This window comes from Brevibacillus sp. NPDC003359, assembly GCF_042878995.1.
In the GTDB taxonomy this organism is placed as follows: Bacteria; Bacillota; Bacilli; order Brevibacillales; family Brevibacillaceae; genus Brevibacillus.
The window spans coordinates 1-57,671 of sequence record NZ_JBIAOR010000011.1 but is presented as its reverse complement, the minus strand read 5'-3'; the positions used below and the strand labels follow the sequence as shown (position 1 = coordinate 57,671).

The window sequence follows — 57,671 nt, the reverse complement described above, 5'->3', positions numbered from 1 at the left end:
TGTACGGATTGTTTTCATGTTGTTTACGCCTCCAATGTTCTTGCTTGTTTTGGTGTGTCTATTCATTGGACGACGCCATTTCAAAAACGTTTCAAAAGAATTTTCATAGATGTGTAAAACGTTCTTGTATAAGCGAAAAACATCACGGCTGGCTTGGGTTTTCGTTGTTTCGTAGCATCGGCACATCGGGCTTTCCAGACGGGTTGTTGTACAAATAAGCAGGCACCTTGCCGACAATCAGCGCCTCGGAGACCGGGATTTGTGTGGTGACTGTCTGTTGCTTGGTCGCAAACGGGATAATGACCCGCAAATCAACCTCGACGTGAATGTAGACAGTCACCAGCACCATGTTGATCCCAGCTTGCTTCAGGCCTGTTTCCAGCTTCGTTTTGACGGCACCAATCGGAACGAAGGTCACCGGAATATCAGGCCCAATGTGCTCCAGAAAGACGTTTTTGGTAGCCAAGCCTAGTGGGATGGTCGTCTGGACATGCTCCTGCTCGAATTCCTTCAAGCGATTTTGGATACGGGCGGTCGTTTCCCCCACAATCCGGGAATACTCTTTGAAGTTAAAATTCACCGCTTTGATGCTGCCATTCTCGTCCTTTTCCATGATGACAACTTCGTTGACGTCGACACCCTGCTGGGACATGCGTTTGGTGACTGCATCGGTAATGGCGAGCTTGGCGACCTGCTCTGCCTTGGCCTGGGCGATCACCATCAACGTCGGCTCTACCCTGCGTTCCACAACGATAAACAAAACGATGAATATCACAATGATCATCAGTATTCCGGCAAAAATTCGCCTTCTACGTCTTTTCCATCCTCCCCTTCTCAAGCGCACGATGGCTCCCTCTCCCCTTTTGCGGCTCGGTTAGTCAGGACGAACCGTACGCATAGCTGGGCGTTTCTCTTTGCTTGTGCGCTGTCTGCCGCTGGTAAGCACCCCACCGATTCCCGCGACAAATGTAGGAACTCCCGCCGCGACCAAAATTAATGCCCAATCGCGCAGATTTAAATCCGTTGTTTTGAAGATCGGCTGGAGTGCATCCATGTATACGACACCGATCACGAGCACAATCGACGACAGCACGGCCCAGACGAGATATTTATTTTCAAATACATTACGGTGAAATACGCTGTATTGACTCCGGCAATCGAAAACGTGAATCAGCTGCGCCATAACCAACGTGACGAAAGCGACGGTCTGGGCATGCACCAGATCATTCGGATTCTCTTTGAGAGTCAGCCAGAATGCCAAGAGCGTCATCACCCCGATGAGAAAGCCACGGCTAATAATTTTCCAGCCCAATCCTCGGCTGAATATGTTTTCTGCCTTGTTACGCGGCTTCTGATACATCGTGTCTTTCTCCGCCTGATCGACGCCCAGTGCCATTGCCGGTAAGCCATCCGTCACGAGATTGACCCACAAGATCTGGATCGGCACCAAAGGCAAAGGAAGCCCGAGGAGCATGGCAAAAAACATGACGAGAATCTCACCTACGTTAGACGCCAGCAAATAGCGGATGAATTTTCGAATGTTGTCATAGATGTTGCGGCCTTCCTCAACGGCAGCGACAATCGTGGCGAAGTTATCGTCGCGCAGCACGAGATCGGCTGCTTCCTTCGTCACATCTGTACCAGTAATCCCCATCGCGATCCCAATGTCTGAGGTCTTGATCGCAGGAGCATCGTTGACACCGTCTCCGGTCATGGCGACAACATGTCCTTGGTTTTGCAGGGCACGGACGATCCGCAGCTTGTGTTCAGGAGACACACGGGCGTAGACAGTCACTCGCTCCACATACCCTGCGAGCTGCTCATCTGACATGTTGTCCAGCTCACGTCCCTCCAGCACTTCTCCGTATCCACGGGTCAAGCCAATCTGCCGAGCGATTGCTTCTGCTGTCACCTTGTGGTCACCTGTAATCATGACCGTCTTGATTCCTGCTTGATGGCACAGATTGATTGCTGGACGCACCTCTTCACGCGGCGGGTCGATCATCCCGGCCAATCCGACGAAGACGAGGTTGTTTTCCAAGGAGCCGATCGGCTGTCCCGAACGATAGCCTTGCAGCGTCTTATAGGCGAAGCCCAGTACGCGCAGCGCTTTGCCAGCCATCCGTTCCGTTTGCTCTAGTACTTGGTGACGAAGTGTCGCGGAGAGTGGAATGAGCTCTCCCTTCCACAAAATGTGTGTCGATCTCGCCATCAATGCCTCCGCCGCGCCTTTCGTCAGCAGGGAATACACACCGTCCGTTCCCTTTTCGACGATCGACATCATTTTGCGGTCAGAGTCAAAAGGGAGCTCCTCCACACGCTGGCCCTGACTTTTCTGGTTGCTACGCTCTGTATTGCCGCCCAACGCCTTCGCCGCAAGCACCTTGAGAGCACCTTCTGTCGGGTCGCCTACGACTTGCCAAAAGCGTGACGTCTTGCCCATCCCGAGCAGATTGCGCGCGCTTTGCTCCTCGCATGTTAAACGGGCGTTGTTGCATCGGTCTGCGATTCGGATCATTTGCGAGAGTGCTCCGTCACGGGCGGGCGATACCATTTTCCCTAGATAGTGAAAGGCTCCCTCTGGTGCGTAGCCACTGCCGCTCACCTCATACGTGGAATCGCTGTGCCACACTTGGGTAACCGTCATTTTATTTTGAGTAAGGGTCCCTGTTTTATCGGAGCAAATGACAGAAGCGCAACCCAATGTCTCGACCGAGGGGAGCTTACGTACGATCGCATTGCGGCGGATCATTCGCTGGACGCCAAGCGCAAGCGCAACAGTCACAATCGCCGGCAAGCCTTCCGGAATCGCCGCCACTGCAAGACTCACCCCGGCGAGGAACATCGTAAACAGCTCATGACCATGCCACACACCAGCCGCGATGACTACAATCGTCAACAACAGTGCAACGACCACGAGAATTTTGCCCATTTGCTCCAATCGCAGCTGCAAAGGGGTTTCTGCTTCTTCCGCTGTATTCATCAAGTGCGCGATTTTCCCGATTTCCGTGCCCATCCCTGTCGCTACCACGATGCCGCTCCCTGTTCCTCCAGTCACCATCGTGCCCATGAACGCGAGATTCTTTTGGTCGCCAAGCGGTACAGTGGACGCCTGGGCTGTCTCCAGTCTTTTCACGTTTTTTCCGACGGGGACAGACTCCCCTGTCAACGCAGACTCCTCCACCTCCAACCGATTGGCCGAAAGTAAACGTAAATCTGCGGGAACACGGTCCCCGGCCTCCAATTGCACCAGATCACCAGGTACCAGCCGCGACGCCGGTATCATGGATATGTGCCCGCCCCTGATGACGCGCGCCATCGGGGATGCCAGCTCCTTTAGCGCTTGCAAGGATCGCTCAGCCTTGGCCTCCTGAATAAAACCGAGGATACCGTTAATGAGGATGATCGCGATAATCGCAATCGCATCCAGGTACTCTCCGAGGAAGTACGAAATCAGTGTCGCGATGAACAGGATGAGTACCATAAAATCCTTGAACTGATCAACAAAGACCGAGTAGAGAGGCTTTCGCTTTTGTTCAGCCAACTGGTTGGCACCTTGTTTAGCCAGTCGCCGCTCCGCCTCCTGCTGAGTCAACCCTTGCGCAGCATCACTATGAAGGGCTTCGGTCACGTCGGCCGCCGCCAGCGTGTACCATTTTCGAATTGGCTGTGTATCCACCTACATCTCCTCCATCCACTTCTCACTCCTTTTCATGTGTATGCAGACGAGCTAGAAAATAAAACAACCCGTCCATTTATCTGGACGGGTCTGTGATTTGGTTTGTCGGTTATTTCAAGCTTTTGGCTACACCAATGCAAATCAACAAAATCGGAGGCAACCAGGTGAGTCGCGTCAACCAGCTAGCTTTTCCTGCGCGCCTGCCTAGGGCAATTCCTACCACAAGAAGCAAGGCACCCATCACCGCGATACAGAGAGCGACGATCAGTGGCGAGTATCCCAAAAACGTAAGGCTGATGCCTGCGCCGAAAGCATCCAAAGACAGGGCAAGCCCTAACATGACGGCCTCCCAGCCCATAATATGCCCAGAACGGTCAGCATCGGCTTTGGACGGATCTTTTAAAATCTGAATCATGACACCAAAAATGCGGAACTGCGACAATAAAACGATGGGTTCCTGCTCTTCCTGTTTTTCTGCGGCTACAACGGCTTCGCTGCTCGCAGCGCTAGACTCCTGAACCTCTGTTCCCGACCGTGTCGCAATGAGCCGCCATAGTGTAAACAAACCCATGAGGATCAAGACTGCGGCACCAATATACTTACCAATCTCGGGTGTTAACCATTCGGTGAGGGATGAGCCTACGAGCATGACACCATATACAACAGCAAACGAACATCCAGAAACGACGACGAGTGACAAAAAGGGCATTCTCATGTTCCGTAAACCATACGTCAATCCTACACTGACACTGTCCATGCTGATGGCCAGGGAAACGAGCAGGAGTGCGAGCCATCCGCTCATATGTGGTCACCTCTTTCCCCATTGCCTATTAGGTATACGCGAAAAGCTCTGCTAATGTGCCAACAAATCATTGCCATCTCGTTTGGAAACTGCTACCATTAAATTAAACAAAGTTTAAAACATTGTTTGACAAAATAATTTACTTCCAATAAAAAGGAGGTCAGTCATGTCACCAGTAGATAAAATCAGCGAAACGAAAACGAAAATTTTGCAATCGACACTGGATTTGATCAAGATGGAGGGCTTCGAGAGTGTGACGGTGCGGAAAATCGCAGCGGATTCCGGTACCAACGTAGCTTTGGTTAACTACTATTTCGGTTCCAAGGATAAGCTCATCAATGAAGCCCTCAGTGCTTTTCTAGGCAGCTTTACTGCTACATTTGATATCTTGGACAACACATCCCTGCTTCCCCAAGAACGACTCAAGCAGTTTTTAATGAGCTACGTCCAGATCATCCAGCAATATCCCGAGTTGGTTACGCGAATCTTCTCGCTTGGTGGTGCTGTCTTTACCTCTCAATATGAGTACGGCCAATTTCTAAAAAGCATCGGGTTTGTGAAGATTGAGGGAGTTTTGAAGGAAATAACCCATGAAGAAAACCATGAGATTCTCATGATGATGATCATGCAGCTGTTCGGAGCGATATTTCTGCCAGCCTTGCTCAAGTCGATATTGTCTACAGGCGCTGGCATCGAGGTCGCTTCCGTAGAGCAACAGATTGATTTGTTATTCGCACGCTATTTTCATGAAAAATAGGAAATAGGGGGAGAAACAGATGGGCTTTTTGCGAAAATATTGGTCTGACCTCGGTGTGTTGGTGGCAGTAGGCGTTGGTCTGTATGTCATGCTGCAATGGAGCACCATTCCTGCTATCGAGAGACTGTTGTGGCTGAGCTTCATCGCCATCCTTGTTCATCAATATGAAGAGTACCGGTGGCCAGGGTATTTTGCCGGACTGTTTAATGGTTTGATTTTCAAAAGCAGCCATCCAGAGAGATACCCGCTGAATCCACAGTCTGCGATGATCATCAACCTCGTCATTGCCTATATCTTTTATCTGGTTCCCGTCTTCTTCCCGACGGTCGTCTGGCTCGGTTTGGCACCGATTCTCATGGGCTTTTTCCAGTTTATCTGGCATGGAATTTTTGCGAATCTAAAAGCGACAACGCTCTACAATCCGGGCTTGTTCGCCGTGATTTTCCTCCACATTCCGATCGGGGTATGGTATATCCGGCACATCATCTCCACTGGCATGGTAACCACATCAGACTGGATCATCGGGACGATCTACTTCATCGTTGCGGTGTACATTCTTATTGTGAAAGGTAATATGTGGCTGAAGGACGAAAATTCGCGTTATACCTTTACTCGCCAACAGTTGGGACCGTACGTTCACAAATCATAAAAAATCAGCTCCTGTGATGAAAAAGAAGAGGCCCCTGTCGGCCTCTTCCCTGTTTTTGCACTATTTGATTTCAAAAGGTACTTCCCACTTCACGTCATGTTCCACCATAAAGGTAGCGTAGGATACCGTGAGCTTTTTCGGTTGCTTTTCCAGACCAATAATATCCAGCTTTCCTTTGATATGCACTCTACCATCTTTGTCTCTGGTACTGGTTGTTTCCAGACGAGTGGGGTAACTCTCACCATTTTCATCTATTACCTTCCAATAGTCGGTTTCAACTACGTCATTTCCCAGCTTACCCTCTATTGTCATTGCAGCCCTCGCTTCCATGTCACCGCTAGCGGGCTCCAATGCAAAGGAGGAGAACGTAAAGGTACTGCCTGCTTCATCCTGTAAAGTCGCTGCTTCCTTGTTTAGTTCTGCTGGAACCAGATCGACTTTGACTTTGGAAGAAGAGCTTTTCATTTCATATATTTTTCTGAGCTGAAGCGTTAGCTTTTGTTCACCCTGTATCGGGCCAAAAGTATGCCACCACTTCTGGCTATGGTCACCTTGTCGTTCTCCTATAATTCCAGGTATACTGAGCACGTTTTTCTCCTTCGCTATCCCCTCATCCAACAATGACTTATCCCGAGCAGCTACAACATCCCCTTTTTCGTTTGTAATTTCGAACGCAATATCGTTTCCCGATAAAATGGGAACCTGCCTTTTTTCCATTGTTTTGACTCGCGCGCCTTCGCGGGTTATCTCTTCTCGCTCCTCTTCAATTTCTACATAAGCTGATTTTGCAAGAGTCGTCTCTAGCATGACGCGGGTCGCACTCGGAGAAAATTCGATTTTTTCAAGTTCAATCTCCATGCCCAGTGGTGATTGAAAATCTGTATCTTGGAAAACAACCGTTTTGGTCGCTTCCTTGGCTTTCTTCATGTCGATCGGAATTTCCAATGACCATTTTCCACTTTTCCCAGCGATTTCTGTCAGTTCTAATTTCAAAGTTAACTCATTCGGAGTAGCTTCGACAGATTCAAAGATAGTGTTTAAGGACTGCTCTGCGATAAAATACTTTCCGTAAGCTCCCCAACCTGGCTCCTCTTCCTCCAACCAATTTTTTTCGGTTGAATCGATCAGATACGCATCCAAACCACTTTTACTGATTTGTTTGCCGTTTTGGTCGTACACATCATAGATAACCGCGATCCTCATCGAGTCTGCCATCACCTCTTTTGCTTCAAACGTAATCCCTTGATCGGTTACCTTTTGATCTAACTTTTGGACAAAGCCTTTATTAACAGCATTTTTCATACCCGCATCCTTCTCAATCTGGAACAAGCTGTTCACATAATTCGCAAACGTCGGTGATACAACGGTTCCTGTTACCACCAATGCCGTAAGTCCTGCTACTACTAGTCCTGTCTTCTTCACAATATCCCAGCCCCTTTGTCTTCTGGTTCGGGAGGAGCGCTTCCGTGCCGTACGTGCGGGAACCGCTTCGAACAGTTTACTCATGACCTCGTCCGTAAACGTATCGGGTACAGGAACTTCCGGATAGGCGGAAAATTCCTCTTCCAGCATGTGATCTACCCACTCTTGCAGCTTTCTTTGGCATTGTGGGCATTGTTCTGCATGCTGCTCCAATCCTTTGCTTTCGGAAGGAGAGAGCTCGCCATTGACATATAGCTTCCATTGATTAAACATGAAGCATATCATAAACATCTCCCCCTCCCATCGTTTTCGTCAGGCTCTTCTTCATCTCTTTACGAGCACGGAACAAACGCATTTGAACGGCGCTCTCCGTTAGAGACAATCGTTCGCTGATTTCCCGATACGACAGACGCTGCAAGTAGTGCAGGACGAACACCTCGCGATACTCTTCATCCAGCAGCATGATACTGCGTTCCAGCTGGGTGTCCCGTTCCTTGTATAACAGGGCGGTTTCTGGTGTCTCTGGATCAACGATCTGTTCTTCTACGATAGCGGTCTGCTCCGTCCTTTTGCGTCTTCGCATTTCATCGAGACAGTGATTGCTCGCGATTCGATACAGCCATGAAGAAAACTTGCGCTCAGGCCGATAGTCTTTCAATAGGTAAAAGGTTTTGGTAAACACGTCTTGAGCCAAATCCTGTGCGTCAGGCATGTTACCGATCATTTTGTACAAGTAGGTAACGATTTTGCCCTTGTACCTGTCGATAATCTGGCTGTACAACTGATGATTGCCAGCCTGGATTTGCTCGATCAATTCCCGATCGTCCAGCATTTTTTACTACTCCTCCATCTATCAGCGATCAGCCTTTGGGGAATGCTGCGCAGCTTCCGTTTTGGTTGATTCAACACTAATACGAATTTGCTGGGAAATCCTTTCTCGTTATTTTTGAAAAATTTTATGTTCCTGTCAAAAGAGGGACTTCAAAGCTCACGTCGCGATGCTCTTTCAACATATTGTCAAAGGTGATCGTCATTTGCTTGGGCAAAGATTTCATCTCCTCGATTTTCAAGTTCCCGCTTACTTTTATCCGTCCATTTTGATAAGCGAATCCCTCGACATGGTATACCGCACTGTACTTTCTGCCCTTTTCGTCCGTCACGTACCACGTATCAAACGGGAAAATCCCCACAATCCCTTCCGCAAGCGTCCCCTCAAACGCGATGTTGTAGCGATCCTCTCTGCTTCCCTTTGTTACCTGGTTAAACGTGAAGCGAGTTCCATTCTTTTCGGCTGTAACTGGTTTTGCTCCCACACTGGCAGGGTCCAGCTTCGTGCTGAAACCTGATGCTTCCTCTGTATAAACAGCTTGCAGCTGAAAGGTTAAGCCTTTCACTTCTTTCAGGTCGTGAAAGTAATGAAATTGTCTTTGCCCCATCTCCACAGGAATAGACTCGCGCCATTTCATCGTATTGATCACGTTTTTCTGAATGCTCTCATCATGGATGGCGGCAGCAGAATCCCATGCGCTAAGGACGGCTCCCTTTTCATCGACAAGCTGATAGCGGAAGGCCTTGTTATTCGAATCAATCACCACTTCTGTTCCACTCGGGGCGAAGGTAATCTCTCGCAAATCGAACTGAAATCCTTGGGGAGAGGTATAGGACTTGTTGATAGTCACGTTTTTTGTCGCTGCCTTTGCTTTTTTCAAGTTCACGGGGATTGATAGCTTCCAGTTGCCGTTTGTGCTGCCCATTTTTTTCATGTGAAATTCTACGAATAGCTCGTCCGGCAGGTTGTTCCCCTTCTCGAAATAGCTTCTAAGCTCATGCTCAAACAGAATGTAATCGCCTTTTTGGCTCGTTTTCCACGACCCTTGATTGTCGGAGGAGCTCTGTAACACCTGGCCTGCCTTGTCCTTGATGGTGATTGCTTGATATTCATCGGTCGGTACATGGAAATTGTCCCAATACACATCCGTTGGCTTGCCGTCTTTGTCTTTTACCCCGGCGATGATGCTGATACGCAGCGGGTCTGCCACAACCTCTTTTCCTTCAAAGGTATAGCCTTGATCCGTTACTTTCAGATCAAGCGATTGGGCAAATCCATTTTGAACGGCTTGTAAAATCCCGGGATCTCCAGCCTTTTGCGAGACAAACAAGCTGGTATTCGCTGAGGGGGCTGCATTCACCAATGCTGCCGGACTGCTTGTGAAAAACACCGGGGCCACGAGGATTCCCGCTGATACAACGACTGTCAATGCTGCCACAGATAATGTCATCTTTTTCATAACTGTTCCACTCCTTGTTTTCCTGGATTCACCCTTTATTCACGAGAAATGATCGTACGGTTCACAGTAGCACACAAAAAAAGAGCCCGTCAGCCTGAACGGATCAGGACTGCCGAGCTCACTTGCTATCAAATCTATTCTTTTTCGCATGGGAGGGTTTTAAGTACGTGCAGAGAGTGCCCGGGCGAGCAACTCTACAAGCCTCTGCGCATATTCGCCAGTCGCATCCCTTACTCCTGAGAATTCAGTTACTTCCATACTTGTCACGCGCGAATCTCGTAAGACAGTCGCAAGCAATCCCTCCGCTTCTGACAAGGACAATCCAATCTCACTTGGCGAATAGGCAGCTGCCATCGCGTCTTTGTGCATGACATCCACGTCGAAATGAACGAGGATTTTGGCGTCAGGCGGGATCGATTGGAGCATGTGAGAAACTCGTTCCACTATGCTTCCTTCTGTGAGCTGGGCCAAGGTCATGACGTCAATGCCGTAAGTCTCTCCAGGCATCTGCTGGCAGCCGACCAGGCGAATTCGCTCTGCATCCCAGCCGCTTGGCTCGATCCATTGTCCGCGATCCTGAAGCAAAAACCACAATCCCATCCCTGCCGCTCCAATACAGCGGGAAGCCGATGGCGCTACCGCATCCAAATGACCATCAATCACCAGCAGATACGCTTTTTCCTGATACAGAGCCTGATGAGCCTGTGCCGTAGCAACGACCAAGCTGCAATCTCCACCGAGCATTAAGACTAACTCATCCGTATCGAGCCACTCTTGCGCGTCCTTTTGCAGCAAATCCCAAAACATACGCGGAGCCGGCCAATTACGAACTGGGGGAATATTATGGCGAGGCAACTCATCGGGAAGATGCAGATTTCCTACGTCCTGCACATCCAAGCCATGCTGCTGCAACTGCTCGATCAATCCTGCTGTACGAAGCGCGTCCGGAGCCAATTCTGTACCAGAGACATACGCCCCTGTGAAATGCGGAATTCCAGCCAATCTTACTTTGATAAACAGTCCCTCCCAAGGAAATTCATCGTATAAACATCCTTAAAAGTATATCACACCCTGGTTTGCAATAAGTGGATGAGATCACTGACGGACGGTCGCAGCCAACGATCTGGCAAGGAAGCTTTTTCCCCGCGCAGCAATTGGCAGGCAAGCGCATTGGGATGAGCATCTGCACTTAAAAAATACACTTGTTGTACAGGCTGTGGGAGTGCGTCCATGACCTCCACGCATCTGCTGATGTAGGTCTGCAGCGCATCCCGATAAGCTGGAGTGGTTAGCGCTGCGCCACACCACACATCAATTCCGGTCAAAGCCTTGGCATGGGCTGCATCCAAGCTTTTGGCGAGCGAGCAGACTACGAACAACAACTTATCTGGCGCCAGCTTGAACCGCTTCTGATACTGCTTGGCAAAACGGGCAAGAGTCGCATTCCAGGACGGCGTATCGTAGCTGCCGAGATCAGGGATGCATTTGAGCGCTCCTACCAGTTGATCCTCTTTTTTCATAAACAAGAGACCGTCGATCACTTGAAACGAAAGTCCGGATAGCTGCCCGGACATAAACTCACCCACCCGCTCATGCATGACGCGAGAGATTCGCTGCGAGGATTTGCGCTTCAGCTTTTGCCGTATGCGCACCTCTTCTTCCTCCAGGTAGACACGTATCAGCCTGGAAAACAAATCTGCCTCCGTAGTTGGCTCTAGTATCAGGCACTCCAAACGGCTATAGGCGTCTGCCACGCTATGGTCCCATTGCCCTTCTTTTTCTGTGCCCATCATTATCCTCCCTCACATGATATCGGGTGCGTGATCGGCCACAACCAGCACATCCATGTGTCGGACTTCCCGCAATAATCGCTGGATGACCGAACCTTCGAGAATTTCCTTCCAGCGGGTCCGCGCCGACTGCCCGATGACGACCTGTGTCGTCCCTTTTTCGTTCATATGCCAGACCAGCTTGGTGAAGACCTTGCGTCGGGAAGCGGCTTCGTATCGTTCGAAACGACCTCCGAGCCGCTCTGTTAATGCCTTCAGCTTCGCCAGCTGCGTCTCTTCCTCTTCTGTCAGCGACGGGTGATCCTGCACATACGCCACATGCCAGGACGCCTTCAAGCGATACGCAATTCGAAATCCTCGACGAATCAATCGTTCACTGTCTGCGCGCAAATTCACACAGACAAAAATGACTTCCTGCTGCCGCCAAGGCCCGCGCAGCGTTCGGCGCTCCCACGCCTCCAAACGTTCGTCGACGTCGTCTGCCACTTCACGCAAGGCCAGCTCTCGTAAGGCGATCAAATTCCCAGTTTTGAAAAAGTTGGTCAGCGACTGCTCCACCTTTTCCATCGCGTAAATATTGCCCTCCCGCATCCGCTGACGCAGTGCTTTGGGTGAAATATCAATCAGCTCTACCTCATCTGCCTGATGCAGAATATGGTCCGGCACCGTCTCTCGCACACGGATTCCCGTGATTTGCTCGACGCTGTCGTTTAAGCTCTCGAGGTGCTGAATGTTCATCGTAGATATGACGGATATACCCGCAGCCAAAATCTTCTCGACATCATGGTATCGCTTCTCATAGGCACTTCCTGGCACATTCGTATGTGCCAGCTCATCCACCAGTACGACCTCCGGATTTCGCCGGATGATTTCGTCCGTGTCCATTTCTTCCAGCGTCACATTTTTGTACGGAATGCGCTTGCGCGGGATAAGTGGAAGTCCCCCTACCTGCTCAATGGTTTCTTTTCGTCCATGCGTTTCCAAAAGCCCAATCACCACGTCGATGCCATTTTCGGCGAGCTCATTTCCTTCTCTCAGCATCGTGTACGTCTTGCCGACACCGGGAGCAGCTCCAACATATACTTTTAGCGTCCCGCGCTTGATTTTACCGATTTCCTGCTGCATCTCCTCATCAGAGAGACGTCGGTACGGATTGGCCGTTTTCGCTTGTTCCCGCTTGGTCGGCATGACGCGCTCACCGTCCCGCTCGGAACGATCCGCCACGATCAAGATATCGATATTTTTCGTTTGCCGAAGAATCTTATGGACGATAGAGCCATACCATATCTCTTCCCAGCGCGTACGCTTGGACTGCCCCATGACGATTCGGGTCACATTATTCTCCATCGCGTAGGCGACGAGCTCGTTTGCTACGTCCTTGTCTCGTACAAGCGTCTGTTCTTCGAAGGTACCTCCGACTTTGTCCACGAGCTTTCCGATTGATCTCTTAAAAGTCGCTTCTTCCTTCGTCAGCTTCTTGGATAAAGGGAGAAAACAGACGACCAAGAGCTCTCCGCCGAGCCGCTTGGCAACCTGTTGTCCGCGCCGAACCAATATCGAGCCGTTCCAATGATACTGGGCAGAAACCAGCACCTTCTCTGTAGCTCCTGAAGCCCCCACCATGCCGTGTTTCTCCCGATAATCTTCCAAATCCTCGTTTACGCCCGTAGCTACGAACCGAAGAGCGAGTTCCCGCAGCATATGGAGATTGTCTCTGCGAAACAACGGATGCTTGGTCCGAGTCGAGTTGCGATCATCTTCTTGCAACCTTTTCAGAATGGCTTCTGGCGTGACGTCGAGCAGTTTCACCTCGTCTGCCATGGCAAGCGTATCCTCGGGGACACACTGGTCGATCCGCACCTCAGCCTTCGTCAGTCGCTCCGCCATCTCTTTCATCCCGGCCAATTCGTATATGTTGACCGTCGCAATCACACTAATATTGTGATTCAGCAAATACTGAACATCGTCCAGGCAGGTTGGTCGCGGGGCATCTGGACGATTGCGGTGAGCCAAGCCGTCTACGAGCACGACTTCCGGATCACGCTCGATAATAGCTGCAACGTCTAGATCATGTCTCGCTTCCCCGAGGGAATACCAGACAATCGGCTTGATTTGCTCCAAGCCCTCCCGCTTTTGCGCCAGCTTGGGATGAGTAGACTCACCTAATCCAGCTACGACCACATCAATCCCTTTTTTCTTAAGCGTCTGCCCTTCCATCAAGAGATGATAGGTTTTGCCTGAACCACTGACTGCCCCCAGAATGATTTTCAGCCTGCCCCGGTGCATTCTGGAGATGGACTGCAAGATTTCCTCCGGGGACTTTCGCCGAAACTGCTCTACCATCTCGCAGCCCTCCTTCAATCTTTACTTCTTCAATTCGTCCAAAGCCAAATTCAGCTTCACTACATTAACACGCGGCTCTCCGAATACCCCCAAGCTTCTTCCCTCTGTATTCGCTTCGATCAGAGCCTGTAATTGTACCGGTTCGAGATTGCGCGCCTTGGCTACACGCTCCACTTGTATCTGGGCGGCTTTTGGCGAGATATGCGGGTCCAAACCGGAAGCTGAGTTGGTCAGCAAATCAGCAGGGATGTCTTCCTGTTTCACACCAGGATTCGCCGCCAGAAATGCTGCGATATCCTTTTGCGTACGTTCGATTAACGCAGGGTTAGATGGCGCGTAGTTGTTTGATCCAGATCCCGCCGCATTGTTATCAATAGAAGAAATGCGTCCCCAGAAGTACTTCGGATCAGTGAAGGTCTGCCCAATCATTTCGGAGCCAACCACCTTGCCGCTTGCATCCGTGATGAGACTACCGCTCGCCTGTGCAGGCATGATAACCTGTGAAATACCTGTCATCGTCAGCGGGTAGGCGATACCGCAAATCACCAGCAAAACGAGGCTGAGACGCAAATTTTTCAATATCATATCCGTTCACCTTAGCTTTCTTTTTTCAATATGAATTACACCAGATTCAATCCGGTCAAAATCAAGTCAATCAGCTTGATTCCCACGAACGGAACGATAATTCCACCCAAACCATAGATCACCAGGTTACGGCTGAGCAGCTTTGTCGCGCTCATCGGCGTGTATTTCACACCTTTCATCGCCAGCGGAATCAGGATCGGGATAATGATCGCATTGAAGATCAACGCGGACAAAATCGCACTTTGCGGTGTAGCCAGGCCCATGATGTTGAGCGCACTCATTTGCGGGATCGCCAGCATGAACATCGCTGGAATGATCGCGAAGTATTTCGCTACGTCATTGGCAATACTGAAGGTCGTCAATGCACCACGTGTCATCAAAAGCTGTTTGCCAATCGCTACGACCTCGATGATTTTGGTCGGGTCAGAATCCAGATCGACCATGTTCGCTGCTTCCTTCGCCGCTACCGTACCCGTATTCATCGCCAAACCAACATCAGCCTGTGCGAGGGCTGGCGCGTCATTCGTACCGTCACCTGTCATCGCGACCAGCTTGCCTGCCGCTTGTTCTTTACGGATCAACGCAATCTTGTCTTCCGGCTTGGCTTCCGCTACGAAATCGTCCACACCTGCTTCGCGGGCAATCGTTGCAGCTGTCAGCGGGTTATCTCCCGTGCACATCACTGTGCGGATACCCATGCGGCGCAGCTCTTCAAAACGTTCCCGCATGCCCGGCTTCACAGTATCTTTCAAATAGATCAGACCAAGGATCGTATTTCCTTCTGCTACAGCCAACGGTGTGCCGCCAGCCGTTGCAATCCGATTTGCTTTTTCATCCAAATCAGCAGGGATTTTCCCCCCTTGCTCGACCACGTATTTCTTGATGGCGTCGACGGCCCCTTTTCGGATGAGTACGCCGCTTACCAGATTCGTCCCGCTCATTCTTGTTTCAGCGCGGAACTCCACGCCTTCGGAACCCGGTAATTCAAGTTCAGCAGGTGCCAGACCTTGTTTTTTCGCCAGCTCTACAACAGAGCGTCCTTCCGGTGTTTCGTCATGAACGGAGCTTTGTGCAGCTACTCGGTTCAATTCTGTGCTTTTGCTGTTACCTACGGTGACAAACTCGGCAGCCATCCGGTTTCCGTGAGTGATCGTTCCCGTTTTATCCAAAATAATTGTGTTGATGTCTCCGGATGCCTCGACTGCCTTCCCGGACATGGCAATGACGTTAAACTGTGTGACCCGGTCCATACCTGCAATCCCGATCGCTGACAAGAGTCCGCCAATCGTGGTCGGAATCAAGCAGACGAGGAGAGCAATCAATGTCGCAACCGGAATCGCTGCATTCACATAGTTGGCGATCGGCTGCAAGGTCGTGCAGACGATCAGGAATATCAATGTCAAGCTGACCAAGAGCGTATTCAATGCAATTTCATTCGGGGTCTTCTGTCTTTTCGCACCCTCTACCAACGAAATCATGCGATCCAAAAACGATTCACCAGGATCAGTCGTCACGCGGACACGGATGCGGTCACTGACGACACGCGTACCTCCTGTGACAGAGCTGAAATCGCCGCCTGCTTCTTTAATCACCGGAGCAGATTCCCCGGTAATGGCTGACTCGTCGACAGACGCGACACCCTCAACGATTTCCCCGTCAGATGGAATCAGCTCGCCTGCTTCCACTATGACTAGATCGCCTTTTCGCAGTTCTGTAGAGCTGACGACTTGAATGCGACCATCTTTCCCCACTTTTTTTGCTTGCGTGTCCTGCTTCGTTTTTTTCAAGCTCTCTGCCTGCGCTTTGCCGCGCCCTTCTGCCAAGGCTTCTGCGAAGTTTGCAAACAAAATCGTCACAAACAGGATAAAGCTGACGACGCCGTTGTACAGCGGGTCCGAAGCTCCCCCGAACAAATTTGGTGCAAACGTCAGGAGAAGCGTAATGAAGAACCCGATCTCTACCACGAACATGACTGGATTTTTCATCATCACACGCGGGTCCAATTTTTTGAAAGACTCGACAAAGGCCCGCTGGTACAAATCTTTAGGAAGCGCAACCGTGCGCGTTCTACTCATGGAAAATTACTCCTTTGCCTCTAGTATTCATTTTCAATTTGAAGTTGAACTACCTCTTATTAACGGATTGTGAGCCACTCGGCGATTGGGCCTAGTGCAAGCACAGGCAGGAATGTCAGTGCACCTACGATTACCACAGTCGCAATCAGAATCACCGTGAATACACTATTGTCTGTGCGAAGTGTACCCATTGTTTCCGGTACCGGGGTTTTTGCGAGCAAGGAGCCTGCTACCGCCAGCATCGTAATGATCGAGACGTAACGACCAAACAGCATGACGAGTCCGGTAGAAATGTTCCAGAATGGTGTGTTGTCACCTAATCCTTCAAAACCGGAGCCGTTATTGGCTGCCGAAGAAGTGTACTCGTACAGCACTTGTGAAATGCCGTGGAAGCCTGGGTTCGACACTGCGGATGAACCCATTTCTGTCGCCAGTGCAATTGCAGTCGGCGCCAAAATAATCAGGGGATGGACGAGAATCGCGATGGCGATCAGCTTCATCTCTTTTCCTTCGATTTTGCGACCGAGGAATTCAGGTGTACGCCCTACCATCAAGCCCGCCAAGAATACTGCCAAAATCGCATACATCAAAATGTTGATCGTTCCGACACCATCACCGCCGAATACGCAGTTCAACATCATTTCGCCGAGCGGAACCAAACCGCCAAGTGGTGTCAATGTATCGTGCATGTTGTTCACGGTTCCTGTCGTTGCCGCTGTTGTCACGGCAGTGAACAAGGCGCTTTGTGCGATACCAAATCGGACTTCTTTTCCTTCCATGCTGCCCATCTCTTGTGACAGGCCAGCCCGTTCCAGCGCAGGGTTGCCACTTACTTCATTGGCGTATGCCGTAATCAGGAACGCCAGGAACATCACGAACATGGCTCCAAAAATAACCCAGCCTTGCTTGCGGCTTTTCGCCATGAAGCCGAATGCGAATGGCAGTGCCGCCGGGATCAAGAACATCGATAAAATTTCCATCACGTTCGAAAGAGGTGTCGGGTTTTCAAATGGATGCGCAGAGTTTACACCAAAGAATCCGCCTCCGTTTGTTCCCAAGTGCTTAATCGATACGAGTGAAGCGACCGGACCGCGAGCGATTTGTTGCTCCGCTCCGCTAAGAGTTGTCGCTGTTGCAGTCGGCTCCATCGTCTGCGGCACGCCTTGGGACACCAAGAGCAATGTCACAACAATCGCCAGTGGAATCAGCACCCGTGTATGAGCACGTACCAGGTCAACGTAGTAGTTACCAATGCTGCGCTGTCCAGTCAGCCCGCGCATGAAGGCCATCACGACCGCGATCCCTGTCGCTGGCGTCGTAAACATCAGGTAAATAATGACCAGCATCTGCGATAGATACGACAATCCGCTCTCCCCGCTGTAATGCTGAAGATTCGTATTCGTCAAAAAGCTGACAGCTGTGTTAAACGAGAGCAACGGCTCCATCGCCGCAATTCCACTTGGGTTACCAGGCAGCATCCCTTGCAAACGAAGCAAGAGATAGGCAATGGCTACCATCGAAATGTTGCTGACCAGAACAGCCATTGCATACTGCTTCCAGGTCATATCTGATACGCGAATGCCAGACAGCTTGTATATCGCTCTTTCTACCCCGCCAAAAACGCTGTCCAGTCTAGTCGTCTCCAGCGAAAAGGAGCGCGCCAAATATTTTCCCATCGGTATGGCGAGCACGAAAAGCACCACCAAAACCAACGCTATTTGTATAAAGTCCACGACAGTTCCTCCTACTCCCTCTAAAAAATGGTTCCAATTGAATGAATCGTTCGATCAGCCTCTAGTATTTTTCCGGGTAAATCAGGGCGTGGCACAAGTACATCGCAAGCCCTGCCACAATCAACAACAACCAGATCATTTCTCTTTCCCTCCCTGTTCTCTTACCACGGCGTCACAAAACTTGATGAGTGCAAAAAATACACCGAATGAAAGCGCCAAGAGCAGTATGGAAACCACGTCCATGCAATGTCCCTCCTTTTTTTGCAGTACTAACTATCCCGTAAAGTCTGGCCGACTCGTCTCTCTCGCTTCCCCTGTACAGGCCTTCTTTTTTAAAAAACCTGCCATTTGGGAAAAAAATAGACCAATGCTTACGATTTCCCCGAAAGATCGCCATATTTGACCGAACGGAGGATGAACAGACGAACGAAGTCGCCCGCATCCCGTGGCAAATAAAACGATCCTTTGTATCGGAGAAAAAGTACTCATTGGTCTACCTAACGCCCAGCCGACTTGAAGTTGCCTTCTTTGCGTTTTGTCTCCCGTTTCCTTTTTCCGAAAACAGCTATTTACTTGTAAGTAAAACGGTCATTAACCGTTTTTGAGCAAAACGAAAAGACCTGCATTACATTTCGAGTCAACCCTTGTCGTCCTAAAAGGATAACAAAAAGGCCTCCTCAAATAGGCGGTCTTTAGACCTCCCTCGCTTTAGCCGACGAAGTTAGCTGACGGGTAGGATGGCGAAAGAGTTTCTCATCCCTCCCACGATTCATGCGTGGGATTAACCCCTACTGATTGGGTCCTCCGTTCCCGAGTGCCTCGGGATTTGGCCATATTTGCAATTGTTGGTTACGAGTCTCATTATACGTCCGGCATAATCGGATGTTAATGTCCTATTTCTGTCTTTTTCACACGATTTTTGCGTTCTTTATCCGTGTAAGCGATTTAAACCTATCAGGCCTCATCCGATCATGATATTTCATCGTTTATCTTCCATTTTCGTATTATTTTCCCCATACGGCAAGAGCAAACGCACCCGATTGTTGCATCCACTCTTCCAAATTCTCCGCAGGTAGTGGCTTACTGCAATAGTAGCCCTGCATTTCATCACACTGCTGCTCACGTAAAAAGGCCAGCTGAACTTCGTTCTCCACCCCCTCCGCCAGCACGTTCATCTGCAAGCTGTGCGCCATGGCAATGATCGACTTGGCGATGACGGCATCTTCGTTTTCTGTAATATCATTCACAAACGACCGATCGATCTTCAATCGGTTAATGGGAAAATCGCGTAAGTAGCTAAGCGAGGAGTAGCCTGTCCCAAAATCGTCGATGGACAGCCATATCCCGAGATTTTTCAGCTCATGCAGGATTCCAATGACCCGCGTGGCGTTTTGCATGACGGCACTTTCCGTAATCTCCAGCTCCAGGAATTGCGGCTGCATCTGCGTTTCTTGCAACACCTGCTTGATCACGCCGACCAAATTCTCCTGCTGAAATTGGCGGGCCGAGAGATTCACCGCTATGCGCAGGGGAGGAAAGCCTGCTTCTGCCCATGCTTTGTTTTGCTGGCAAGCTGTCCGAAGCACCCATTCCCCAATAGGAACGATTAATCCCGTCTCTTCAGCCAAGGGGATGAATTCGGCGGGAGAGACCATGCCCCATTCAGGATGCTGCCATCTGAGCAGAGCCTCCACCCCGACCACCTGATTTGTTTTACAATCGAGCTGCGGCTGATAATGCAGGCAAAACTCATTGCGCTCCAACGCTTTGCGCAACTCCTGCTCGACCGCCAGCCTCTCCACCGCATGAAGGCTCATCGTGGACGAGTACAGGTTGTACCGATTCCTGCCCTTTTCTTTGGCACTGTACATGGCGGCGTCCGCATGCTTCATGAGGGTTTGCGTATCCTCCCCGTCTCTTGGGAAAATACTGATCCCGATACTGGTCGTGACAATGCATTCCCGATCCTCCACCTGAAGCGGCGACTGCAAGGACGCAATGATCCGATCCGCCAAAGAAATTACCTCTGTCTCATCAGAAATCGCAGGAAAAATCATCGTAAACTCATCCCCGCCCATGCGAGCCAGTATGCCTGCCGATCCGACCTTTTCCTTTAATCGATAAGAGAGCGACTGGAGCAAGCAGTCCTCGAAATAATGCCCCAAGGAATCGTTGATGTATTTAAAACGATCCAAATCAAAAAATAGGATCGCCATCATCTGCCCTTGCTGCTTCGCCTGGGATAGCGCAATCGTCAGCTCCGCCTCGAAAAGTCGACGGTTCGGCAAATCTGTCAACGCATCGTGGTAAGCCATGTGATTGATCGTCTGTTCTGCCTGCCTGCGATCCGTCACGTCGCGGATAATCCCACGCAGCCCCGTGACACCGCCCGACTTTTCGCTGATTTTCACAATGGAGCCTTCCACTAAACGCCTCTGACCGTTTCGCTGGACAAACGCCCAGTCCATTTGCTGGACAGGCGTCCCGGTATGCGATACCCACCGAAACGCATGCTTTAGCTTTAGGGCATCTTGTTTGCCCATATACTCCTGATAGCTTGCTCCCAACAGCTCATGTGCAGGTGCTCCAAGTATTTCAGAAAGTGCTGGATTCACAGCGAGAAACCGACCTCGTTCGTCCAATTCGTAATAACCGTCTTTGATGCTCTCCAATATCGAGCGAATCTTCCTTTCCTCGTTCTCCCAATACGTTTGCACCAGCTGATGCGTATCACGGGCGTACCTCAGGGCCATGCGATAACAGATTGCCATGATGATCACGACAGGCAATAACCCAGCCAGCCATACACTCCCACGCGTTTCCTCCGTCAAGAAGAGCAGCGACAAGACAATTACAAGCACGAACGAGGCAACCGCAGCAGCCAGCTGTAACGCCATTTGTTTTTGTCTCTCGATCCGTTGCTGCTCTAGCCATAGTCCCATTCCCATCACCTAAGTCTTGAATCTGCGAATCAAACTTTTTTGTTGGTGGGCTAGCTTGCTGAGTGAATCAATGCACTCACGAAACGCCTCCACCGCACTGTTTTGCTGATAGGCCGCTTGTGCCACTTGATCAGCCCGCTCAGATGCAGTCTTCGCGATTTGTGCCAGCTGACCCATTTGGGCTGTCACCGTCACTGTTTTGCCCGAGGTATGATCCAGTCCAGTCGCGACTTGGTTAATGTGCAAGGATACTTGCTGAACCGCCAGACTGATTTTTGCAAAAGCATCTCCTGCTTCCTTTACGACCGTCACGCCGGAAGCGACTTCTGTATTTCCGCTTTCGATGGACCCTACTGCCCGGGCAACATCCTGTCGCATCTGCTCGAGCATGTCGGCAATCTGCTCCGCGGCCTGCTTGGATTGATCTGCGAGCTTTCTCACTTCCCCGGCTACCACGGCGAAGCCTTTGCCTGACGCTCCTGCACGTGCAGCTTCAATCGCGGCATTGATTGCCAAAAGATTCGTCTGATTCGCCATCGCCTTAATGATAGCCACACACTCTTCAATTTCCCTCGATCGAGTGCCCAGCTGCGTCACGGCTTTCTCTGTCGTGGTAAAAGCAGCCGCAATGTCTGCCATCTGCTGCACCGTTTTCGCAATGACCTCCGTTCCCGTCTCGGCCGCCGCAGAGGCGCTATTGGCTGATCCGAAGACATGCTGCGAGTACTCCTCCATTTGCTTCACAGCTTCTTCTACACGTTCCATCGAATCGACGGTTTGATCGGAGCCTTTCATTTGCTCCCCAGCGCCATCTACCAGCTCTTGCATCGCTCCGACAACCGATCGGCTGTTTTCCGTTGCCTGCAAGGCATTCGTCGCCAGCTCCTCAGAGGCATGTGCTACATGATCAGCTCCCGTACTGATTTGCCCGATCAAATTGCGCAAATTACGTGCCATCTGGTTAATCGCTTGCGCTACCTGCCCCACCTCATCCCGCGTAGCGATCTGGATCTCTGCTCCCGCCAAATCTCCTGCTGCCATTGTTTCTGTCGCATCGGCAATGACACGAATGGATCGGCTAATTCGACCAGAGATGACCCAGCCCAATCCGATGATCAACATAAACATCACAACACTTGTCACATGAATGTAGGACAGCTCTTGGAGCACGGTCTCTTCTACTTGCCTAACCGCTCCATCTCCCTGGACCAAGGTGGCAGTATAGCGGGCATTGATTTCCACCAGCTTTGTGTAATAGAACTGCCCCAGCACTCCGATTAGCAGAGCCGCAGCGACAAAGCCGCACATGATTTTGGAACGCAACGATACGTTCACGTGAGTACACCTCCGTATGTCATTCATAGCTGTTTGGTTACCAGAACAGTTGCAGTCCCATATCAATCAGCTTGATTCCGATAAAAGGAAAAAGGATTCCTCCTACGCCGTAAATCAACAAGTTCCGGACGAGAAGCTGGTTCGCATTCATCGGAACATAGCGCACTCCCCGCAAAGCCAGCGGGATTAACAATGGGATAATGATCGCATTGAATAAGAGTGCGGATAGAACAGCACTGGACGGGGACTGCAGGTTCATGATGTTCAAAAGCTGCATCTCGGGTACTTGCTCGACCAGCATCGCAGGTATGATCGCAAAATACTTGGAAAAGTCGTTCGCGATACTAAAGGTCGTCAATGCGCCGCGAGTCATGAGCAGTTGCTTCCCGATGGAAATGACCTGCAAAATCTTCGTAGGGTCTGAATCGAGATCGACCATGTTGGCCGCTTCCTTCGCTGCGGTTGTCCCGCTGTTCATTGCAATACCTACATCGGCTTGAGCCAGCGCTGGCGCATCATTCGTGCCATCACCGGTCATCGCAACCATTTTCCCTTGTGCCTGCTCTTCCCGGACAATCCTGATTTTGTCCTCCGGCTTGCTCTCGGCGATGAAGTCATCTACGCCTGCCTCTTTGGCGATGGTGGCCGCTGTCAGTGGATTGTCACCTGTGCACATCACCGTCCTGATGCCCATTTTCCGCAATTCTTCAAAACGCTCACGAATCCCCGGCTTCACCGTATCCTTCAAGTAAATCAGGCCAAGAACCTGACTGTCTTTGCATACAGCGAGCGGAGTGCCGCCTTGCATTGAGATTCGCGCGCTTTTTTCTTCAAGATCTGGCGGAACCAAGCCACCGCGCTCCCTGATATAGGCACTGATGGCGCTAACTGCTCCTTTTCGATAGTGGACGCCTTTATAATTCAAGCCGCTCATGCGCTCCTCGGCAGTAAACGGGATAATCTCTCCTTCGTACGCTTTGACATCGCAGACAACATGGTTTGCTTGGGCGAGCATCATGACTGAGCTTCCCTCTGGCGTATCATCGAACAGCGAAGTAAGCACAGCGACTTCCATCAGTTCTTTCTGGTCGACTCCCGCTACGGGAACGAATTCTGCCGCCAGTCGGTTTCCGTACGTGATCGTGCCTGTCTTGTCCAAAATGATCGTGTTGACATCCCCAGCCGCTTCTACTGCCTTACCCGACATGGCAATGACACCAAAGCGCGTGACACGATCCATCCCCGCGATGCCAATGGCCGATAACAAGCCGCCAATCGTGGTCGGAATGAGACACACGAGCAAAACGACCAAAACGGAGATATCCAGCTCGATCCCCACATATGCTGCAATCGGAACCAGCGTGACGACGACAATCAAAAAAATAAGCGTGAAGACGATAAGAACTGTATTCAAGGCAATTTCATTCGGTGCTTTTTGACGTTTGGCCCCTTCAATGAGCATAATCATCCGATCCAAAAAAGAGTCCCCGGGGTTCGTCGTAATTTTCACGACGATAGAGTCACTAATGACACGTGTCCCACCCGTTACAGATGTCTGGTCACTGCCCGCCCTTTTGATGACCGGAGCCGATTCGCCCGTGATTGCAGATTCATCGATCGAGGCCAAGCCATCGATAATGTCACCATCCCCTGGGATGATATCTCCTGTTTCGACCAAGACCCTATCACCTTTGCGCAGTTCGCCAGATGAAATCACCTGCACACTGCCATCGGCTTTGAGTCGCTTGGCCTCCGTATCCCGCTTGGCTCGTCGCAATGTATCTGCTTGTGCTTTCCCGCGGCCTTCCGCCAATGCCTCAGCGAAATTCGCGAACAACACCGTGAATAATAAAACGGAAAAGACAACTGTATTCCACCCTACTTGATCCTCCGTACCAAAATACTTCGGAAACAACAGCATCAGCAAAATCAGAATCGTCCCGAGCTCTACGACAAACAGCACAGGATTCGACTTCATGACCAGCGGATTCAGCTTGCGAAAACTATCAAGCAGGGCCTTTCCTATCAATTGTTTCATAGCTCCTCCACATGCAATAACGCATAGATCAAATAGAGAAAAATACCAACAGCAAAAATGGAGACGATCACCACAGGAATGTTTTCCCCCTCTTTTTTCGTAGGTTGACAGCCCCAAGACGGCTGAGTAATATTAGGCACAATGATAAATTATGGGAGGTATGGCGTTTGGCCATCTCTAACAAAAAAAAGCTGGAAGCCGAAATCAGCGAAGCATTCATAAAATTTCAGCGCGAACTGATAGGTCGAGGTCCGCAGGAAGCCAAGACCTACATCGTTGGTGATATGGTCATCGCAAGGTTCAAAGGCGTTCTTACCGTCGAAGAAAAGCATCTGTCCAGTCACGATAAAGGTCGCCGCATCGTCAAAGAAATGCGCGAGATTCTCCGTGAAATGTACAGCGAAGAGTCGGAAGAAATCGTAGAAAAGCTGACAAGCTGCAAGGTTCTATCGAGTCATAGCGACATCAGCACGAAAATGGGTGAACGGATCGAGGTTTATGTATTGGACAAGGACCTCGAAAAGATATTGGGCTAATTTTACGAAATGCGGCTCCGCCTTATTTGCAGGCGGAGCCTTTTCTATTCCCCTCTTACCCACTCATCTGTTCAGCCAACCAGCCGTAGCCTTTATACCCGGGCTGACTCACGATGACGTGATTCGCCCCAAGCGCCTTGTATAACAGTGCGTTCCGATGCTCCTGGGTCATCACAAAAATGCGGCAGGTTCCCAGCTGTTTGAACAGGGTAAGGAAGTCGCGACCCTCCACCCACTCATCGGGAAAGATGTAGACGGAATGATAAAGCAGCAATGATTCCTGATCGCGGTAGTACTCATCAAATGAAATGGGCAAAAAACGCTGAATCGTCTTGTCTCCAGGCCCTGCTGTCAATGAAAAGGCACCAGGATTTCTTCCCCAAAAAGCAGGTAAACTGTCGCAGCATAGTGTCTGGACAAAAGAAGTGAATGCTTCCCCCTTGCCAATTACGAGATAATGCTTCATAGCAACGCCTCCCTTTCCCTTATTGGAGATCCTCGATGGACGAGATGTTCATGTACGAAGGAACCACGAGTCCAATTTTGGTTCCTTCGAGATTCGGACCCAAATCCTCGATTTTCCCACCGAATTTTTTCAAATAACTCGCATCTGTAGACGGCAGCCAAGACGCAACCATTCCATCTACATCCCCAATGGCCACTCCTGCCCACATCGGTCCAGTCTGCACCTGGCTCAATTCGACTTCATACCCCAGCTTCTGCTCCAGCACATGCTCTACAACGTGCGTACTGGCAATCTCAGAATCCCATGCTACATAGGCCAGAGTCAGCTTCGCTTTTTGGACAGGCTGGATGCCATCCACCCATTTCGCTACTTTGGCTTCGTTGTTTTTTACCCATTCCGCAGCGGCCACTTCTGGTTCTTTTCCATCAATCATTTGGACCATGACCGACTCCATATCGGCTGGCTCCCACCAGAACTTATCCAGAAATTGATAGGCAGCAGGCTGATCCTCTTTCAGCCCTTTGCGCACGATGGTATGGATTTGTTCCGCTCCACCAAAGCCGTTCATCGGGTCCGCCAAATATTTCAAATCCATCTTTTTAAACATCCAATGCGGCGTCCAGCCCGTAATGATAATCGGTTCCTTCGCTTCGTACGCCTTGATCAAAGTCGCTGTCATTGCTGCATCGGAGCCTTCGACGAGCTGCCATTTATCCAATCCGTACAGGTTCATGACTTCCTCTGTCTTCACCATCGAGCCTGATCCTGCGTCGATTCCGATGATTTTATAGTCGAGTTTTTCTCCTATTGCGTTATCCGACGTCTCAGAAGAAATAGGACCGATCACCGTAGCTGTCGGTATTTGTGTGCTTGTGCTTTGACTGGAGCAGCCTGCCAGCCAAGTGGTAGCTCCCATCATCACTGCCAATAAAGCTGGAACCATTTTGTTCATCATGTGTTTCTCTCCTTTTTTCCTGCATGTTGAGTAAGCCGATCCAGGACGATAGCGATGATCACGATGGATAGCCCCGCCTCGAATCCTCTTCCTATGTCCACTTGTGATACGGCACGATACACGTCTGCTCCCAAGCCTTTCGCCCCGATCATGGCCGCTATGACCACCATCGACAGAGCGAGCATGATGCACTGATTGACTCCCGCCAAGATCGTCGATTTCGCATACGGCAGTTGTACTTTCACGAGCTTTTGCCAGCCAGTTGAGCCAAAGGCGTCCGCCGCTTCCTCCATTTCTGCTGGTACCTGACGTATGCCTAAGTTCGTGAGACGCACGATTGGCGGCAGAGCAAAAATAACGGAGGCAATGACTCCCGGCACCTCGCCCAAGCCAAAGAAAAAGATCGCGGGAATCAAGTAAACGAACGCTGGCATCGTCTGCATCAAATCCAGTACTGGCGTAACCAGATTGCGAAACGTATCGTGTCTCGCGCAAAGAATGCCCACCGGAATCCCGACGGCGATCGAAATCATGGTGGAAGTAAGGACGAGTCCCAATGTCTCCATCGTTTCATCCCAGTATCCCAAGTTGTGGATGAGGGAAAGCCCGATAACCGTAAAGACCATGGACGCTCTCCCTGAAAAAACCCACGCGGCGGCTCCTAGCAACAAGATGAGAATCAGCGAAGGTATCTCTGCCAAAACCGTGGAACAGTAAGTCACCATCGTAGAAATGACGATAGACACCGGATCAAACAATACCCCTTTGTACTGGCCCAGCACCTCCACGAACCCTTCCACCCATTGGCCAATCGGCAGCTTAGGCACGGTGTCCATCACTCATCACCTCTGCTCTCTGGTGCTCTTGGACATTGACTTTGCCTACCAGTCCGCCTAGCACGGCTCCTTTTACAATGACACCCAACAAACGCTGTTGTTCGCCCACTACCGCAATCGGGACGTGCAGGTCTGCCATCATCGGGAACAAACTGTGCAGGCGTGCGTCAGGTGAAACGGTAGGGAGATCGGTTTTCATGATCGTCAAAAGCGAATCCCCTGTACCGATTGCGAGTGATACGTCATACGCCGTAATCAGGCCGAGAAGTGTGCGCTTTTTGTCCACGACGTACAAGCTGGACACGCCGTTATCCATCATGAGTTGCAGCGCCACTCGCGCCCCTTTGTCAGGCGTGATTGCTTCTGCCCGTTTCATCACATTTTCAGCAACGAGCACCCTGGACAGGTCGGCATCCTCGACGAACTTCCGCACGAACTCATCCGCTGGGTCTGCCATGATTTCTTCCGGGCGGCCGATCTGGATGATCTGCCCGTCTTTCATAAAGGCAATCCGATCGCCCAGTCGCAACGCCTCGTGCAAGTCATGTGTAATGAACAAGATCGTCTTTTTCATCGTCATCTGAAGCTCCAGCAGCTCATCCTGCATATCTTTTCGAATGAGCGGGTCCAGTGCACTGAACGCTTCGTCCATCAAGAGAATGTCTGGATTATTAGCCAACGCCCGCGCCAATCCGACCCGCTGGCGCATACCTCCGCTCAATTGATCCGGGTACGCATTTTCCCACTCGGTTAATCCAACGAGAGCGAGCGCTTCCCGTGCTTTTTCTTGCCGGAGCCCTGGCGGTACTTGTTGAATCTCCAAGCCAAACTCGACGTTTTCCCGTACCGTCCGCTGTGGAAACAAGGCGAAATTTTGGAAAACCATCCCGAGCTTCTTCCTCCGCACCTCACGCAAAGCCGTTGCCTTCATATCCACGATCTCTTCCCCATCGATCTCGATGCTTCCGCTCGTTGGGTCAATCAGTCGATTGCAAAGTCGGATTAAGGTTGATTTGCCACTGCCGGACAGACCCATGATGACGAAGATTTCACCTTCCTCGACTTCAAAGCTAACCTGATTTACACCGATAGACTGGCCGGTTTGCTTGTAAATTTGTTCTTTCGCGCGTCCTTCCGCCAGCAGCTTCAAGGCTAACTCGGGCTGCTTGCCGAATACTTTTGTCAGTTGATGGACTTTCATTTTGGGCATGGTATCCCTCATCTTTCGTTTTTTCGTGAATGAAAAAAGCCCGCGAAGTTTCCACACTCCAGCAAAACCAAGCATGCACGCTTGATTTTTACTCGTGTTGAAAATCCGCAGGCTTACGTAATACCTGGCGTCCGTTTTCAGGACTCCCTGTACTCTGTCTTCCTGATTTCGATTGTCAGCGGTTTATGTCTTACCGACTGCCTCCCCGTGATCCACATCATTTCGTTCACGTCTGTATCGCGTAAGCTGCTTGTCGGTATTTCCATAAAAAATAGGCCGATGCAGGCTTTTTCTCCAGAACAAAGGTCCCAAAGAAAAAGCCTGCATCGGCCTATCACACGCCCGCAAGGAATGTCCTTGTTGCGCATTATATGCCTAGACTTTATCTATCCATGACCTTCCCTGCTTTGGCCGACGAGGTTAGCTGACGGGTAGGATGGCAGAGAAGACTTTTCCTCATCCCTCCTGATCACTCAGGATTAACCCCAAAAAGATTGGTTCCCCCGCTTCCGAGAATCTCGGAACTAGGCCGTATGTGTTTTGTTGCTTATTTGATCGTGATTGTGATTTGATTATACGCTCGCTTCCAGTTATTGTGAACGTTCGTTTAACTTCATTTTAAACCGATTATGGCTTTCTTTATGAGGCGGATTGGATTAGCTGGTGGTTGCTCATTCAATCAAGATATTAGTGCCGTATACTCGCTGTTTTGGTGGGGAGGAAACAGGAGAAAACGCTCAGCTTCTTGGAACACCTGCTGGGAAGCATGTGGTGCCCGGCTCCGTGAAAAAAAGCGAAACCGCGTCCAAAGTGGTCCACTCAAGATGTGTCTCAGAGGTGGACGCTAAAGGCAGTTTCTCTTTTTTTCACTGCGCCTCGGTAGGTGTGTCCAAAGATCTTCGCTTATTTCTCCTGTTTCCTCTACGAGCTATTGAGTTTCTACATGCTTTTTTGAAGACTTCTTGAATGCCTCTTTCAAGTTGTAGAACAACGCCGCTTGGGAAGAAGAACATTACACCGGCTTACAATAAATTTAAAATCATAATGCTAAATATGACCTTTACAATCGTCTATCTTCTTCGAGAATATTCCCTAAAATTATATACACAATATTTAAAACAGGGATCAAAACAATAAAAATAAGTCTCACAATCAATGAAGAGATACCAAAAAAATCTGCAATACCACCACAAACACCTAAAATAGATTTGTCAGTAGAAGATCTTTTCAACTGTCTCCTCATTAATTAATCTCCTAACATTTAATTTGAATATTCATTCATTATTTGGTGTCAGATAAACTAAGTGTAGTATCATAATCATCATTTCCTACATTAAAATAAAGTTTCGCCGTAGCTGATACAGGTGGTAGAGGTAGACTAAATGTATAAGTAAAATCCATTTGACTATAAGCATATTTCGAACTAGTTTCTTTTGCTCTGTGTATAGTCACAGTAGGAGTAGTAAAAGTTCCTCCAATTACGGCAACAGTCGGATTATAAGCTTTTGATATGAAATCATTATCTTTACCTTTTACAATAGTATAGTCATTGTAGTAAGAATAATTGACAGTTCCTGTAGCCCAGTAAGACTCAACTGTGTAACTCCCAGGACAATATCCGAAAAAATATTAGAGTGTACCAGATTGGATACATTTCAGACATTAGACGGCCTTTACCAATATGCGGGTCTAGTGAAAGATGTAAAAATTCAAGTGTTGCTTTACGATACGATTTTGAAATACGCTCGTGAGCATGGAACTCCTGTTTATCTTGCCCGCGCACTTTTCCAAAAATATTTGATTAAGCGTAAAGACTTAGCTCGACGGGAACAGTCCTACAACGAAGGAAAAGAGCTAGTGCACTACTTGCATTACCTCCATGAAAATGATCAGGTAATTGCTCTCTACCGACTGGGATTACAAGCGTTTAGCTTGAAATTTTATGGAGATCCTTATGGGTATCCAACAGTTGGATGGGGACATTTGATTACAAAGACTAAAACATATACTAAAAATACAACAGGTAATCCAAATGATTCTCTTCTATCCCAAGCACAAGCTGATGCTCTATCAAACTCTTTAAATCTAGGTTATACTTCACCAATTTCTCAGTCTAAGGCAAATACTTTTTTTGCTGATGATACTGCAAGTGCTGTAGCGGCAGTAAATAAATTAGTACTTCCTACAGGTTGTCAATTTACACAATCTCAGTTTGATGCACTTGTTTCGCTCACTTTTAATGGAGGTCCTGGGGTGCTAAAAACCCCAGATGTAAAAGCTATGCTTGCCTATACGTTTATATATCCTTTTATTGGCCCACTTACACCAGCTGAAAGTGATACTTGTTCAAAATTAGTCAGCAAAGCATTTTCATATGATAAAAATTTAAAAGCAAGAAGAAATGAAGAAGCAACTTTATTTTGTAAAGGCATGCCATATACTCACAAATATCCAGTATATACACTATAGTTTAATCGTTTTACGACATAAACAAGAAAGGTCAGCCTTTAGGCTGACCTTTCTTGTTTTAAAAATTATATTCACAGGCATTTTCAGAATCGCTTATAGGATATCCTTACCTTCCTCGATATTTTCTATTCTATTAGCACAGAACTTATTACATAACCTTAATTCATTTAATCAGTAATTTTTTTAAGCTCAAAAATAGTTGCCTCTGATAACAAGATAAGCCTATCGTTATTAACAACAAAAAAACTTACACTTACAGGTATGCTCATTTTTGTAGAAGGGTCACTTATATCTATTACTTTTACTACATCATTTTCATTTAAGTCTGGGATATGTATTTTATATAATCTATAAAAAGAGAGAGAGTTATAGCATGTCGCTGTAATCTCATATAATGGATTTTTTAGTTCATATTGATATTTCTTATAGTTTTTAAGTCCATTTGATGAAAAAAAGTCTTTTTTGATTATAATTTCATCTCCAATAAATTTTTGCCCTGTTGGATATTCAGAAGCATCATTATATGAATTTGCAAATCCTAAAAGCTTCTCAACTTTCCAAGTTCCATAGAAATATTTTTCAGTTTCACTATCCAAATTTATATTTTCTGCATTAAGACAATATTCGGATGTGTTTTTTGGAATAATAGACTCATCCGTTTCAGGTTTAGGCTCACTAGAAGTATTTGGATTTGATGTCATTTCAACATTTCCACAAGCCGATGCTAGCATCAACATTATCATAATACAAACCAATAATATTTTTTTCATATTTCACACTCTTTTTTATTTTTTTGATTGTGTCACAATCTCTTCAGACATCATATGGCTATTTACTGCGTATAATTTTTTTGCGGTGATAGTAGGATTCAATATGCCAAAACACTGCCGTACGCACTTCATTTGCGTATTTTGAAAAGCTTACCATTAAGCCATTATTGCTTGGCTTTGCCCAAAAGCTCTCCATTGGAGCGTTATCCCAACAGTTCCCTTTCTGGCCTATGGAACACCGATAGCTAAACATCCTTTGATAATCGTTTGAGCACTATCGGCTCACTACGTTTATTATATTCACCTGTTATGACGTTTTGGCATACAAAAAGTTCCAGGGATTTTTCCCTAAATATTTTCGGGTTCTCAAGCTCCGTCTCTGCTATTCCTTCGCATTAATTCGCTTCTGCTTAGACGCATCCATACCCTATTTTGTTTCGAAAGAAGATTGAAAAACACTCTCAGCATCTTCTTAGCATTAGTAAATCCCACATTTTACGGGGTCCCGATAATAGGCATTATGCTAACTAACGTCCGAATCCTCAAATTCGGGCGTTTTTGGCCGTTTTCCGCGATTATCATTTTGGGGGCTGGAGAAAAATCCTTCGAAATGTCCTCCCAACGTGGACAAACGGAATTTTCGGGGTGAAAAGTACGATCTCTCGTTATCTCGCGTTTACTTCGTTTTTCGTGTGTTGATTGAGTATGGGAAGATCGGTAATTACGCGCAACCCCAGGTTGTTAATCGCTACTTCCCCATTGAATCTCCTCAAGGATTTGCTTTCGATACAAACTCAGCAGCCCCCCAGTCCTAGCGCCTCTGGAGCCCACCCCAGCTCCGAAATGAATGGCGGGGGTTTTCAGCTTTTACCACATACAAAAACGTTGTAACGTTTTCAGTTTTGAAGCGCTCCCGACATTCATTTCGGAGCTGACAGTCTAACTCCTTGCGGGGCGTAGGCCGAAGCGTAGACTGGAAATGGGCTTCTTCCCCTCCCCTACAGCCACTTTTACCACAACACCAAAAAGCTCCCGCCTCAATGAATCAGGCAGGAGCTTTGCTTTTCAAAGGTACGATGATTAAACGACGTCGTAGCCTTGGTCTTCGATTGCTTCTTTTACTGCATCGAGAGTCAGGTTGCTCTCGTTGTAGGAAACATCAACCTTTTTATCAGCCAAGTGCACTTTGCCTTCTGCACCCAATTCTTTCAATGTATTCTCGATGCGCGCTACGCATTTGTTGCAAGACATACCTTCTACGTTCAATGTGATATTTGTCATGATCAATCTCTCCTTAGATTTTTATAGTGTATGAGTAAGGCGGACAAAGCCGCTTGTTACTGTTGGTTACAGCTTTACTCGTTGCAGTCTCAGTGCGTTGAGTACGACGGACACAGAGCTGAAGGCCATTGCGGCTCCGGCCAGCCATGGAGCGAGGAAGCCGATTGCGGCAATTGGGATGCCCAATGTGTTGTAGGCCAATGCCCAGAACAGGTTTTGCTTGATGTTGCGGATGGTGCGTTTGCTCATCTCGATAGCGTCTGCCACACTGGTCAGTTCGCCGCGCATCAGGGTAATATCGGCTGCTTCCATCGCCACATCTGTACCTGTACCGATTGCCATACCGACGTCAGCGGTAGCGAGTGCGGGAGCATCGTTGATACCATCGCCGACCATCGCGACTTTTTTGCCTTGTTCTTGCAGTTTTTTTACTTCTGCGGCTTTACCTTCGGGCAGGACTTCTGCGATGACGTGATCGATTCCTGCTTCACGGGCAATGGCCTCGGCAGTTTGACGGTTGTCACCCGTCATCATGATCACAGTCAATCCCATCGCTTTCATGCGCTGAACAGCTTGCTTGGAGGTTGGTTTGATCGTATCCGCTACGGCAATCAAGCCAGCGAGCTTACCTTCGACGACTGCGAGCATCGCCGTTTTACCGGAGCGCTCCAGTGCCAGCATGGTATCAGACACTGATTGGTAAGAGATTTGATGTTTTTCCAGCAAGCGGCGGGTACCGACGAGTACTTCTTTGCCAGCAACCGTTGCCCGGATACCGAAACCAGGAATGGCTTCAAACGAATCGGTATCAGTCAAGGTGATTCCTTTATCCGCAATACCGCGAACGATGGCTTGAGCCAATGGGTGCTCGGAATTTTTCTCAGCGGCACCGACCAAAGAGAGCAGCTCTTGTTCTTCGATATCGATAGCAATGACGTCTGTCAGTTCTGGCTCGCCTTTGGTTACGGTCCCTGTTTTATCGAGGACAATCGTATCCAGATGGTGAGCAGTCTCCAGATGCTCCCCGCCTTTGAACAGGATGCCCAGCTCAGCTGCGCGTCCAGAACCAGCCATGATCGAGGTCGGTGTAGCCAAACCGAGGGCGCATGGGCAAGCGATTACGAGTACAGCAATTGCTTTCTCCAAAGCCTCACCGAAGTTACCAGGTATAACGAAGAAGTACCAGATTAAGAAGGTAAGAATAGCAATTCCTACTACGATTGGGACGAAAATCCCGGAGATGCTGTCAGCTACACGTTGAATCGGTGCTTTTGTTCCTTGTGCTTCTTCCACTACTTTAATAATTTGCGCCAGAGCCGTTTCTTTTCCTACCTTGGTTGCCTGGACTTTCAAGAAGCCGTTTTTGTTCAAGGTGGCGCCGATGACGGTATCGCCTGCGGCTTTATCCACCGGAATACTTTCACCAGTCAGCATGGATTCATCAACTGCGGACTGTCCTTCCATGACGATACCATCGACAGGGACTTTGTCGCCCGGCTTCACATGAACGATGTCACCCAATCTCACTTCTTCTACAGGAATGGTCATTTCTTCGCCATTGCGTACAACTACTGCTGTCTTTGCTTGCAAGCCCATCAGCTTGCGGATCGCTTCCGAAGAGCGTCCCTTCGCTTTCATCTCAAACAATTTGCCCAACACGATCAAGGTGATCAATACCGCACTCGTTTCAAAGTACAGCTCGAGCATATGACCGCCGTGACCGCCAATGGAGTCAATCGCTACCCACAGGCTGTAGAAATAGGCAGCCGAGGTACCGAGGGCGACCAGCACATCCATGTTGGCACTCTTGTTGCGAAGGGCTTTGAAAGCTCCTACGTAAAACTGTGCGCCGATGATGAATTGTACCGGTGTTGCCAACGCAAGCTGTACCCACGGATTCATCAAGATTTCAGGCAGCCAGATAAACGAGGTGAAGGAAAAGTGACTCACCATCGACCAGAGCAGCGGGAGCGACAGAATCGCGGAAATCCAAAACTTGCGGGTATGACGTTTGATTTCTTCCTGGCGACGATCTATTTTTTCTTCTTCTTTTCCCTCTTCCTTACGAGTCGCTTGATACCCCAGCTTCTCTACCTTTTGAATAATGTCAGTCACACTTACCTGTGACGAATCGTACTCGACAGTGGCTGTTTCCATCGCCAGGTTCACGTTTGCCTTCAGAACCCCAGCTGTCTTGTTCAAACCTTTTTCGATCCGTGTGGAGCAAGCCGCACATGTCATTCCCGAGATGTTTAGCTCCACTTTGTCAGTGACGACGCCGTAGCCGAGCGATTCAATTTTGGAGCGGATGTCGTCGATGTTCGTTTTCGTTGGATCGAACACGACTGTGGATTTTTCCAAAGCCAGATTGACGTTGGCGGTCTCCACTCCTTCCATTTTTCCTAAACCCTTTTCGATGCGCAGTGCACAAGCTGCGCAAGTCATCCCTGATATTGCGACTGTTGCCTCTGCTGATTTGGCACTCATTCTAATCCCTCCAAATACCCTTGAGGGGTATATTTTATCGTATCGTTTCCCTTACGTTGTTTCCTGTTCACACCTTTACTATACAATACCCCCTCAGGGTATATCAAGTACTTTTTTCAATTTTTTTCTAAATGGGTTTTACGTGCTGAAAACACAGGGAGAAATGCTGGGTGGTCCTCTATCCTTGGTGCCGGACGAAGCCCTGCCACATGTTTTCCAGTCGCCTTTTTCCTCACTGCGTTCGGGCGGTCTCCTTCCAAACATATGGCAGTACTTCTTAACAGCAAAGTGTTCGCCCTGTTTTTATATCGTTTTGCAGGTTAACGTGAAGGAGAAATACATCCAAGATAATCTTTTACATAGTCGTTCGAGGAGTCTTCTACTTGCTCCAACTTTCATGATGTTTACCACAGCTTCTTCCCCTCCACTACAGCCGCTAAAAAACAACAAAAAAAGCCCCCGGATTAACCGAGGGCAATTGGTCGATCTTCGCTCTCTCTTATTTACCTTGATTCGCTTCTTTCTGATAAGCTACCGCGATTTTCGCAGCTACTTCAGCATTGTGTTTCACCAGCGCGATGTTCGTTGCCAAGCTCTTGCCTTCTGTCAGCTTTTTCACTTTATCGAGCATGAAAGGCGTTACCTGTTTACCTGCAATGTTGTTTTCTTTTGCTTCTGCGAGTGCTTTTTGGATTACAGCCTCGATTTCCTGGTGGTTGAGTGCATCGGATTCTGGTACTGGGTTCGCGATAATCATACCGCCTTTGAGGCCCAGATCCCATTTGGTGTTCATCATCTTACCGACTTCTTCCGGTGTATCGATGCGCATGTCTACGCCAAATCCGCTTTCGCGAGCGAAGAAGGATGGGAATTCATCTGTGCGGTAGCCAACAACTGGTACACCTTGCGTTTCCAAATATTCGAGTGTGCGGCCGATATCGAGGATCGATTTCGCACCTGCGCATACTACCGCTACATCTGTTTGTGCCAGCTCAGTCAGGTCAGCAGATACGTCCCAAGTGATTTCGCCTTCACGGTGTACCCCACCAATACCGCCAGTTGCAAACATGTGGATGCCAGCCATTTCTGCTGCGATCATAGTAGCGGCTACTGTAGTTGCACCGATTTTACCGCTAGCCAAAATGTAAGCGAAGTCGCGACGGCTTACTTTTGCTACATTTTTGTTCGTCGCAAACTCTTCCAGCTCGCTGTCAGTCAAACCGATTTTGATTTTGCCGTCCATGATCCCGATCGTAGCTGGTACGGCACCGTTGTCGCGAATGATTTGTTCTACTTCTTTTGCCATCTCAATGTTTTGCGGGTATGGCATACCGTGCGAAATAATCGTCGTCTCCAGAGCAACTACCGGCAGGTTATTCTCCAGTGCGTGGCGTACTTCCTCAGTAAAGGTCAAATATTGTTTCATCTCTTATCGCTCCTTTTCGAATTGTTCTACGGCCAGTTCCAATTGTTCTGCTTTTAATAGAGGAGATACGGACTGCTCTGTTTGCAATGTCAGAGCTGATGCTGCCAATCCAAGGCGGCACGCTCTCTGGAAAGACTCTCCGTTTACAATGCCATACAAGAGTCCCGACGCGAACGCATCTCCTGCCCCCGTTACATCTACTACTTCCGTTGGATACGGAGACATATGCTCCGCAACGTCCTCGGACTGATAGTAAATTCCTTCTTCACCCAAGGTCACGATGACATGCTTGACGCCTCGTTCCCTGATTTTGCGGCAAGCCTCGGCGCATTCTTCGATCGTCGTGATCTTCATGCCAGCCATCAGCTCGGCTTCTTCGCGATTCGGCAAAATCGCTTCTACTCCGTCCAATTGCTGTGGGAGCTTCTTTGCTTTAATTGAAGAGACCGGGTCAACGAAGAGCAGGATGTTTTCCTCCTGGCAACGTTCGATGATGTAGGCCAAGCAGTCCGCCGGAATGTTTGTATCGATGAAAACCACGTGGGCTGCTGCAATGTGCGACCATTTCTCCGCAAACATCTCTGGTGTGAGAGCATCATAAATATCCATGTTCGCCAAAGAAACAACCATTTCGCCATCAATATCGAGAAGCGCAGTATACGTTCCCGTCCGCTGTGTAGGCAGACGCCATACTTGGCTGATATGCACCCCGTGCTTTTTCGTCTCCTGCAAGAGCCAATCGCCTTCCTTGTCCTCACCAATGCTGGTGATAAGAGACGTATTGCAGCCAAGACGACCGAGGTTCTCCGCGATATTTCGTGCCACTCCTCCACACGATTCCATAATCGTTACAGGATTGGATGAGTGTAGGCGCACCTGCTGCTTGCCACGTGCTTTGCGGTCCAGGTTGGCCCCGCCGATACAAGCAATCATTCCTTCATCACGAAGCACATAAGCCCGTCCTTTTATTTCTCCACGCTTGGTCAGCTGCGCGATGTAGCCAGCTACCGCTGAACGTGAGATACCAATCAGATCGGCCAACTCCTGTTGCGAGATAAAAGGATTTTGCCGGATATGATGAAGGATCTGCATGTCTTTTTCCACGGTCATCCTCCTTTCTTCTGTTTCGCTTTCACAGCTTGTTTACAAACAAAAGTTTATCACAGGGACAATTGTTTGTACAGGCGTGATTTCATTTTATTTATTTATCTAAATTTGACAAATGTGAATGCGAGATGTAGGATTATCTTAAATTAAAGATATCGAAGTTTCGATGAAAAGGAGGGTCCATATGTCTGACAAACCACTGCGAAATGATCCCCTCGATCTTTTTGTAGTATTATCGAGGTCATACAACTGGGTTACCGCTCACTCCAATCGTCACATTCGCCAGCATGGACTTAATCCAACCGAATTCGGAGTTCTAGAGGTATTATTTCATAAAGGTCCTCAACCATTGCAGCAAATTGGCGAAAAAATATTGATCTCCAGCGGAAACATCACGTACGTTGTGGACAAACTCGAAAAGAAGCAACTGCTCATTCGCAAGCCCTGTTCGGCAGACCGCCGCGTCATTTATGCGGAACTCACGGAAAAAGGGCACCAATTTTTGTCTGATATCTTCCCTTCTCATCAACTCTCAATTGAGAAAGCGATGGAAGGTCTCACACCAGAAGAACAACGTCAGGCTATCGAACTGCTAAAAAAGTTGGGACGCACTGCTCAGGCTACTTATTAGATGAGCAGTCCTCTCTCTTCACCACAACACAAAAAAGTGTTGACAAAAGATCTGATACGTAATAATCTTAAAATCAAGATTTACACATTAAAAGTTAGTGACTTACTAAATGGAAGGGGAATGAAATTTTCATGAGTAAAGTACTTTTTATTAAAGCGAATGATCGCCCAGTTGAGCAGGCTACAAGTGTAAAGTTGTACGAAGCTTTCACCAAAACATACAGAGAAACACATCCAAACGACGAAATCGTTGAATTGGATCTGTTTGCGGAAAACCTCCCTTATTACGGTAACGACATGCTCACTGCTATGTGGAAAGCAGGAAACGGCATCGAGCTGTCTGCTGATGAGCAAAAACGTGCTGACTTGGTTAACAAATACCTGAACCAGTTTATAGAAGCAGACAAAATCGTATTCGCTTTCCCTATGTGGAACTTTACCGTTCCTGCTGTTCTGCACTCGTATATGGATTACCTCTCCCAAGCAGGCAAAACATTCAAGTACACTGCTGAAGGTCCAGTTGGTCTGATGGGTGACAAAAAAGCAGCTCTGTTGAGCGCACGTGGTGGCGTTTATTCCGAAGGGCCTATGGCTGAGATTGAAATGGCAAACAAATACGTTCGCACGCTCCTCGGCTTCTGGGGCATCAGCAATGTAACGGAAGTGATCGTAGAAGGTCACAACCAATTCCAAGACAAAGCAGCTGAGCTCGTTGCAGCTGGTGTAGAGAAAGCAGCAAAACTGGCGGAATCCTTCTAAGGCCCGCCAGCCTTTTTGGACAAATATCTTTAATTAAAGATACATTAAATTAAAATAATTAAGGAGAGATGAAAAGTGTTGGATACTGGATTGTTATTGATTCGTTTGGTCATTGGTTTGACGTTTGCAGGTCATGGTGCGCAGAAGCTGTTTGGTTGGTTTGGCGGTTATGGTTTGAAAGGAACAGGCGGCTGGCTGGAGTCCATCGGGGTGAAGCCTGGCGTAGCGATGGCCTTTGTTGCAGGATTGGCTGAACTCGTTGGTGGTCTGATGTTTGCGGCAGGCTTAGGTATCTGGGCAAGCTCTATTTTGCTCGCGTTCACAATGCTGGTTGCCATTCTGAAGGTGCACGGTCAAAATGGATATTGGGTCACACAAAACGGATTCGAATACAACCTGACTTTAATCGCAGTTGTTATTGGTGTGGCGTTGATCGGTCCAGGCGCATACGTTTTGTTTTAATTGGTGACTCCTCACAACCCGTAAGCCAGCAATCGCACTAAGGGAGGAACATCAGATGGAAATCCGCGTCTATACACAGAATGAGCAAGCAAAAGGACATTTTGGCGACGGTGAAATCGTAGAGAGCAAACCAATTGGCTTCCCACATGAAGGCTCCGTTGTAAAACGGGTAGGACCACTTTTTTACTGGGCATGGGCAAAAACGCTGAAGACATTTGAAATCCCACTGCACCCCCACTCCGGCTTTGAAATTTTGTCGTACGTCCTCACCGGGACAGTCGGCCATCGGGATACACTCGGGAATATTCAGGAAGTGTCGACAGGCGGCGCGCAGATCATGCAAACTGGGTCAGGCGCGTACCATGCAGAAGAATTCGACAAAGATACTGAAATGTTTCAAATCTGGTTTGAACCGCATCTCGCGCAAACGACGAAGCAACCTCCTACTTACTATCAGTATGATCATGAGGAGTTTCCATCTGAGGAGGTAGATGGTGTGCAAATCAAACACATCATCGGATCGTCTGCGCCCATTCAGTTGGTCACGGATTCCTTGATGAGCGATATCACGATTCCCTCTGGAAAGTCGTATGAAAAAGAACTCCCGGCTGGCTATGCTCACGCAGTTGTTGTGGTGGAAGGGAACGGGAGTGTTGCAGAGAAAGCAACTATCAGCGAGAGCCCTGCCCCAGCAACTAAAGGTGACTTTGTCGTCCTCTCCTCCGAGGAAAGCAGTACAGCCATCTACCAAGCATCAACAAATGCTCCGCTCCGCTTGGTGTTGATTCAAGTACCGACTGAGGTTGATTATCCACTCTATCGTAAATAATCAATTCTTCCAAACGCCCTTATCCTATCATCAAGCCCGGCCGTCACATTTTTGTGACGGTCTTTTTCGTATAAACTCCGCCTCCTCATGGGACATTAACGAGGAAATCGTTAACAATTTTTGGTGCCGATCAGAAAGGACGTTGAACGTGGAAGATATCGTGATGACTCGAGCCATATTCGGGACGACTATGGCCTTTCACATTATTTTTGCGACCTTGGGCGTTGGTCTCCCGCTTATGATCTTGTTGGTGGAGCTCCTCTTTTGGCGGACGCGTGACCGCGATTATGAGATCATGGCCAAACGCTGGACAAAAGCCCAGGCGATCTTGCTGGGTGTAGCGATTCCTTCTGGGACGATTGCGGGTGTCCAGCTTTCCCTGCTATGGCCCGGGTTCATGGAGATTGTCGGCAAGGTGATTTCGCTGCCTTTTCAGATCGAAATATTCGCTTTCTTCGTGGAAGCCTTGTTTATGTCCATTTACGTCTACGCGGCTCACCGCCTATCCCGCAACATGCGTTTGTTGAGTTTGTTCATGGTTTTGCTTGGTGCGACGGCCTCCGCGATCCTGATTACGAATGTCCATGCATTCGAAGGCACTCCCACTGGCTTTCGAATGGTCGATGGACAGATCGTCGACGTGGACCCGTGGAAAGCTTTTTTCAATCCCAGCTTTATCGTGACAGCAGGTCATGTTACTGTCTCTGCTTATATGACGGGGGCATTCATTGTCGCTGGAGTGGCAGCGTGGAAAATGCTGCGCGCCGAAAAAGGCAGTCGCGTTTATTTGTATCATCAAAAAGCACTGTTGACCGGTTTGATCGTTGGTGGCACCTTTTCCCTTTTAACCGCCTTGAACGGTCATGAATCCGCACAGCTTTTGCATCAATACCAGCCGGAAAAGCTGGCCGCTGCCGAAGGGCTATTTGAAACACAAGCCTACGCCCCGCTCGCGATTGGCGGCTTTACCGATCCCGAGACGAAAGAAGTCAAATACGCGATCGAAATTCCATGGGCGCTCAGCTTCCTTGCAGCCAATCGCTTTGACGAGGTTGTAGTCGGTCTAGATGATTTTCCACAGGAGCTGTGGCCCCCGCTCTACGTCCATACTCTTTTTAACGGGATGGTCATCATCGGCAGCTTGTTGATTTTCGTCGGGTTTATCGGCTTCGCTTGGAAAAAGCTGCTGAAACGCTCTCAATTTCCGCGCTGGGTTCTATGGGTATTTGTCACGAGTGGACCGCTCGCCTTGTTTGGCATCGAATTCGGTTGGATTTTTGCCTGCACAGGACGCCAGCCTTGGGTGGTTTATCGTGTGATGAAAACAGTAGATGCTGCCACAAAAGCAGCAGGCATCTCTACACTGTTCTGGATTTTCCTCTCGGTGTACGTGTTTTTCGCGATCGTCACCCTGCTCGTATTCCGTAGCTATTTTGGTCGCCACCCCTTGGAGCTCGAACCGCCAGAACAGCCGAAAGTTGATGGAGGAACGATATGACCGACACGATTATTGCCATTACGCTGCTCTGGATTTTCGTCGTCATCTATTCCGTCGCGGCCTCCTTCGACTTCGGTGCAGGTTTTTGGTCGATGATCTATTTGAATCGGGAAAAAACCAAAGCCACCCAAATCGCCAATCGCTACCTCTCGCCCTCTTGGGAAGTCGTGAATGTCTTTATCGTGTTGATTGTCGTCGCGCTCGTTACCTTTTTTCCAGGCGCGACCTACACATTGGGGAGCCTGCTGTTGGTTCCCGGATGTCTCGTGGTGTTATTGATGTTGATTCGCAGTACGTTTATGGTGTTTTCGCATCTGATTTACAAGTATGACAAGATGCTCAGCATCGTCTCCGGCATTACCGGGATATTGGTGCCGGCTCTGTTAATCAGCGTGCTTCCTGTGACACAGGGCGGGTTGTCTCGGATGATCAATGGCGTGGAGTATCTCGACTGGGGACTATTTTTGACCAGCCCACACGTCTATTCTTATATTGGCCTTGCCGTAAGCAGCACACTCTTCCTCTCGTCGCTGCTTCTCGCGGACTACTCTTACATCGCGGGTGAAAAGCAAGCCTTCTCCATCTACCGCCGGGATGCGGTGCTTCTGGGTCCGATTACATTTCTGGCGGCATTGGTTACCGTGCTCACGATGCAAATCGAGGCAAAATGGCTGTACGACCGCATTCTCGACTATTTGCCGTGGCTGATTGCATCGGCAGTCTGCTTTTTCATTACCTATATCGCTCTCTTGCTGCCCCAGGATCGACGCTACTTCGGCATCCACCTTCCGCGGATCGCGGTCATCGTCGCCACGACGCAATACCTGCTCGCCAGCTATGCGTACGGTGCAGCACGCCTTCCCTACATCGTCTATCCCCATGTGACGATTGAGTCCAGCTTTACACACCCGGATACGTTCCACGCTCTGTTCATTTGTTATTTGGTCGGATTTGCGATTCTCGTACCCGGTTTTATTTATTTCTGGCGTCTGTTCATGAGGGACGAGCAGTATGTACGGCAAAAATAGCATTTTCGCTATACGCAATAGTAAAGAAGCTTCGCCCTGAGACGGCGGAGCCTCTTTTTTGTTCAATCAGAAGATTTTCTCTTCCTCCAGCATCATTTTTTGCTCAAATGGCGCCGTAAGCACGATCAACGTATAGGAATAGCCGAAATCCCCGGTGCGTTCCGAGAAGGCAACCAATTCCTCCGTCGACCTCGTTACCACTTTCAGCATGTAGTTGTACTCCCCACTGATCCGGTACATGTCCGTCACTTCCGGCGATTGCTTGCAGAAATCGATGAACGCCGCACATTGCTTGGTGCGAAACATGACAAAAGCACTCGTGTGCTTACCCAGCTTTTCCTGAGATATCGACGCATGGTAGCCCATAATGACTCCCTGCTCCTCCAGACGGCGGACCCTCTCCTTCACGGCAGGCTGCGTCATCCCGATGATTCTCCCCAGCTCCGCTAACGGTATCCGCGAATTTTCGTGCAACAGGCTAATGATTTTGTAATCGATTTGGTCCATGCAGATCACCCTTTCAAATCCACAAGTGCTCCCTGCCAAATAACTTGGATATACAAAGAGATTCATCGTAAACACCTTGGTTCATGCATGTAAATTATAAAAATTGTTTCGTAAAATGTCACTACATCATTTTCACATCATCATTTTTTCGAGGAGTGAACCACCTTGTCCAGAAAATTTTTGATCCTATTGCTGGCCTTGGGAGAATTCATGATTGGCACGGCTGAGTCAATCGTGACCGGAATCATCGGCATGATCGCAGATGACACCCATGTCTCCCTCTCCCTCGCTGGTCAGTTAGTAACCGCCTTTTCCCTGGCCTTTGCCCTCGGGGCTCCAGTCTTGATTGCGCTCACCTCGGGAGTAGAGCGCAAAAAACTCATCCTTTGGACACTGTTTTCTTTTATCGTGGCAAACCTGCTCGCATCCATAAGCCCGAACTTCTCCCTATTGATGGTATCCCGCATCCTGCTGGGGCTTTGTGGAGGCATCTACACCGTAGTAGCTCTCGCGCAAGCAGCCAACATGGCCTCCCCAGAGAAAAAAGGCAGCTCCATCGCGATCATCCTCATGGGCTTCAGCCTCTCGCTCGTGCTCGGGGTTCCACTTGGCACCATGCTGGGAGACATCTGGGGATGGCGCCCTGTTTTCGCGCTCATTGCCGTGCTGACACTCATTCCCTTCTTCGCCATCTTCGCCTTTTTACCGAAGCAGCAGGGAGAAGAGGCCGTCCCGCTACGCAAACAGTTGGCCGCACTCCGCAACAAACGGGTGATCCATGCGCTATTTATCTCTTTGTTCTTTGTCACAGGGTATTCCACCGTCTATACCTACATTACTCCGCTTCTCCAGAGCAACGCCGCCATGACGACTGCTTGGGTAAGCACCACGCTTTTCTTGGCAGGACTCGCTAGTGTGGCTGGCTCGCGGATCGGAGGCATTTCCACCGACAAATGGGGGATTCGCCCCACACTGTATGTCAGCTTGCTTTTCCATGCGGCCATCCTGCTCATCCTGCCGCTGTCTTCGCAACTGTCCACGGGGGCAATCATCACCGTTATGTTCTGGGTAGCTGCCGTGCAAACCACCGTTCCAGCCCAGCAGTATTATTTGATCACGTTGTCTCCCCACTCTTCGCAGGTGGCGCTCAGCATGAACACCTCGGTCTTTCAGCTAGGGCTGGCGCTGGGTGCAGGACTTGGTGGATTGATCGTAGACCATGCCAGCATTATTCACATCGGCTGGATCGGCGGTCTGCTCGTTCTCGCCGGCTTTGGATTTGCATGGGCTTCGTTTGCTCAAGAAAAAGAGGTAGGAAAGCTTACAAGCGTAAAAACATAAAAGGCTCTCATACCATTGCAATGGAGACGAGAAAAACCCGCCGAGGCTTCAACGCCCGAGCGGGTTTGTTTCTCCATCATTTAATCGACTAAACCAACGCTGGCTTTTTCGCAAGCATCGTGCCTTCCTGCGCGTAACGTACGTGCCAGGAGAATGCCTTTTCCAATACATGCGGGGTGTGCCCACCGCGAGTGAGTGCTTCTTCGTAGTACGCCATCAATTGATCGCGATACATCGGATGCGCACAATTCTCGATAATTTTGATGGCTCTTTGACGCGGAGCCAAGCCACGCAGGTCAGCCAAGCCTTGCTCGGTGACGATAATGTCTACATCGTGCTCGGTATGATCCACATGGGAGGCAAACGGGACGATGCTCGAAATGTTTCCACCTTTGGCAATCGACTTGGTTACGAAAATGCCCAGACGTGCGTTGCGGGCAAAATCACCAGAACCGCCGATTCCGTTCATCATTCGCGTGCCCGATACATTGGTCGAGTTGACGTTACCGTAGATGTCCGCTTCAATCGCAGTATTGATCGCAATCAGACCGAGGCGGCGAATCAACTCTGGATGGTTCGTGATTTCTTGCGGACGCAAGAGCAGCTTGTCACGGTATTGGGCGAAGTTGTCGGTAACATGCTTCATCTTGTCAGCCGTCAACGTGATCGAACAGCCTGAGGCAAACGATATTTTACCTGCATCAAGCAAATCAAACACCGCATCCTGCAAAACTTCCGAGAAGACAGTCAAATCCGTGAACTCCGAATCCAAAAACCCGTTGAAAACCGCATTCGCTACCGATCCGATTCCCGATTGCAATGGTGCGAGATTGTTCGGCAAACGTCCCTCTTTTACCTCCTGACGCAAAAACGCGATGAGATGTGCGGCAATCTGTGCCGTTTCTTCATCCGGCTCCACAATCGTCGATGGGGAGTCCAACTGATTCGTCAGAACAATCCCTTTTACTTTATTCGGATCGACCGGAATCCCTGTTGTTCCCATCCGCTGATCCACAGACGTGAGTGGAATCGGTTCGCGCTCTCCCTGCATAGCTGGTGTATAAATATCATGAATGCCTTCCAGTTCCACCGATTGAGCCATATTCATCTCAATGATGACATGCTTGGCATTTTCCACAAAAATATTGGAGTTCCCCACGGACGTAGCCGGAATGATCATACCCTCTTCGGTAATTGCAACCGCTTCCACAATCGCGTAATCGATAGCGTCTATCGCTCCCTGACGAATTGCTTCCGCTGTATGCGACAAATGCTGGTCGACGAACATCATGCTTCCATCGTTGATTTTTTTGCGCATGACCGGATCTGCTTGAAAAGGCAATCGCTTGTTGATGATCCCCGCTTCCGCCATCACGGCATCCACATCAGAGCCGAGTGAAGCTCCTGTATATACGTTTACGCCAAAAGGCTTGTTCTCTTTTTTCGCCAGCTCAGCCAATGCGAGCGGCACGACCTTGGCATCACCAGCACGCGTGAAACCACTTAACCCGATCGTCATGCCATCCTCAATCCATCCTGCTGCTACCTCAGCCGTCACGATTTTATCTGCCAGTCGTTTATCGCGTAAGCGCTCCCACATCATTGTGACCTCCCATGCCATCTTTGTTGCCTTTACACTAGCATACGGATTCTGAGCGGGCACTCGATTTTCAACAAAACAGAATATTTACGCGGCTATTAAGAAAAAACGACAGCGAACCATTCTCATTTGTCAGATATTTCAGAAGCCGAGCAATTGCCGAAACGAGCTGGCGTACGACTGGCTCACAGGAACTCTCGTCTTTTGCTTGTCCTTCATCTCCAATAAAAACGTAGAATGAAAATGCGGATGAATAAAGCCGATCGATTCCATATTGACGAAATAAGACCGATGACAGCGCACAAATCGCTCTTGCGGGAGAATGTACGCAAGCTCTGCCATGTTGTATTTGTTCGCATACGATCCACTAGCCGTATGCAGAAGCGTTTTCCCATCATGAGAGCTGATATAGACGATCTCTGTTAACGGAATGGGCAGCCAGCCGTCCTCCCCTTTTCCGATCAAAAACGACAGACGCGGCTCTGGATTTGTGAGCGGAACGCTGTGAGGCGGATAGATGGCGGTAATACAGCCCATGACCTGACCATTGCGCACTAATGGAAGCGAGAGTCCGTAGTATGGCACACCAAAAATACGACTCTCCACCTGATGCCCCATTTTTCCCATTTCCATGAGCGCTTGATGTGTAGCTGAGCCTATGGGAACGAGATCCCCTGGCGTAATTTTCAAATCAATATTGGAACTCGGCTGATAGTACAAATATTGTGCGCCGTCCGAGATCGCAATCGATACCCCGTCTGGCACGACTTCCCCAATCATTTGCAGCACCTCTGGAACCACTCTGTCCTCCATGCTGATTCCTCCTGCTCCTGTTATTGCTTTTATCTTCTCTACCTTCTATTAAAACACACTTCCCTGCTGCGGATGTTCAAAAAGTCGGCTTTTGATCACGTAGTAATCCTGGAAGCTCTTGCGACATCGAAAGAGGCGTTCACCTTCGAAGTCCAGTGCTCATGTAGGTCCCCTACACTCCGCTCCTCCTTCTTCAGGTTCTCGCCACTTTCTCGGTGCTGAAAAGCCGACTTTTTGAACTAGCATTTGCCTGCAAATCAATCCTTGTCTTTCCTCTGCATACAAGCGAATCCATCCGATGACAGGCAGGCATTGTGCTATCATGAGATTACAAAACATTCACGATTGTTTGAGCGAAGGCGGTGCAGCATGGACCACACCATTGTCTTGATTGCAAAAGGAACGGACACTCTCGAATTTTTGTTGAAAGAACTGCGGGCTTATTTCGAGCCGTATTGCAAAGTCATCGGTTATGCCAGCCATGAGCACATTCCCGATTTAAGCGGGGTCGATCATGTCTTTATCACGACCAAATCCCCGGAGCTGTACACAGTCGCCCGTCAAGCTGTCGCTGACTCCGTACCTATCACGGTTTTAAACCGTTTTTTCGAGCTGCACAAAATGAAAGCGCTGATGCAGATCCCCCCAGGGACGACCGTCCCTGTCATGAACAATTCGCCCGTTTCCGCACAAGAAGTCATCCAAAATCTATTAGAAGCAAACGTCGATCATTTGAATTACGTTCCCTTTCACCCTGGCTGTACATTTGATGATCTCGAATTTCAATACGCCATCATTATGAGTGTTCCTGATGTACCTCTTCCTCCTCATGTGGAGGTGATCGATCTCGGTTTTCGCAAAATCAGCATTCATGACCTGATTGATACTGGTCGCAAGGTAGGCGTGCCCAGTGAATGGGAGCGCGAGTACTTGTCTGCCTTCATTGTAGAAATGTCTGAGCTCGCGAAAATGCTCGGCACCTCCTACGCAGAAGTACAGAAGCTACACAGCCAGCTGCAATCTACCTTTCAGGCAGTCAAAGACCCTGTAATCGCTTGTAACGAACAAGGCCTGATCACGTTTATAAACGATGTCGCCGTTGAGTTGTTTTGTCCACATGCATCCTCTATTGTTGGACAACCGTACACAGTGTTGAAGGAGCACGGCTTGCTGCAACCCTTTTTTGAGCAGGAAGATCAGGAGGACGCCCTCGTATCCATTGATCACAAACAATTTATCGTCAGCAGTCAAAGCATCCGTCGCAGTCATGAACATCTAGGCTTCGTTTGTACGCTAAAAGATGTGACCGAAATCCAACGCTTGCGAACAACCCTTACCTTGCGCGGTCATACAGCCACTTACTCCTTTTCCGATATTAAAGGACAGAGCCAACCATTGCTCCAAGTTATCGAGCTCGGCAAAAAGATGGCAAAAAACAATCAAACGATCCTGCTAACAGGCGAAAACGGTACGGGAAAAGAGCTATTCGCCCACGCCATTCATCAGCACTCGCTACGCAAAAACGGACCATTTGTCGCGATCAACTGTGCCTCCTTGCCGGAAAACCTGCTGGAGAGCGAGCTGTTCGGCTACGAAGACGGTGCCTTTACAGGAGCACGAAAAGGCGGAAAGCCCGGATTGTTTGAGCAAGCGGACGGTGGGACGATTTTTCTTGATGAGGTTGGGGACATCTCTGGGGCCATTCAGGTCAAGCTGCTTCGTGTGCTGCAAGAAAAACAAGTCATCCGTGTAGGCGGCACGGGTATTCTCTCTGTGGATTGTCGCATCATCGCTGCTACCAACCGTGATTTGGAAGATGCTGTTTCTCAAGGAAGCTTTCGCGAGGATCTGTTCTATCGTTTGGCTGTCCTGCCGATCCAGATTCCTGCATTGCGCGAGCGAACCAGTGATATTCCCCTACTCATCGATGAGCATCTGGAACAGCAAGGCATTCGCAAATCATGGTCACCAGAAGTAATGGAGCTATTCTATCGCCATGACTGGCGGGGGAACATTCGCGAACTGAAAAATGTCGTCGACTATGCCATTACGGTAAGCGAGCACCCTGTCATCGGCATTCAGGATCTCCCCAAGCGATTGACGGATAGCTTGTTTCAAAAGCAGCAGACGACTTCTGTCCCGAAATTGGACGACAACCGCGACCTGGATATTTTGTATTGCTTGCATCATTATTACGTATCGAACAAACCAGTCGGGCGTTATCAATTGGCGCACTCCCCTGAGCTACGATCCGTAGGCTGGACAGAGAGCGCATTGCGCCACAAGCTGAAACTTTTAGAGCAGCAAGGATTCGTGCGTTCAGGTACGACCCGACAAGGAACCTCCATCACCCACACGGGTATCGAATTGCTGCGAAAACACGGGCGGATTTAGCTTCCGCCCTACTGAATAATAGGATGTATTAGGCTGAATAAAACCTAATAAACATTCCTAAAGCTCATTGTATTCTCTTTCCTTGCCTATGAAAATCCACTGAAAACGCTTATATTCGGGAAATTTCGACACTTGGCACGACCCTTGCTTGTCATAAACAAAAAAAAGCGAGGTGACCTCATGTCTACACATCCATTGAAACCTGCAAAGAAACGTTTTTCGGTGCCGCATACGTATGCCATCCTCTTTATCATCATCATTTTGGCAGCCCTAGCTTCCTACGTGCTCCCGGCAGGTGAGTTCGACCGCGTCAAGGACGCTGCCTCAGGCAAAACCATCGTCGTCAACGGCAGCTACCATCCTGTAGAAAGTGATCCGGTCTCGTTCTTTGACATGTTCAAAGCGATTCCAGAAGGGATGCAAAAAGGCGCGCAAATCATTTTCTACATCTTTATTGTAAGCGGTGTATTCGGAATCATCCGCCAGACCGGAGCGATTGAAGCCGGAATCAATAAAGGTGTCCGACACCTAGAGGGCCGGGAAAAGCTGCTCATCCCTGCTTCTATGTTCCTCTTCTCCATTGGTGGCTTCACCATGGGTATGGCAGAAGAAAGCATCATCTTCGTTCCCATCGGTATCGCGCTGGCCCGTGCAATGGGCTTCGATGCCGTAACAGGTACAGCCATGATCACCATGGGGGCAGCAGCCGGCTTCATGGGCGGGATGATCAATCCATTTACGGTTGGGGTGGCGCAGTCGCTCGCGCAATTGCCGCTCTTCTCCGGACTTACCTTCCGTGCTGTTGTGTATGTCTTCGTGCTTGCTTTTGCCATCTGGTACGTCATGCGCTATGCGTATCGTGTCAAAGCAGATCCGACCAAGAGTGTTCTTTATGGCGTAGAGAATCACGCAAGTCAAGAACAGGCAACAGTAGACATCCCAGATTTGAATGCGCGTCACAAGCTCGTGTTCCTGGTGATGGTCTGTGGCCTCGCCTTCAACGTATACGGTGTATTCAAGTACGAATGGTTCCTGACAGAGCTTACCGCTTCCTTCCTGCTCATGGGCCTGATTGCTGGTCTCGTCGGAGGTTTGTCGGTCAATACGCTGTTTGATTCCTTCGTCGCTGGCGCGAGGGCCGTAACGTTTGGGGCGCTGATCGTTGGTTTTGCCCGCGCTATCACTGTCGTCTTGGAAGACGGAAAAATTATCGATACGATGATTAACAGCCTGACTTCGTCGATTGGTCATTTGCCAGATGCCGTAAACGTCATCGCCATGTTTGTGATTCAAGCCTTTCTCAATCTCTTCATTTCTTCCGGCAGTGGACAGGCAGCGACAACCATGCCAATCATGGTGCCGATTGCGGACTTGCTCGGCATCCAGCGTCAGGTAGCGGTTCTTGCCTTCCAATACGGTGATGCAGTAACCAATTCCATTATCCCAACTTCTTCTGCGTTGATGGGCTATTTGGCTGTTGCAGGCATTCCGTATGAGAAATGGGTCAAATTCATTTGGAAGCTGTTAGCAGGCTGGGCCGTGATCGCCTCGATCGCACTCATTGTAGCCGTGACAATCGGCGTTTCGTAACAAATGAGCTTTTCACCAAACTGGCTGCGTCAAGTGGATTGGCGTAGCCTTCGCTTCACATCTCGACTACCCTCAAACAAACCGATGGAGGAACCATGCGCACAACAATCAAACAATTGCAGCCCGCCATTTTTTCTCTATACGAGCATTTACACCAGCATCCTGAGATAAGCTGGGAGGAAGTCCAGACCACCTCATTCATTGCTGACCTCTTGAAAAAACACAATTGCCACGTCACTACCTTTGACGATGTGACGGGAGTTGTTGGTGAATGGGGCGATCTGTCACCAGGAAAATTGACTGTAGGCGTACGGGCAGATATGGACGCACTCTGGCAAGAGGTGAACGGCGTCTTTACCGCGAACCATTCCTGCGGACACGATGCGCATATGACCATGGCATTAGGTGTCCTCATGGTCTTGCAAGCAATGGATGTCCAGATCCCTGGGCGCCTGAAGCTCATTTTCCAACCAGCGGAAGAAAGCGGAAATGGCGCACTTGCTATGGTGAACAAGAAAGTAGTGGACGATATTGATTTTCTGTACGGCGTACACCTTCGTCCGATTCAGGAAATCCCGCGCGGCACAGCTGCTTCTGCCATCCTGCACGGAGCAGCGGGGACAATATTCGGGCAAATCAAGGGTGCCGATGCTCATGGCGCACGGCCTCACCTCGGAGTCAACGCTATTGAGGTAGCCGCTGCGATTGTCGAGCAGTTAAAAGGCATTCACCTCGATCCGCTCGTCCCTTATTCCGTCAAAATGACGCAGCTCGCAGCCGGCAGCAAAAGCAGCAATATCATTCCGGGCTCAGCGCAGTTCCACTTGGACCTGCGGGCACAGACAAATGAAGTGATTCACGCCTTATTTGCCCGTGTCGAACACATTTTGCAACACGTTTCCCGTCTCTATGAAGTCGAGCTGTCATACGAGATCACCGAACGCGTCTATGCAGCGGAAGTGAACGAAGAAGCGAGACTGATCATGGCGGATGCCATTACTCAAGCCTTGGGAGCAGAGAAGCTCGAACCGCCGATTCAGACACCAGGCGCGGAGGACTTCCACTACTACACCAAGGAACGTCCACAGCTTCGCGCGACCATGCTTGGTTTAGGCTGTGGCCTGACACCAGGTCTTCATCATCCGCAGATGACTTTTGAAAAAGAAGCACTGCTAGACGGCATCGAGATTTTGGCAAGAACGGTACTGAAAACGTTTGAGCGACAATCCATATGAACGGGTGAGGAGAGATGAACATGAAAATCGAACGCGTGGACCTGCAACGAATCAAAATTCCGTTGAATTCCCCTTTTGAAACAAGCATGGGGGTAGAGACCCACAAGGAATGCATTTTGGTGCGTGCGTATAGCGGTGCCCATGTCGGCTTCGGCGAAAGCGTCGCGATGGACGTCCCTGTTTACAACGAGGAAGATGTCGATACGGTCTGGTACATGCTCGAAAAGTATTTGATTCCGCAGCTGTTTGCACGTGAGATCGAGCATCCTGATGACGTATCCCGCCTCTTCTCCTGGATGCGCCGGAACCACATGGCCAAAGCCGCTTTGGAAGGTGCCGTCTGGGATTTGTACGCCAAAATGAACGGCCTCTCCCTCTCCCAAGCATTGGGCGGAACTCGTACGACGATTGACGTCGGCGTGAGTATCGGAATCGAGCCGACCATCGAAAAACTGCTGCAACGCGTAGAGGGCTTCATCCGTGACGGCTACAAAAAGATCAAAGTGAAAATCAAGCCGGGCTTTGACGTCGAGCCAATGCGTGCAATCCGCAACACATTTGGACCAGATGTTCCGCTGATGGCGGACGCAAACTCTGCGTATACACTGGCGGACATGGAGATGCTGAAGGCTTTGGACGACTTCGGTCTGATCATGATTGAACAGCCATTGGCCCATGACGACATCATCGACCATGCGACCTTGCAAAAGGAACTAAAAACACCGATCTGCCTCGACGAAAGTATCCATACAGTGGAAGATGCCCGCAAAGCAATCGAGCTCGGCAGTTGTCGGATTATCAACATCAAGATCGGTCGCGTAGGCGGTCTGACCGACGCCAAGAAGATTCATGACCTGTGTGCGACACGCGGCGTACCTGTATGGTGCGGAGGAATGCTGGAGGCAGGGATTGGACGGGCGCACAACATCGCGATGGCCTCGCTCAGCAACTTCACCATTGCCGGTGATACATCCCCTTCTCATCGCTACTTTGCCGAAGACATCGTGACACCTGTCATCGATTTTGCAGCACCTGGTCTGCTGGCTGTCCCGACAACTCCAGGAATCGGTTTCGACATCAATGAGTCTGCTATTCGCAATGCCCTGATCGAGCATAAAAGCTACTATGCCAATCGGGAGTCTACTACGACTGTCATTCCGACCTGGTAGACGACACTCCTTCGAAGTGAAAAAGAACAGAGAGTGCCTTTTGGCCTCCCTGTTCTTTTATTTATGTGATTTGATTAATCCGTAATAGTCAAAAGCTTGCACAAATTACGCTCGGCATGAGCTTTCTTCTCTGGCGGAAACCGCTTTAGCAGATCCAGTGCAGCATACGGAAGCTTCAATGCATGAGGATCGCTGTATAGTCTTTCCCAGTATAGCGGTGAAAAAATTTCCTCGAACGCTGGCTCCTTCACCTCATCCTCTAAAGTAAACTCAGGAACATGGCGATTCAAATAGATTTGAAGACGATGGTTTTCGATACCTGGCTTCACAATATCCTCATACCCGAATCTCTCCAAATCCGTCAACGCATGAGCATGTGTGATGTTATGGACGACCTCACTCGCCAAATGATAGCGTACCCCGTCAATATCACGTGGCGGTATCACCAAATGAAGCTCGTTAAAGGCCCTTTCTGCCATCTCTGCGGTTGTATCGTATGGAGCCACTTCGTCTTTGACATCGTCAATCGTCATTCCATGGTAATTATCGATACCCCAATAACGGTCTTTCCTGTCTTCTGTCGTCGCTTGAAGAATCTTGACCAGGCCATTCACCACAGTTGGACGGATCATATCAGGGCGTTCGCGCAGTGCTTTTAATGCCAACACACCTAGTGCCAGCCCATGCCCCGAAGTCCGAAGCTGCATCACGTTTTGCTGGAGGCCATGGATGACTTGCTGTAACAAGGAGGGATCAGCTTGCTCGTCTTGATCTAGTGGAACGAACCATTCAGGTTTTTGCTTGCGGAAGGACTCGCATGTCCGCTCAATGCCCTCTTTTACATGTTCTGGGAGATCGTGTTCACGATTCATGAAGTACCCTGCCAATAAGGCTGCCCCATAATGACCGTCAAACCATCCCGCTCCAGCTGCACGTGCCATTCCCGTAATGCCAAGCTCCAAGTAAGAATCAAGTAAACGCATATAACTTCCTCCTTTTTCCATTTATGTACCCATAATATAACATACATTTTTGTTTGTAAAGTATGATATTTTAGTTTTTCTCTCATATAAAAAGGCCCCGTATATCCGGAGCCCTTCATCCACTAGCTATCATTTCCCTTGCTTAATCCAGCTTAAATTCTACTTCGTCTGTCTCCGGCCGATAATCGACAATCAACCCTTTTCCATTCATATACCACAGCTCATCTTTTTCCATATAAAATGTGATGCCATCCTCTACTGTCGAAATGCCGATTTCGTTCGGCAACTCCTTAGCAATTCCCATCGAGAATGAATCCTGAACCGTACTAACGCCTCCATACCGGACAAAAAAACGAATGCCGTCTCCTTCTTTGCATCCCCATTCTTCCCGAAACCATGCTACCGCTGCTTTTGTGATCGTCATGTTCATTAGTACGCCACTCCTCTCTTCTCTTATAGTTTACCTCAATTTCGAGATATTTGAAACATTAAAGTATGTTAAATGTATTTGCTCCCCATTTGAAAAAGAACCGATTCCCTATGCTGGGAAAACGGTTCTTTCCATCGGTTTAAGGCTTTATTGGAAGTGTAACCAAAAAACTCGTTCCGATACCGACCTCGCTGCTGACCTGAATTTTTCCATGGTGCGCATCCACGATCCATTTGGCAATGGAAAGCCCCAAGCCTGTTCCTTCTGTCGCGTGGGAGCGCATTTTATCCACTCGAAAGAAGCGATCAAACAAATACGGAATATCGTCTTTGAAAATCCCGATCCCACTGTCTTTTACAAGAATCGAGACGCGACTGCCTTCCTTTTTGCAAGAGACATAAATCCGGCCGTCCTTGTTCGTGTACTTCAAGGCATTGTCCAGCAAGATGACCATAAGCTGGTGCAGACGTTCTTGGTCTCCCACCATCTCAATGGGTTGCTGGATGTCTGTTTCAAGACGAATTTCCCGTGCGATGGCAAGTTGTGCAAAAACCTGAGTGCATTTCATCGCTACTTCGTCTAGGCGCAGCGTTTGATTCATGATCTGCAGCTCGTTAGAATCACTGCGAGCCAGCGTGAGCAAATCTGAGACGAGCTTGCTCAAGCGTTTGGCTTCTTGCATCCCAATCATGATTTTTTCGCTTTCCTGCTCAATCGTATGATCCGGGTGTCTGAAAAGCCTCTCCAGATTGACCATGATGGCTGTCAGCGGCGTCCTCAGCTCATGAGAAGCATCCGCAATAAACTGCTGCTGCTTTTCCCACGAGACTTGGATCGGGATTAATGCCTTTCTCGCCAAAAACCACCCAGCCACGATGGCAATGACAATACTAATAATGCCGCCGATCACCACTACATACAGTAGGCTGTCCAGCATGTTTTGCTCAGGTGCCAGATTATAAATCAGTTGAAACTGGTACGCAGTCTGTATCCGATTGCCTACCACGACCTTTTTCGGAACCGTAACGGTCTGCACGCGATAGACTTGTCTATTCACTGTTTTCGTTTCGATCCCGTCTGCTTTTCCGTTATGCTGAAATTTTGCATATTCCTCTGGCTCCAGCTGGTCACCAAATGCGGTCCCGATGACACGACCAAAGCTATCCCAGACGAGTAAAACATATCGGCGATCAAGATCGTTAAACTTTTTCCTCTCCTGACGGTTGAATGGAAAAGGGTCGTCTTCAATTCGATGGAGACGGGGCAAAGCATCTACCGCCAACCTTTGACTGACTTTGGTCATTTCTTGATCCACCTGCGAATAGAGACGGTACTTCATCGTGTAGTAGACTGCGCTCCCCAGTCCGTTCAACAAGAGAAGAACCACTAATACGTTTAACGTTACGAGCCGAATCCTCGTTTTTTGAAACATCATTTGTCTTCCTTTTTCAAAATGTAGCCCACATTGCGGATCGTTCGGATGAAGCCTTCGTAAGCACCCAGCTTCTTGCGCAGGTAGTGGACATACAAATCAACCACTCCGTAATTCGCTTCTGAATCAATTCCCCATACGCGGTCAAAGATTTGTTGGCGCGTCAATATTTGCTCCCGATTTTGCAGGAAGTACTTAAGCAGCTCGTACTCCTTCGTCGTTAGCTTCATCGGTTCATCATCAACAAAACCGTCATATTCATTTATCTTTAGCGACAGAGGACCGTACGCCAGCTCTCCTTCTGTGTTATGTTTCCCTTGGCGGCGCAAGAGGGCTCTCACTCTCGCCGTCAGTTCTTCGGCTGCAAAAGGCTTGACCAAATAATCGTCTGCTCCGGCATCCAATCCCTCGACTCTCGACTCTACGCTATCTTTTGCCGTTAAAAACAAAACCGGCGTCAGGATACCTTTTGCACGCAACGTTCTCACCAATGAAAGACCATCCATTCCTGGCATCATAATGTCCAGGACCAACAAATCGTAGATGCCGCGTTCCGCCAATAACAAGCCGTCATCTCCGCGCTCTGCCATATCTACCTGATATCCTTCATCGGTCAGGACTCCAGCAATTGTCTGAAGCAGCGCTTTTTCATCCTCCACTGCAAGAATAAGCATATTGATCCCTCTTTCATTTGAAAAAGCTGTATGTCATTCAGCATAGCATAATCGAATGGAATCACAATCATGACCACACTCGCCGATCTTGGCTGTGCACACGCTCCCCTTATTAGAACACGTATTTTTTTGAATCAAATTTGTCGGTGCTGGCGGAAATACAAAAAAAGCTGCATTCTCCATTACTTTTACAAGTAATCGGGAATACAGCTTTTCGCCTCATTCCTTCAAAACTGAATACGCATGATTGCTAAGAATTTGTGGATAAGTCCTCGACCGATTAGTATTCGTCAGCTCCACGCGTTACCGCGCTTCC

Annotated in this window: 49 protein-coding genes and 2 riboswitches (1 of these 51 running past the window's edge); of the genes, 15 read left to right on the top strand and 34 right to left on the bottom strand. The window is 49.1% G+C overall.

The annotated features are described in order from the left end of the window. From ACFYU8_RS22275 to ytaF, 4 genes are all read right to left on the bottom strand, one after another. Positions 1-18, bottom strand: the 5' end (the start) of a protein-coding gene (locus ACFYU8_RS22275) for a copper amine oxidase N-terminal domain-containing protein (protein WP_390303901.1). 1,533 nt of this gene lie to the left of the window's left edge; only the first 18 of its 1,551 coding nucleotides appear in the window; the start codon lies at positions 16-18; the stop codon falls past the left edge of the window. A 124-nt stretch (positions 19-142) separates the two neighbouring features. Beyond that, positions 143-844, bottom strand: a complete 702-nt coding sequence (yunB, locus tag ACFYU8_RS22270) for a sporulation protein YunB (protein WP_390303899.1) — start codon at positions 842-844, stop codon at positions 143-145. Positions 845-874: 30 nt separating this feature from the next. Further along, a complete protein-coding gene (locus ACFYU8_RS22265) occupies positions 875-3,679 on the bottom strand; it encodes a calcium-translocating P-type ATPase, SERCA-type (protein ID WP_390303897.1) in 2,805 nt (934 codons plus the stop codon). A 109-nt stretch (positions 3,680-3,788) separates the two neighbouring features. Next, entirely contained in the window at positions 3,789-4,481 is a 693-nt protein-coding gene (ytaF, locus tag ACFYU8_RS22260; RefSeq protein ID WP_390303895.1) for a sporulation membrane protein YtaF, read from the bottom strand. A gap of 166 nt (positions 4,482-4,647) precedes the next feature. Between ytaF and ACFYU8_RS22255 the strand changes: the two genes are divergently transcribed. After that, a complete protein-coding gene (locus ACFYU8_RS22255; RefSeq protein ID WP_390303893.1) occupies positions 4,648-5,238 on the top strand; it encodes a TetR/AcrR family transcriptional regulator in 591 nt (196 codons plus the stop codon). Between the two features lie 19 nt (positions 5,239-5,257). Then, positions 5,258-5,887 carry an HXXEE domain-containing protein gene (locus ACFYU8_RS22250; protein ID WP_390303891.1) on the top strand — a complete coding sequence of 210 codons (630 nt, stop codon included), beginning with the start codon at positions 5,258-5,260 and terminating at the stop codon, positions 5,885-5,887. A 60-nt stretch (positions 5,888-5,947) separates the two neighbouring features. Here ACFYU8_RS22250 and ACFYU8_RS22245 read toward each other — a convergent pair whose 3' ends face one another. The 13 genes from ACFYU8_RS22245 to kdpB (ACFYU8_RS22185) form a co-directional block, all read right to left on the bottom strand. Continuing rightward, positions 5,948-7,594: a DUF4179 domain-containing protein gene (locus ACFYU8_RS22245; RefSeq protein WP_390303889.1), complete on the bottom strand. Its 1,647-nt coding sequence runs from the start codon at positions 7,592-7,594 to the stop codon at positions 5,948-5,950. Further along, the gene (locus tag ACFYU8_RS22240) at positions 7,575-8,141 is read right to left on the bottom strand and encodes an RNA polymerase sigma factor (protein WP_390303887.1); all 567 of its coding nucleotides are present in this window, start codon (positions 8,139-8,141) and stop codon (positions 7,575-7,577) included. Before ACFYU8_RS22240 ends, ACFYU8_RS22245 begins: the two co-directional genes overlap by 20 nt. Positions 8,142-8,265: 124 nt before the next feature. Then, the gene (locus tag ACFYU8_RS22235) at positions 8,266-9,597 is read right to left on the bottom strand and encodes a DUF4179 domain-containing protein (protein ID WP_390303885.1); all 1,332 of its coding nucleotides are present in this window, start codon (positions 9,595-9,597) and stop codon (positions 8,266-8,268) included. Positions 9,598-9,756: 159 nt separating this feature from the next. Beyond that, positions 9,757-10,599 carry an arginase family protein gene (locus ACFYU8_RS22230; protein ID WP_390303883.1) on the bottom strand — a complete coding sequence of 281 codons (843 nt, stop codon included), beginning with the start codon at positions 10,597-10,599 and terminating at the stop codon, positions 9,757-9,759. Between the two features lie 62 nt (positions 10,600-10,661). Further along, on the bottom strand, positions 10,662-11,387 hold the full coding sequence (locus ACFYU8_RS22225) for a hypothetical protein (RefSeq protein WP_390304150.1): 726 nt from the start codon (positions 11,385-11,387) through the stop codon (positions 10,662-10,664). Between the two features lie 12 nt (positions 11,388-11,399). Then, positions 11,400-13,730 (bottom strand): universal stress protein, encoded by a 2,331-nt coding sequence (locus ACFYU8_RS22220; protein ID WP_390303881.1) that lies wholly within the window; start codon positions 13,728-13,730, stop codon positions 11,400-11,402. Between the two features lie 21 nt (positions 13,731-13,751). After that, positions 13,752-14,315, bottom strand: coding sequence for a potassium-transporting ATPase subunit KdpC (kdpC, locus tag ACFYU8_RS22215; RefSeq protein ID WP_390303879.1), 564 nt, complete (start codon positions 14,313-14,315; stop codon positions 13,752-13,754). A gap of 35 nt (positions 14,316-14,350) precedes the next feature. After that, complete coding sequence (kdpB, locus tag ACFYU8_RS22210; protein WP_390303875.1) at positions 14,351-16,390, bottom strand: potassium-transporting ATPase subunit KdpB; 2,040 nt, start codon at positions 16,388-16,390, stop codon at positions 14,351-14,353. A 59-nt stretch (positions 16,391-16,449) separates the two neighbouring features. After that, positions 16,450-18,123, bottom strand: coding sequence for a potassium-transporting ATPase subunit KdpA (gene kdpA / locus ACFYU8_RS22205; protein WP_390303872.1), 1,674 nt, complete (start codon positions 18,121-18,123; stop codon positions 16,450-16,452). 61 nt (positions 18,124-18,184) lie between these two features. Further along, a complete protein-coding gene (gene kdpF / locus ACFYU8_RS22200) occupies positions 18,185-18,262 on the bottom strand; it encodes a K(+)-transporting ATPase subunit F (protein ID WP_111914364.1) in 78 nt (25 codons plus the stop codon). A 556-nt stretch (positions 18,263-18,818) separates the two neighbouring features. Then, positions 18,819-18,965: riboswitch (cyclic di-AMP (ydaO/yuaA leader) on the bottom strand. Between the two features lie 162 nt (positions 18,966-19,127). After that, positions 19,128-21,065 carry a putative bifunctional diguanylate cyclase/phosphodiesterase gene (locus ACFYU8_RS22195; protein WP_390303869.1) on the bottom strand — a complete coding sequence of 646 codons (1,938 nt, stop codon included), beginning with the start codon at positions 21,063-21,065 and terminating at the stop codon, positions 19,128-19,130. Positions 21,066-21,074: 9 nt separating this feature from the next. Then, complete coding sequence (locus tag ACFYU8_RS22190; protein ID WP_390303866.1) at positions 21,075-22,400, bottom strand: methyl-accepting chemotaxis protein; 1,326 nt, start codon at positions 22,398-22,400, stop codon at positions 21,075-21,077. A 37-nt stretch (positions 22,401-22,437) separates the two neighbouring features. Next, the gene (gene kdpB, locus ACFYU8_RS22185) at positions 22,438-24,438 is read right to left on the bottom strand and encodes a potassium-transporting ATPase subunit KdpB (RefSeq protein WP_390303863.1); all 2,001 of its coding nucleotides are present in this window, start codon (positions 24,436-24,438) and stop codon (positions 22,438-22,440) included. Positions 24,439-24,605: 167 nt separating this feature from the next. Here kdpB (ACFYU8_RS22185) and ACFYU8_RS22180 point away from each other — a divergent pair, with 167 nt between their 5' ends. Next, the gene (locus tag ACFYU8_RS22180) at positions 24,606-24,974 is read left to right on the top strand and encodes a Na-translocating system protein MpsC family protein (protein WP_390303860.1); all 369 of its coding nucleotides are present in this window, start codon (positions 24,606-24,608) and stop codon (positions 24,972-24,974) included. Between the two features lie 55 nt (positions 24,975-25,029). On the opposite strand, the gene ACFYU8_RS22175 is transcribed toward ACFYU8_RS22180, so the two are convergent. From ACFYU8_RS22175 to ACFYU8_RS22155, 5 genes are all read right to left on the bottom strand, one after another. Further along, positions 25,030-25,440 (bottom strand): hypothetical protein, encoded by a 411-nt coding sequence (locus tag ACFYU8_RS22175; RefSeq protein WP_390303857.1) that lies wholly within the window; start codon positions 25,438-25,440, stop codon positions 25,030-25,032. A 19-nt stretch (positions 25,441-25,459) separates the two neighbouring features. Beyond that, the gene (locus ACFYU8_RS22170; protein WP_390303854.1) at positions 25,460-26,395 is read right to left on the bottom strand and encodes a glycine betaine ABC transporter substrate-binding protein; all 936 of its coding nucleotides are present in this window, start codon (positions 26,393-26,395) and stop codon (positions 25,460-25,462) included. Beyond that, positions 26,392-27,231 (bottom strand): ABC transporter permease, encoded by an 840-nt coding sequence (locus ACFYU8_RS22165; RefSeq protein WP_390303851.1) that lies wholly within the window; start codon positions 27,229-27,231, stop codon positions 26,392-26,394. The genes ACFYU8_RS22170 and ACFYU8_RS22165 overlap by 4 nt, the downstream gene beginning before the upstream one ends. Further along, positions 27,215-28,441, bottom strand: coding sequence for a quaternary amine ABC transporter ATP-binding protein (locus ACFYU8_RS22160; protein WP_390303848.1), 1,227 nt, complete (start codon positions 28,439-28,441; stop codon positions 27,215-27,217). The genes ACFYU8_RS22165 and ACFYU8_RS22160 overlap by 17 nt, the downstream gene beginning before the upstream one ends. Before the next feature lie 393 nt (positions 28,442-28,834). Beyond that, positions 28,835-28,982, bottom strand: a riboswitch (cyclic di-AMP (ydaO/yuaA leader). 519 nt (positions 28,983-29,501) lie between these two features. Continuing rightward, on the bottom strand, positions 29,502-29,684 hold the full coding sequence (locus ACFYU8_RS22155; protein ID WP_390303845.1) for a PspC domain-containing protein: 183 nt from the start codon (positions 29,682-29,684) through the stop codon (positions 29,502-29,504). A 401-nt stretch (positions 29,685-30,085) separates the two neighbouring features. On the opposite strand from ACFYU8_RS22155, the gene ACFYU8_RS22150 reads away from it, so the two are divergent. Next, positions 30,086-30,910 (top strand): glycoside hydrolase family protein, encoded by an 825-nt coding sequence (locus ACFYU8_RS22150; RefSeq protein WP_390303842.1) that lies wholly within the window; start codon positions 30,086-30,088, stop codon positions 30,908-30,910. Positions 30,911-31,077: 167 nt separating this feature from the next. On the opposite strand, the gene ACFYU8_RS22145 is transcribed toward ACFYU8_RS22150, so the two are convergent. The 5 genes from ACFYU8_RS22145 to ACFYU8_RS22125 all read right to left on the bottom strand — a co-directional run bounded on the left by ACFYU8_RS22145 (position 31,078) and on the right by ACFYU8_RS22125 (position 37,978). Further along, a complete protein-coding gene (locus tag ACFYU8_RS22145) occupies positions 31,078-31,680 on the bottom strand; it encodes a hypothetical protein (RefSeq protein ID WP_390303839.1) in 603 nt (200 codons plus the stop codon). Positions 31,681-32,760: 1,080 nt separating this feature from the next. Continuing rightward, positions 32,761-32,961 (bottom strand): copper ion binding protein, encoded by a 201-nt coding sequence (locus ACFYU8_RS22140; RefSeq protein WP_390303836.1) that lies wholly within the window; start codon positions 32,959-32,961, stop codon positions 32,761-32,763. Positions 32,962-33,027: 66 nt separating this feature from the next. Continuing rightward, positions 33,028-35,448, bottom strand: coding sequence for a heavy metal translocating P-type ATPase (locus ACFYU8_RS22135; RefSeq protein WP_390303833.1), 2,421 nt, complete (start codon positions 35,446-35,448; stop codon positions 33,028-33,030). Between the two features lie 499 nt (positions 35,449-35,947). Beyond that, positions 35,948-36,874, bottom strand: a complete 927-nt coding sequence (locus ACFYU8_RS22130; protein ID WP_017247167.1) for a pseudouridine-5'-phosphate glycosidase — start codon at positions 36,872-36,874, stop codon at positions 35,948-35,950. 3 nt (positions 36,875-36,877) lie between these two features. Beyond that, a complete protein-coding gene (locus ACFYU8_RS22125; RefSeq protein WP_390303830.1) occupies positions 36,878-37,978 on the bottom strand; it encodes a carbohydrate kinase in 1,101 nt (366 codons plus the stop codon). Between the two features lie 187 nt (positions 37,979-38,165). Between ACFYU8_RS22125 and ACFYU8_RS22120 the strand changes: the two genes are divergently transcribed. The 6 genes from ACFYU8_RS22120 to ACFYU8_RS22095 all read left to right on the top strand — a co-directional run bounded on the left by ACFYU8_RS22120 (position 38,166) and on the right by ACFYU8_RS22095 (position 43,187). Then, positions 38,166-38,612 (top strand): MarR family winged helix-turn-helix transcriptional regulator, encoded by a 447-nt coding sequence (locus tag ACFYU8_RS22120; RefSeq protein WP_390303827.1) that lies wholly within the window; start codon positions 38,166-38,168, stop codon positions 38,610-38,612. Positions 38,613-38,743: 131 nt separating this feature from the next. Continuing rightward, entirely contained in the window at positions 38,744-39,370 is a 627-nt protein-coding gene (locus ACFYU8_RS22115; RefSeq protein ID WP_390303824.1) for an FMN-dependent NADH-azoreductase, read from the top strand. 75 nt (positions 39,371-39,445) lie between these two features. Continuing rightward, positions 39,446-39,832: a DoxX family protein gene (locus ACFYU8_RS22110; RefSeq protein WP_390303821.1), complete on the top strand. Its 387-nt coding sequence runs from the start codon at positions 39,446-39,448 to the stop codon at positions 39,830-39,832. A gap of 55 nt (positions 39,833-39,887) precedes the next feature. Next, positions 39,888-40,661 (top strand): pirin family protein, encoded by a 774-nt coding sequence (locus ACFYU8_RS22105; protein WP_390303818.1) that lies wholly within the window; start codon positions 39,888-39,890, stop codon positions 40,659-40,661. Positions 40,662-40,824: 163 nt separating this feature from the next. After that, the gene (locus ACFYU8_RS22100) at positions 40,825-42,159 is read left to right on the top strand and encodes a cytochrome ubiquinol oxidase subunit I (protein ID WP_390304148.1); all 1,335 of its coding nucleotides are present in this window, start codon (positions 40,825-40,827) and stop codon (positions 42,157-42,159) included. Then, positions 42,156-43,187, top strand: a complete 1,032-nt coding sequence (locus ACFYU8_RS22095; RefSeq protein WP_390303815.1) for a cytochrome d ubiquinol oxidase subunit II — start codon at positions 42,156-42,158, stop codon at positions 43,185-43,187. Before ACFYU8_RS22100 ends, ACFYU8_RS22095 begins: the two co-directional genes overlap by 4 nt. A 66-nt stretch (positions 43,188-43,253) precedes the next feature. Here ACFYU8_RS22095 and ACFYU8_RS22090 read toward each other — a convergent pair whose 3' ends face one another. Then, the gene (locus ACFYU8_RS22090) at positions 43,254-43,694 is read right to left on the bottom strand and encodes an Lrp/AsnC family transcriptional regulator (RefSeq protein ID WP_390303812.1); all 441 of its coding nucleotides are present in this window, start codon (positions 43,692-43,694) and stop codon (positions 43,254-43,256) included. A 165-nt stretch (positions 43,695-43,859) separates the two neighbouring features. Between ACFYU8_RS22090 and ACFYU8_RS22085 the strand changes: the two genes are divergently transcribed. Continuing rightward, positions 43,860-45,035, top strand: coding sequence for an MFS transporter (locus ACFYU8_RS22085; RefSeq protein WP_390303809.1), 1,176 nt, complete (start codon positions 43,860-43,862; stop codon positions 45,033-45,035). A gap of 88 nt (positions 45,036-45,123) precedes the next feature. Here the strand turns inward: ACFYU8_RS22085 and scpC are convergent, their stop codons facing one another. Together scpC and ACFYU8_RS22075 are read right to left on the bottom strand one after the other, a co-directional pair. After that, the gene (gene scpC, locus ACFYU8_RS22080; protein ID WP_390304146.1) at positions 45,124-46,635 is read right to left on the bottom strand and encodes a succinyl-CoA:acetate CoA-transferase ScpC; all 1,512 of its coding nucleotides are present in this window, start codon (positions 46,633-46,635) and stop codon (positions 45,124-45,126) included. 141 nt (positions 46,636-46,776) lie between these two features. Then, entirely contained in the window at positions 46,777-47,448 is a 672-nt protein-coding gene (locus tag ACFYU8_RS22075) for a LytTR family DNA-binding domain-containing protein (RefSeq protein ID WP_390303806.1), read from the bottom strand. Between the two features lie 369 nt (positions 47,449-47,817). Here ACFYU8_RS22075 and ACFYU8_RS22070 point away from each other — a divergent pair, with 369 nt between their 5' ends. The 4 genes from ACFYU8_RS22070 to menC all read left to right on the top strand — a co-directional run bounded on the left by ACFYU8_RS22070 (position 47,818) and on the right by menC (position 53,836). Then, positions 47,818-49,842 carry a sigma-54 interaction domain-containing protein gene (locus ACFYU8_RS22070; protein ID WP_390303803.1) on the top strand — a complete coding sequence of 675 codons (2,025 nt, stop codon included), beginning with the start codon at positions 47,818-47,820 and terminating at the stop codon, positions 49,840-49,842. Positions 49,843-50,022: 180 nt separating this feature from the next. Further along, positions 50,023-51,432, top strand: a complete 1,410-nt coding sequence (locus ACFYU8_RS22065) for a YfcC family protein (RefSeq protein WP_390303800.1) — start codon at positions 50,023-50,025, stop codon at positions 51,430-51,432. A 95-nt stretch (positions 51,433-51,527) separates the two neighbouring features. Beyond that, positions 51,528-52,667, top strand: coding sequence for a M20 peptidase aminoacylase family protein (locus ACFYU8_RS22060; RefSeq protein ID WP_390303798.1), 1,140 nt, complete (start codon positions 51,528-51,530; stop codon positions 52,665-52,667). 20 nt (positions 52,668-52,687) lie between these two features. Then, on the top strand, positions 52,688-53,836 hold the full coding sequence (menC, locus tag ACFYU8_RS22055) for an o-succinylbenzoate synthase (RefSeq protein ID WP_390303795.1): 1,149 nt from the start codon (positions 52,688-52,690) through the stop codon (positions 53,834-53,836). Positions 53,837-53,910: 74 nt separating this feature from the next. Here the strand turns inward: menC and ACFYU8_RS22050 are convergent, their stop codons facing one another. From ACFYU8_RS22050 to ACFYU8_RS22035, 4 genes are all read right to left on the bottom strand, one after another. Continuing rightward, entirely contained in the window at positions 53,911-54,819 is a 909-nt protein-coding gene (locus ACFYU8_RS22050; protein ID WP_390303792.1) for a hypothetical protein, read from the bottom strand. Between the two features lie 142 nt (positions 54,820-54,961). Beyond that, entirely contained in the window at positions 54,962-55,249 is a 288-nt protein-coding gene (locus ACFYU8_RS22045) for a HesB/YadR/YfhF family protein (protein ID WP_390303790.1), read from the bottom strand. A 139-nt stretch (positions 55,250-55,388) separates the two neighbouring features. After that, the gene (locus ACFYU8_RS22040; RefSeq protein WP_390303787.1) at positions 55,389-56,684 is read right to left on the bottom strand and encodes a sensor histidine kinase; all 1,296 of its coding nucleotides are present in this window, start codon (positions 56,682-56,684) and stop codon (positions 55,389-55,391) included. Beyond that, a complete protein-coding gene (locus tag ACFYU8_RS22035; RefSeq protein WP_390303784.1) occupies positions 56,681-57,355 on the bottom strand; it encodes a response regulator transcription factor in 675 nt (224 codons plus the stop codon). Before ACFYU8_RS22035 ends, ACFYU8_RS22040 begins: the two co-directional genes overlap by 4 nt. Between the last annotated feature and the right edge of the window lie 316 nt (positions 57,356-57,671).

What these genes read in the sequence shown, in the direction of transcription:
- ytaF (WP_390303895.1), bottom strand. Translation starts at nt 4,481, where the DNA reads ATGAGCGGATGGCTCGCACTCCTGCTCGTTTCCCTGGCCATCAGCATG.
- ACFYU8_RS22255 (WP_390303893.1), top strand. Translation starts at nt 4,648, where the DNA reads ATGTCACCAGTAGATAAAATCAGCGAAACGAAAACGAAAATTTTGCAA.
- ACFYU8_RS22250 (WP_390303891.1), top strand. Translation starts at nt 5,258, where the DNA reads ATGGGCTTTTTGCGAAAATATTGGTCTGACCTCGGTGTGTTGGTGGCA.
- ACFYU8_RS22245 (WP_390303889.1), bottom strand. Translation starts at nt 7,594, where the DNA reads ATGATATGCTTCATGTTTAATCAATGGAAGCTATATGTCAATGGCGAG.
- ACFYU8_RS22240 (WP_390303887.1), bottom strand. Translation starts at nt 8,141, where the DNA reads ATGCTGGACGATCGGGAATTGATCGAGCAAATCCAGGCTGGCAATCAT.
- ACFYU8_RS22235 (WP_390303885.1), bottom strand. Translation starts at nt 9,597, where the DNA reads ATGAAAAAGATGACATTATCTGTGGCAGCATTGACAGTCGTTGTATCA.
- ACFYU8_RS22225 (WP_390304150.1), bottom strand. Translation starts at nt 11,387, where the DNA reads ATGGGCACAGAAAAAGAAGGGCAATGGGACCATAGCGTGGCAGACGCC.
- ACFYU8_RS22220 (WP_390303881.1), bottom strand. Translation starts at nt 13,730, where the DNA reads ATGGTAGAGCAGTTTCGGCGAAAGTCCCCGGAGGAAATCTTGCAGTCC.
- kdpC (WP_390303879.1), bottom strand. Translation starts at nt 14,315, where the DNA reads ATGATATTGAAAAATTTGCGTCTCAGCCTCGTTTTGCTGGTGATTTGC.
- kdpB (WP_390303875.1), bottom strand. Translation starts at nt 16,390, where the DNA reads ATGAGTAGAACGCGCACGGTTGCGCTTCCTAAAGATTTGTACCAGCGG.
- kdpF (WP_111914364.1), bottom strand. Translation starts at nt 18,262, where the DNA reads ATGATCTGGTTGTTGTTGATTGTGGCAGGGCTTGCGATGTACTTGTGC.
- ACFYU8_RS22195 (WP_390303869.1), bottom strand. Translation starts at nt 21,065, where the DNA reads ATGGGACTATGGCTAGAGCAGCAACGGATCGAGAGACAAAAACAAATG.
- kdpB (WP_390303863.1), bottom strand. Translation starts at nt 24,438, where the DNA reads ATGAAACAATTGATAGGAAAGGCCCTGCTTGATAGTTTTCGCAAGCTG.
- ACFYU8_RS22175 (WP_390303857.1), bottom strand. Translation starts at nt 25,440, where the DNA reads ATGAAGCATTATCTCGTAATTGGCAAGGGGGAAGCATTCACTTCTTTT.
- ACFYU8_RS22170 (WP_390303854.1), bottom strand. Translation starts at nt 26,395, where the DNA reads ATGATGAACAAAATGGTTCCAGCTTTATTGGCAGTGATGATGGGAGCT.
- ACFYU8_RS22165 (WP_390303851.1), bottom strand. Translation starts at nt 27,231, where the DNA reads ATGGACACCGTGCCTAAGCTGCCGATTGGCCAATGGGTGGAAGGGTTC.
- ACFYU8_RS22160 (WP_390303848.1), bottom strand. Translation starts at nt 28,441, where the DNA reads ATGCCCAAAATGAAAGTCCATCAACTGACAAAAGTATTCGGCAAGCAG.
- ACFYU8_RS22155 (WP_390303845.1), bottom strand. Translation starts at nt 29,684, where the DNA reads ATGAGGAGACAGTTGAAAAGATCTTCTACTGACAAATCTATTTTAGGT.
- ACFYU8_RS22145 (WP_390303839.1), bottom strand. Translation starts at nt 31,680, where the DNA reads ATGAAAAAAATATTATTGGTTTGTATTATGATAATGTTGATGCTAGCA.
- ACFYU8_RS22140 (WP_390303836.1), bottom strand. Translation starts at nt 32,961, where the DNA reads ATGACAAATATCACATTGAACGTAGAAGGTATGTCTTGCAACAAATGC.
- ACFYU8_RS22135 (WP_390303833.1), bottom strand. Translation starts at nt 35,448, where the DNA reads ATGAGTGCCAAATCAGCAGAGGCAACAGTCGCAATATCAGGGATGACT.
- ACFYU8_RS22130 (WP_017247167.1), bottom strand. Translation starts at nt 36,874, where the DNA reads ATGAAACAATATTTGACCTTTACTGAGGAAGTACGCCACGCACTGGAG.
- ACFYU8_RS22120 (WP_390303827.1), top strand. Translation starts at nt 38,166, where the DNA reads ATGTCTGACAAACCACTGCGAAATGATCCCCTCGATCTTTTTGTAGTA.
- ACFYU8_RS22115 (WP_390303824.1), top strand. Translation starts at nt 38,744, where the DNA reads ATGAGTAAAGTACTTTTTATTAAAGCGAATGATCGCCCAGTTGAGCAG.
- ACFYU8_RS22105 (WP_390303818.1), top strand. Translation starts at nt 39,888, where the DNA reads ATGGAAATCCGCGTCTATACACAGAATGAGCAAGCAAAAGGACATTTT.
- ACFYU8_RS22100 (WP_390304148.1), top strand. Translation starts at nt 40,825, where the DNA reads ATGACTCGAGCCATATTCGGGACGACTATGGCCTTTCACATTATTTTT.
- ACFYU8_RS22095 (WP_390303815.1), top strand. Translation starts at nt 42,156, where the DNA reads ATGACCGACACGATTATTGCCATTACGCTGCTCTGGATTTTCGTCGTC.
- ACFYU8_RS22090 (WP_390303812.1), bottom strand. Translation starts at nt 43,694, where the DNA reads ATGGACCAAATCGATTACAAAATCATTAGCCTGTTGCACGAAAATTCG.
- scpC (WP_390304146.1), bottom strand. Translation starts at nt 46,635, where the DNA reads ATGTGGGAGCGCTTACGCGATAAACGACTGGCAGATAAAATCGTGACG.
- ACFYU8_RS22075 (WP_390303806.1), bottom strand. Translation starts at nt 47,448, where the DNA reads ATGGAGGACAGAGTGGTTCCAGAGGTGCTGCAAATGATTGGGGAAGTC.
- ACFYU8_RS22070 (WP_390303803.1), top strand. Translation starts at nt 47,818, where the DNA reads ATGGACCACACCATTGTCTTGATTGCAAAAGGAACGGACACTCTCGAA.
- ACFYU8_RS22065 (WP_390303800.1), top strand. Translation starts at nt 50,023, where the DNA reads ATGTCTACACATCCATTGAAACCTGCAAAGAAACGTTTTTCGGTGCCG.
- ACFYU8_RS22060 (WP_390303798.1), top strand. Translation starts at nt 51,528, where the DNA reads ATGCGCACAACAATCAAACAATTGCAGCCCGCCATTTTTTCTCTATAC.
- menC (WP_390303795.1), top strand. Translation starts at nt 52,688, where the DNA reads ATGAAAATCGAACGCGTGGACCTGCAACGAATCAAAATTCCGTTGAAT.
- ACFYU8_RS22050 (WP_390303792.1), bottom strand. Translation starts at nt 54,819, where the DNA reads ATGCGTTTACTTGATTCTTACTTGGAGCTTGGCATTACGGGAATGGCA.
- ACFYU8_RS22045 (WP_390303790.1), bottom strand. Translation starts at nt 55,249, where the DNA reads ATGAACATGACGATCACAAAAGCAGCGGTAGCATGGTTTCGGGAAGAA.
- ACFYU8_RS22040 (WP_390303787.1), bottom strand. Translation starts at nt 56,684, where the DNA reads ATGATGTTTCAAAAAACGAGGATTCGGCTCGTAACGTTAAACGTATTA.
- ACFYU8_RS22035 (WP_390303784.1), bottom strand. Translation starts at nt 57,355, where the DNA reads ATGCTTATTCTTGCAGTGGAGGATGAAAAAGCGCTGCTTCAGACAATT.